Source organism: Flavobacterium fluviatile (assembly GCF_010645065.1).
In the GTDB taxonomy this organism is placed as follows: domain Bacteria; phylum Bacteroidota; class Bacteroidia; order Flavobacteriales; family Flavobacteriaceae; genus Flavobacterium; species Flavobacterium fluviatile.
Genome location: NZ_JAADZW010000017.1, coordinates 57,672 through 115,342, shown reverse-complemented (window position 1 = coordinate 115,342; position 57,671 = coordinate 57,672). Strand labels below are relative to the sequence as shown.

Below are 57,671 nucleotides of genomic sequence, written 5' to 3'. Positions count from 1 at the left end.
GTAACAGGAGGAGCCGGTTTTATTGGTTCTAATTTGTGCGAATATTTTTTGAATTCAGGACAAAAAGTAATTTGTCTGGATAACTTTTCAACTGGCTACCATCATAATTTAAATGATTTTATAACAAATCCGAATTTTAAATTGATTGAAGGAGATATCCGAAATATAGCTGATTGTAATTTAGCTGTTGCTGGAGTAGATTATGTGTTACATCAGGCAGCATTAGGATCTGTGCCAAGGTCAATAAATGATCCTATTACTACCAATGAGGTTAATGTTTCAGGTTTTTTGAATATGCTGGTTGCTGCACGTGATGCAAAAATAAAACGATTTATCTATGCCGCAAGTTCTTCTACTTATGGAGATTCTGAAGGATTGCCAAAGGTTGAAGATGTTATTGGAAAGCCATTGTCTCCTTATGCGATTACTAAATATGTTAATGAATTATATGCTGAAATTTTTAGTAAAACATACGGATTAGAAACTATAGGTTTACGTTATTTTAATGTTTTTGGAAGAAAACAAAATCCAAAAGGAGCTTACGCTGCAGTGATTCCTAAATTTGTAATGCAATTAATGAATTACGAAAGTCCTGTGATTAATGGTGATGGAAATTATTCACGAGATTTTACTTATATTGATAATGTAATTCAGATGAATGCTCTTGCTGTTTCATCTGATAATTCTGAGGCAATTAATACTGTTTATAATACGGCATTTGGAGAAAGAAATACTTTGAATGATTTGGTTGAATATCTAAAAAAACATTTAATCAAATTTGATGCTAAAATTGCAGATGTGCCCATAACTTATGGTGAAAGCAGAGCTGGTGACATTCCGCACTCATTAGCAAGTATAAATAAAGCAAAAATGCTGTTAGGATATGATCCTGAATATTCTCTTGAAGAAGGGCTTAAAGAAGCAGTAAACTGGTATTGGAATAATTTAAAATAATGGAAAATATAGAAATATGAAAGTAACAAAAATTTGTTGTATCGGTGCCGGTTATGTAGGGGGGCCAACTATGGCAGTAATTGCACAGAAATGTCCACATATTCAAGTAACTGTTGTTGATTTGAATGAACAAAGAATCAAAGACTGGAATGATCCAAATACAGATAATATTCCAATCTATGAGCCGGGTCTTTCTGATGTAGTAGCTGAGGCCAGAGGCAGAAATCTTTTCTTTTCAACTGATGTAGAAAAAGCTATAGATGAGGCCGAAGCCATTTTTATCTCAGTAAACACACCAACTAAAACTTATGGTAAAGGAAAAGGTATGGCTGCAGATTTAAAATATATAGAGTTGTGTGCCAGACAAATTGCAAAAGTTGCTAAAAGCAATAAAATAGTGGTAGAAAAATCAACTTTGCCTGTTCGTACTGCAGAGGCCATAAAAAGTATTTTGGATAATACTGGAAATGGGGTACAATTTCAGATTCTTTCTAATCCCGAATTTTTGGCAGAAGGAACTGCTGTTACAGATTTATTAAATCCTGACAGGATTCTTATAGGAGGAGACACAACTCCGGAGGGGTATACTGCAATTAATGCTTTAGTTGATGTGTATGCCAATTGGGTGAGTAAGGATAAAATTCTAACAACTAATGTCTGGTCATCAGAATTGTCAAAACTTACAGCAAATGCCTTTTTAGCGCAACGTATTTCATCTATTAATGCAATGTCTGAATTGTGTGAGAAAACAGGTGCAGATGTAAGTGAAGTAGCTCGCGCTATTGGAATGGATAGTCGTATTGGATCTAAGTTTTTAAAAGCTTCTGTAGGATTTGGAGGTTCTTGTTTTCAAAAGGATATTCTTAATTTGGTTTATATTGCGAAATCTTACGGATTAAATGAAGTTGCGGATTACTGGGAACAAGTGATTATTATGAATGATTATCAAAAAAGAAGATTTTCAAATAAAATTGTTCAGACTTTATACAACACAGTAGCTGATAAAAAAATAACATTTTTAGGCTGGGCATTTAAAAAAGATACAAACGATACCCGCGAATCAGCGGCAATTTATGTAGCAGATGATTTGATTAACGAACAGGCTAAAATCTCAGTTTATGATCCAAAAGTTTTAAAAAATAAAATTTTAAGTGATTTAGATTATTTAGATACAAGAAAGTCATCGGAAAATGCAGATGCTGTTCTGTCATTTGAAAATCCTTATGAAGCATGTGAAGGTGCACATGCAATAGCGATTCTTACGGAATGGGATGAGTTTACTAAATATGATTGGCAAAAGATATATGATTCCATGCAAAAACCGGCTTTTATTTTTGACGGAAGAAATATATTAAATGCAAAAGAATTAAAGTCAATTGGTTTTATTTACAACAGTATAGGTTCTTAAAAAAACAAATCAAATGAACTGGTATGTAGTTTATACAAAACCTAAATGGGAGAAAAAGGTAGCTGAAAAGCTAAATGAAGTAGGGATTGAATGTTATTGTCCTTTAATTACGCAAATAAAACAATGGTCCGACAGAAAAAAAAAGATTGAAGTTCCGCTTTTTAATTCTTATGTTTTTGTCCAATTGCCAGACAAAGATCGAAATTCTGTATTTCAGGTTGCAGGAGTAGTGCGTTATTTATTTTGGTTAGGTAAAGCTGCAATTGTTAGAAATGAAGAAATTGTGCTTATAAAAGAAAGCCTTTCGAAAACAAATATCTCCGATGTTTCTGTCGTATCTTATAAAAAAGGTGATAAAGTAAAATTAGAAACGGGTATTTTTAGTAATCAGAATGCAATTGTTCAGGAAGTTACAAGCACTCATTGTATTTTGGTTTTGGAATCTTTAGGTTGTATTTTGAAGATTAAATATAAATAAGATTTTTTTGTATTTCAGGACCATATATATGGTTTAGAAGTTCACCTAATTTACATAAAATTTAGATTGTATTAAAAAAGCAAAGGTCACTAAATTTGGTGATTTTTGCTTTTTTTTTTTAAATAGTTAAGTTTTTATTAGTTGTCTTATAGAGGTTTAAATTTTAATCAAATATAAGATTTTTGGAAGGTTGATAAAATTGACTTAATATGCTATATTTGCTGAAATTGAATTTTAGCTATTCAGGTCATATATGTGACTTTGAATAGCGAAGCCGTACAATATGATAAGCGAAATTAAGGAAAAATATGAATAATAACGTAAAAATAGCCGTTATTGGATTAGGGTATGTAGGTTTGCCTTTGGCTCGTTTATTTGCTACAAAATATCCTGTAGTAGGTTTTGATATTAATGAATCAAGAGTTATAAGTTTAAAACAGGGAATTGATACTACATTAGAAGTAGAAGATGCAGTTTTGCAAAGCGTATTAATAGATTCATTAAATCAAAATAAAGGACTCTATTGTACTTCAGATATAAGAAATATTGGTGATTGTAATTATTTTATAATTACCGTTCCGACACCGGTTGATCGAAATAATCGTCCTGATTTAACTCCTTTGTATAAAGCTAGTGAAACGGTAGGTAAAGTTTTAAAACAAGGGGATATTGTGATTTATGAATCTACTGTATACCCTGGGGTGACTGAAGAACAATGTGTTCCTGTTTTAGAGAAAATATCAGGATTAAAATTTAATGAAGACTTTTTTGCAGGATATTCACCTGAAAGAATTAATCCAGGCGATAAAGAACACACTGTAGAAAAAATTCTTAAAATAACCTCAGGCTCTACGCACGAAACAGGTTTAAAAGTGGATGATCTTTATAAATCAGTTATAACTGCCGGAACATACTTAGCGCCTACAATAAAAGTAGCTGAAGCCGCTAAAGTAATTGAAAACTCACAGCGGGATATTAATATTGCTTTTGTAAATGAACTTGCAAAAATATTCAACTTAATGGATATTGATACTCAGGAAGTCTTAGCCGCCGCAGCTACAAAATGGAATTTTCTTCCTTTTAAGCCAGGTCTGGTAGGAGGTCATTGTATTGGTGTAGATCCATATTATTTAGCGCAAAGGGCGCAGGAATTTGGATATCATCCTGAAATAATTTTGGCAGGGCGTCGTTTGAATGATAGTATGGGCGAATATATTGCATCTCAGGTTGTAAAATTAATGATTAAAAAAGGTATTTCTGTAAATCATGCAGAACTTTTGATGTTAGGAATTACCTTTAAAGAAAACTGTCCGGATGTCCGCAATACTAAAATTGTAGATGTCATAAGAGCTTTAAGGGAATATGGTATATCTGTTACAATATTCGATCCATTAGCAAATGTACAAGAGGTTAAAAAAGAATATGGATTAACAACAATAAATATTCTTCCAAAAGAAAAATTTGATGCAATAGTTTTGGGAGTAGCACATTCTGAATTTTTAAAATTAGATTTTCTGGAAATTCAAAAAACAAATAGTTTAATATATGACGTAAAAGGGGTTTTAGGGACTATAGCAGATAATAGATTATAGTTTTTTAAACTCTTTTTTTTTATTTAGAAAAAAATGAAAGAAAAAAATTCAATTACACATGTTATTTTAACAGGTGGCGTAGGTAGCAGATTATGGCCGCTTTCCCGTAAAAGCCAGCCTAAACAATATTTGGAAATATTTGAAGGGAAATCCTTATTTGAAATGACTGTTAATCGTAATAGTCATTTAGCAGATAAAGTAATGGTCGTTGGAAATGTTGATAACCATCATTTAAGTGGAAATGTTATGGGTAAGTCACAAACATCTTATCTTAATATTGTTGAAGCTACACCCAGAAATACAGCTGCAGCAATTGCTTTTGCCGCTTTTGCTTCAGATCCTGAGGATATATTAATTATAACACCATCAGATCATATTATTGATAAAATTGAAGATTATGATAACGCAATAAGTGAAGCAATTCTAAAAGCTAAAGAAGGCTATATTGTAACTTTTGGAATTATTCCAACCAAACCTGAAACAGGTTATGGTTATATTGAATCAAAAGGAGATAAAGTAATTTCATTCAGGGAAAAGCCAAATGAAACGACTGCTAAAGAGTTTATTGCAAAGGGTAATTTTTTATGGAATAGCGGAATGTTCTGTTTTAAAGCAAGTGTACTTTTGGAAGAATTGAAGCAATTCCAGCCTGATGTTTACGAAAAGTCTAAGGCCGTTTGGGAGTCAAGCAAAGAGGGATTTTTGGATCTGGAATCATCTTTAGAAATACCATCCATTAGTATAGATTATGCTGTCATGGAGCGTAGCAAAAAAATTAAAGTAGTTCCTGCATCATTTGCATGGTCTGATTTAGGTTCGTTTGAGTCAGTTTATGACTATTTAGTTTCTAAAGGACATCCTGTTGATAAAAATGGTAATATGGTTATAGGATGCGGTAAACACACTACTTTTCTGGGATTAAAAAACACAATTTTTGTTTATACAGATACAGCCAATTTAATTTTACAAAAAGAAAATTCACAGGACGTAAAAGATATATACAGTGAGTTGGAAAAAATAAACTCAGAATTGTTAAATTAATAAAATGAAAAAAATCCTTATAACTGGTGGTGCCGGATTTATTGGCTCGCATGTAGTGAGACGTTTTGTAAATAAATATCCGCATTATCAAATTTATAATCTGGATGCTTTAACCTACGCCGGGAATCTGGAAAATATTAAAGATATTGAAAACAAACCTAATTACCATTTTGTAAAAGGTGATATTGTTGATGAAAATTTTATCAACGAGCTTTTTTCAACGCATAATTTTGATGGCTTGCTTCATTTAGCTGCAGAGTCCCATGTGGACAGATCAATCGAGGATCCTCTGGCATTTGTTAAAACAAATGTTATCGGAACAATGAATCTGCTTAATGCTGCAAAAAAGCAATGGAAAGACAACTTTGAAGGAAAAAGATTTTATCATATCAGTACAGATGAAGTTTATGGCTCACTTGGTGCTGAAGGACTTTTTACGGAGACTACTCCTTATGATCCAAATTCACCTTATTCAGCTTCAAAAGCAAGTTCAGATCATTTTGTAAGAGCTTATGGTGAAACTTATAGATTACCTTATGTCTTAACCAACTGTTCTAACAATTACGGATCATATCATTTTCCTGAAAAATTAATTCCACTTTTTATCAATAATATTATCAATAATAAGCCATTGCCAGTATATGGTGATGGTAATTATACTCGTGACTGGCTTTTTGTGGAGGATCATGCAATTGCAATTGACTTGGTTTTTCATGAAGGCAAAAATCATGAAACGTATAACATTGGAGGATTCAATGAATGGAAAAACATTGATTTGGTAAAATTATTATGCCAGATTATGGACGATAAATTAGGAAGAGACTCAGGTACTTCAGAAAAGTTGATTACTTATGTAAAAGACAGACCCGGGCATGACTTGCGTTACGCAATTGATGCTACTAAAATCAACAAAGAACTTGGCTGGAGTCCTTCAGTTACTTTTGAAGAAGGTCTGGAAAAGACTATTAATTGGTATTTGGACAATGAAGAATGGTTGAAAAATGTAACTTCGGGATCTTATAAAGACTATTATAAAAAACAATATTCCTAAAATTCAATTTGAATTAATTATTTAAAGCATCAAAGAAATTAAAATGAAAAATTTAACAGCTCTTCTTTTCTTGTTTTTTACTTTTCTGTTTTCTTATCAGGGAATTGCTCAGGATCTCATGAAATCGAATGATTTAAGTACTGTAAAAGTGGATTATTTGTCTGAAAGTGATATAGTCAAAATAAGAACGCAGTTAAAAAGTAACAATATGACAATTGATGAAGCTGAATCTTTAGCTTTATCAAAAGGAATGAGTGCTTCAGAATTTGCGAAACTGAAAGCAAGATTAAATGAGATTTCTGCAAGAGAAAATGTTCCAGATAAAAAAAATACTGAAAAAGCAAATCAGACAAAAAAGAATTTGGGAAGGGAACAAATTAAAGTTGTAAACAATAAAATTAAAGATTCGGTAAATGCTTTAATATTTGGTTCTGAATTGTTTGATAATCCGACCTTGAATTTTGAACCTGATTCAAATCTTGCTACTCCTGTAAATTATATTTTAGGACCCGGTGATGAACTACAGGTAAGCATTTATGGAGTTCAGGAATTTAATCAATCTATTGCGGTTAGCGTAGAAGGTAAAATAGCCATCCAATATGTCGGGCAGATTTCTGTTTCCGGGATAACAATTGAAGCCGCAACACAAAAAATTAAATCAGCAATCGCAAGAGTTTATAGTACAGTAAGATCCGGACAATCACAGGTAAGTGTAAGCTTGAGCAGAATCAGAACGATTAAAGTTACAATTGTAGGAGGAAAACAGCCAGGTAATTATTCTATTTCATCTTTAGCAACAGTCTATAATGCGTTACACTTAGCAGGTGGGCCGGGTAAAAATGGAAGTTACAGAAATATTGAATTGATTAGAAATAATAAAGTTTACAAAAACATAGATATTTATCGTTTTTTAGTAAAAGGGGATCAGTCAGATAATGTTTCATTAAAAGAAAACGATGTAATACGAATTCCGGTTTATACACAAAGAGTTACTGTAGAAGGAGAAGTTAAGAGACCCGGAATTTTTGAGATGAAAAAAGGTGAAAAATTTACAGATCTATTAAACTTTGCTTCAGGATTTAATGAATTTGCATATACTGCATCAGTAAATGTTCTGCAAAAAACGGGTAAGGAATTTAAAGTTCATGACATTAATGAAAGTGAATTTTCTTCATATGTACCACAATCAGGAGATGTTTTCAGAGTCACTAAAATTTTAAACCGATTTGAAAACCGAATAAAAATAGAAGGAGCAGTATTCAGACCCGATTATTATTCTTATAATGAAGGAATGAGAATTTCAGATCTTATTACCAGAGCCGAAGGACTTAAAGAAGATGCCTATACCAAAAGAGCCAGAATTATTCGTTTAAAATCTGATTTAACCACTGAAATAGTAAATGTAAATTTAGAAAGCGCTTTAGCCGGAGATTTGAATGCTGATATCGAATTAAAAAGAGAAGACGAAGTGACAGTGTATTCAATTTTAGATTTTAGGGAAGAATATAAAGTTACTATTGATGGAGAAGTGAAAAATCCTGGTGAATATGATTATTATGATAATCTGACATTGAATGATTTAGTTGTTCAGGTTGGAGGTTTGACAGGTTCTGCTTCAAAAAGAGTAGAAATTGCCAGAATGATTAAATCTGATGAAATTGATGATACTAATCCTAAACGCATTGAGTTGGTTGAATTGGAAATTACCGCTGATAATAATGAGCAGGTTAAGAATTTTGTTTTGAAACCTTTTGATGTTATCAACATCAGAAGAATGGCTGTTTATGAAAAACCGCAAATGGTAACAATTACTGGAGCAGTAGCTTACCCGGGTAAATATGTTTTAGCCAACAAAAAGGAATCTGTTTATAATATTGTAATGCGGGCTGGTGGATTAACTTCTGTTGCTAACTTAGAGGGGATGAAAATTAAGAGACCTATTAAGCAGGAGCAAATTGATCAAATAGAAAGAGTGGATCTGAACCTGACTAAAAATGATACCTTAAAAGAAGATCTTACAAAAAAATTAAAAGAGGATTTAAAATATGTTACTATTCCTGTAGATTGGAAAAAAATTGTAAAAGATAAAGAACACTATTCTAATGTGACCTTGTTTCCAGATGATGAAATTGAAATTACAACATTAAATGAAGGGGTTAAAGTTACAGGGAATGTTTTGTTAAACTCTGAAATTCCTTATAGAAACGGTAAAGGTTTCAAATATTATATTAACGCAGTAGGTGGAGTTGATAGTAAGGGATGGAAGAAAAAAGCTTATATTATCTATCCTAACGGAAAAGCTGCTGTAACTGGTTCTTTTTTATTCTTTAGGTCTTATCCTAAAGTTACTCCGGATTCTCAGATTGTTGTTCCCGAGAAACCGGAAACTAAAAAATTAACAACAGGAGAATGGGTAAGTATTGGAAGTGTTATTACTAGTTTGGCATTGTTAATTGTTACTGCTTTTAAATAAAAATTAATATGGATAATAAGTCAGTCACTAACGACGAAATATCATTAAAAGAATTAATTCAAAAAGGAAAAGAATGGTGGTGCTATCTACTTTCAGAATGGAAAATTATAGTTTTAGCAGGATTAATTGGATCAGCATTAGGACTTGCTTATTCATTTAGTAAAAAACCAATTTATACGGCTACATTGTCATTTGCATTAGAGGATGAAAAAAGCGGAGGTGGAGGATTAGGTAGTGCATTAGGATTGGCAAGTTCATTTGGTTTTGATTTAGGAGGTGGTGGTGGGAGCATTTTTACTGGTTCTAATTTGACGGAGTTGTTTAAATCTCGTAAGATGGTGGAACAGACTTTATTGACTCCTGTTGTTGTAAATAATAAAACTATTTCGTTGGCAGAAATGTACATTCAAAATGTAAAATGGCGAGAAAGTTGGGAAAAGAATCCTAAGTTGAAAAATATACAATTTTTCCCCAAACCAGATCGAACTTATTTCACTAGGGTTCATGATAGTATTTTTGGCGTGATATATAAAAACTTATCAGGTAGTAATTTGACTGTTGGGCAAAAGGATAAAAAAGTTGATATTATTTCAATAGATGTTACCTCTAATGATGAATTGTTTGCTAAATATTGTTGTGAAGCATTAGCGACAGAGGTAGGAAGATTTTATGTAGAAACTAAAACGAAAAAAGCAAGAGCCAATATGGATATTTTAAATAAGCAAACAGATTCTATTCGCCGTGAATTAAATGCATCTATTACCGGCGTTGCTGTTGCCAATGACAATACTTTTAATTTGAATCCTGCACTTAATGTGAGGCGAACTCCTTCTGCTCGTAAACAGGTGGATGTACAGGCTAATACAGCGATTTTGACTGAATTAGTAAAACAAACCGAATTAGCTAAAGTTACTTTACGAAAAGAGACTCCGCTTATTCAAGTAATTGACAGGCCTATTTTGCCATTGAAGAAAGACAGTTTTGGGAAAGCAAAAGGATTGATAATTGGTGGTTTTTTGGCAGCTTTTTTAGCAGTTTTGGTGTTAATTGTGAAGGAGTTATTTAAGGGATTTTAATTTCAATTTTTTTGTGTGTAAATTCGCAAAAAAATATTTTAGGTTAATTTTCTGTTATCACGACTCCAACGAGAGTAGTAAATCTGAAAGGGGCTTAATATAAAAAGAGGCCTTGAGCTATAAATGTTTTGGGATTGGCTAAAAGATGAAATCCTTATGTATACCTTCAATTTGAAAGTAATTGGGAAAATGTAAATCCTATTAGATTTCATTCATGTTATGATGAAGGTAAAACGCTGTGCAGAAACATTGTTTGTTGATTTGACATTTGCAAAATAAGGTATATATTAAGATTACCAAGGTTTTCAATACATACGGATCTAATATGAATACAAATGATGGCGAGTGGTTTCAAATTTTATTGTTCAAGCTTTAAAGTTGAGGATATAACTATATTTGGTGATAATAGTAAAACAAGATCTTTTAAATATGTAGATAATTAGTGGAAGGAATGATAAGAATGATGAATTCTGAAAAGGAGTTTTTATGTTCTGTAAATTTGGGGAATCCCAATGAATTTAAGATGATTGAATTGGCTGAAACAATATTGCAATTAACGGAGTCTAAATCTAAATCATCTATATTCCTTGCCTAAAGATGTTCCAAGCAACTTCAGCCATATATTTCATTAGCACAAGAAAGAAGTGGAAACCTAAGATTGAATTAGAAGAAGACTTATAACATAGAATATTTTAAGGGAATAATATAATTTTGAAGTTTTATGGATTATAAATTTTGCAATAAGCAATAATGAAATTATTGAATTTTTTTTATTCTTCTAATAGAAGAATTTCCTTAGGTCTTGGAATAATTAAGTTTCTAAAAACAATATTATCTCTTTTTGTAGTAATGCTATCTGCTAAATTTTTTGGAACATCTGAAGAAAGGGATGCATGGATTTTAGGAGGCGTAATAATATCTGTAATAATACAAGTGCTTTTTGGTCCTATTAATGAAACGTTTAGAGCAAAGTATGTCCATCTTAGAGAAGAATATTCAAAAGAGGATTTAGTTAAATACACAGATGCACTAATTACTCTAGTGTTGCTTGTTGCCGTTATTTTTTCTTTTTTTCTTTTTTTTACGCCAAATATATTCGCACAGGCATTTGCACCAGGTTTTTCTAAAGAGCAACAAGTTGTTTTACTACTAATGATAAAATTTCTGGTGCCTTCACTCCTTATTATAGAAGTCACAGATATATGGAGTTCTATGTTGAATGCCTATAATTCCTTTTATCTGCCAGACATATTTTCATTTTTTACAATCCTTTTAAACGTTGTAATTCTAATATTTTTAGCTCCAATTATTGGTATTTATTCGTTAGTTATTTCTTCCTATATCAGTTCGATATTATTGCTTGTAATTGTTTATAGGCAATTATATTTAAAATTTGCATATAGATTTAAGGTTTTATGGCCTAAATGGAGTCTGGTAAAACCATTTATTTTATTTTCAGTGCCTTTTTATATAAATTATATTTTCTCGCAAACAGATATTGTTATTGAAAAAGCGCTTTCATCTAAAATGTCACAAGGAAGTATTTCAATTTTAGACTATGCTAAGAAATTTTCTGACTTGCCAATTAATATGTTAATTGGTGTAATTACCACTGTATTGACACCAGTTCTTGCTTTGGCATACGTTAAAAAAGAAATTGTTAATATGGTGGATGAAACTCAGCGATATTTTAGAATGATTTCATTAGTAATAATTCCTTTGACGGCAGTATTTATGATTTTACCTCATGAGATTGTAACTTTAGTTTTACTTCGTGGAGCTTTTAAAGCCGAGAATGTTGAACCAATTAGCAGCATCTTAAGATGGTATGGTTTAGGGATTTTCATAACAGGTATTTATATTGTTTATTCACAAATTCTTATTGCTCAAAAAAAGATTCATTTACTTACTTATATAATTATTGGTGCTTATACTCTTAAAATTATTTTTAATGTTTCATTATTTAGAGTTTTTAATTTGCTAACTTTTCCTATTTCCTGGGTAACTACACAATTTATAATTAGCAGTTTAATGGTTTACTTTGGAGTAGTTGAACAAAGGCAACGTTTGATTAAAGAATTAATTCTCTTCTACATAATTCTATTATTGATCTTAGGTGTAAATTATTCATTGTATCTCTCGATTCAAGATTATTTTAGCGGAACCTTTGGGATAATTATTCTTGTGTTTCTTATTTGTATATCCATACTCATTTTTGAAATTATATTAATTTTTCTCTTCAAAATTGAGGAAAGGAAGTTTGTATCAAAATTGTTTTTACCAAATGGAAAAAAAAATTAAAATTATAGAAGCTGTAAATCAGCTTAGTCTCGGCGGTACGGAATATGCTTTGCAGTTATATAGTAAGTATCTTAACAAAGAATTGTTTGAAGTTATAGTAGTTGCCATTTATAATGGAGGTGAACGTGTAAAATTAATTCAAGATTTAGGTATTGAAGTAATTGTTTTAAATGGTGATTTAGCAAAATTTGAAGATCTTTTAAGAAATACAGACGTTCTTCACTGGCATGGTGATGGAACTTTAGATAAAAAAATATTTAGTTTAGTAGAGAAAAACAAACCAAAGGTGGTTGTGCAAACGAATGTTTTTGGATATTTTGATAATTCAGAGTTTTATAAATTAATAGACTATGATTTATACGTATCAAAAATGATTCTTGTTAGAAGAATGGATCTCGATAAAAAAATGCTAGATAATTATGGTGATAAAAGAAAAGTCTTACCTAATCCAGTCGATGTTGAGCATTTACAGTCTCTTGCTCCTACTGAAAATGAGATATTTTTATTTAAAAAAGAAAATAATTTATTAAGGAATTTTATTGTTGGAAGAATTGGTCGTGCAGATGATCATAAATTCGATTTGATTACTTTAGATGGTTTTGCTGAGTTTTCGAAGACAAAAGAAAATGCAAGATTTTTATTGGTTGGTGCTACACCTAAAATAAAAGAACATGCTAAAAGATTAAATATATTAGAAAAATTAATAATTTTTGAAACTTCAAGTGATCTAAAATTGTTGCTAAAATATTATAAGAGTCTTGATGTATTTTTGGCAGGCAGCAATATAGGTGAAAGTTTTGGAATGGTTCTAGCAGAAGCTATGCTGTCTGAAGTGCCAATTGTTACAATTAGTACTCCAGATAAGGATAATGCTCAAATTGAATTGGTAGACAGCGGAGCTAATGGGTATGTTGTGCCAAGATTAAAGTCAGAAATTTCTAAGGCTTTAGGTTCTTTATATACTGATACTGATCTAAGGAAACGGTTTGCAAAAAAAGCAAGAACTAAAGTGTTAAATAGTTATGCAGCAAAAAATATAGTCTTAAGTTTTGAAAAAATGATTTTAAATCATTTATTTCCTGAGAAAAAAATTAAAGATGATTTCTCTTTAGTAGTTGATTTTTCAGATAAATTAGTTGAAGATTATAAAAATAGATGTTCCAATTTGTTTGGAAATATTTCTACACTAGATAAAATTAAATTGTTAGTAGAGAAAAACAAAAAATACTCGTCAATTACTTATTTTAAATGTCTCCTAAAGCAACAACTTACTTCTATATCAAAAAATGGGTAAAAAGTTTGTTACTTTATTTTATCCTGCAACAAACATTCATTTGGTGAAGGATGTTGGAATGATACCATATTATATGCATAAGTTATATGGTTATGATTCAACCTTGGTATGTTATAAAAACACAGAAGAAATCTACAGAGAAATTGGTCAGCAAGACTATATTTCTGTATTAGATAATAGCTATAGTAATTTGGATACTGTAGTTAAGGGGTTAAAAATTGAATTTATTGACTATGAAGGAAAGTTTTTTTCATTTCAGAAATCAGTACTTAAATATTTGACTAAAAATTCAAAGGATATTGATGTTCTTAACTTATATCACTTTACTCCTGAGTCTTTTCTTTTTGGTGTTATATACAAGTTAAGAAATCCAAAAGGCACCTTGTTTTTGAAAATGGATGCTTCTCTATCAGATTTCGAAAGCTTAAGAGATACAAATTACGTTTCTAATCCATTTAAAAACGCAGTTTTAAGGTTATTAAGATATGTTTGCATAAAAAAATTAGATGTTTTATCGAATGAAACAAAAGATTCTGTGAAATCAATTGGGACTGTTGACAAAAATTTAGTTAAAAAGTGTATTTATCTCCCAAATGGTATAGATGACTTATTTTTAAAGGAAAATAAGATCAAACAGTTGAATTATGAAGAAAAAGAAAATATAGTTGTTGCCGTAGGCAGATTGGGAACTTTTCAAAAGAACACAGAATTATTATTAGAATCATTAGTTAATGTAGACTTACAAGATTGGAAAGTTTTTTTAATTGGACATATTGAAGCTGATTTTTATAAATATTTAGAAAATTTCTTTAAAAATTATCCTTTACTAAAAGACAAGATAATCTTTAAAGGCAATATCAATGATAGAATAGAGCTGTTTAATATTTATAATAGGTCAAAAATATTTATAAGTACTTCTAGATATGAATCTTTTGGAATTTCTATGATGGAAGCTTTTAGTTTTGGAAATTATATTTTAAGTACAAAAACTGGGTTCATAGGTGATATTTGCAATAATGATGAAAATGGCAGGATATTGATAGAAGAAACCCCTGCTTTTATAAGTAATGAAATTAACCGGGTGCTTAAGGATTCACAAATCATAAATAAGAGACTTGATTCTAGATTAAATTTTTCAGAATCTTTTTTATGGAGCAATATTATTGGAGTATTAAATAATAAGATCAAAAAGAAAATTAGTGAATAAAGTAAGAGATACTAAAATTGATGTTTCAAAAGCTTTAGGGATTATACTAATTGGGTATGGTCATAGTGGAATGTATTTACCAACTATATTTAGTTATTTCATGTTCCTTTATTTTTTATAATTTCAGGTTACTTTTTATCAATAATATTGATTTACCTATTCTATCATTATTAAAAAAATTATTTAAGAATCTATTACTTCCTTATTTCAGACATTAATATACATCATGAAATTGTCAATTTTGAATTTTAACTACGGTAATTATAATGTTGTATTTACTTCGAGTTTGTTTTTTCTTTCAGAATTATCATAAATAAATTTAATCTTTTAAAATAGTAAATTTAAAATTAGCAATAGGCTCGCTGGTTTCCTTATTCTTAATAAATAAAATATTTAGACCAGAAATTAATTTAAGAATTAATTTATCCTAATATTTTTTTATTTGTACTCTCATCATTTATGGGATTAATTATTATCTATTATCTTTCGGGCTTAATTTCCAACTTTAGACTTACTAAAGTTTATTTGGATTATATACGAAAAAACACCTTAATTATTTTAGCACTTCATTTCCTTTCATTCAAGTTAATTACTTTTATCCAGATTGAGATCTACAAAATGCCAATTGAATTATTATCAAACTTTAATTTGTTGGTAGTTAATAATTATTGGAGATTATTGTATATAATTATTGCTCTATTAATCCCGATATCAATAAAATTATCTTATGATTATTTACTTAAAAAAAACATATGCAAGTATCAGTTATAATAGTTTCATATAATTGCAAAAAATATGTAGTTGAATGTATAAAATCAATTTTAGAGTACACAAAAGGGGTTCAGTATGAAATAATTGTTGTCGATAACAATTCTATTGACAATATTGAAGAGGACTTATTAAATACTTTTCAAAATGTTTTATTCTTAAAAAGTAAATACAACGGTGGATTTGGCTATGCTAACAACATAGGATTATCTAAGGCAAGAGGTGAATATGTTTTCTTTTTAAATCCAGATACTTTATTGCTCAATGACACTTGCAAAATACTATATGATTTCTTAGAGAAGAATATTAATGTTGCAGCAGTTGGTGCAAGAGTTTTTGATGAGAAACATAACAATCAAATTTCTTATGGACGATTTCCATCGGTAACACAGTATTTACTTGAAGTTTTTCCATTGAAAATAATTCCAAAGGATATTAAAATAAACAAATCTAGCGAAGGTTTTATTTCTGATGATGATAATGATGTTGATGTAGATTTTATTTCTGGAGCAGATTTATTTGTTAGAAAAAGTGTTTTAGATCAGATTGGTTATTTTGATGAAAAGTTTTTTTTATTTTTTGAAGAAGTCGATTTATGTCGAAGAATAAAAATGGCAGGATATGATTTGAAAATTATTACTGAAGCCAGAATCATTCATTTGATGGGGCAAACAATGAAAATTTCGTTTCAAAAATTTAAATGGTTTGAAGAAAGTAGATATATTTTTTTAAAGAAATACTATTCTCAATCATTTATATTATTCTCAAAGGGAATTTTCATTTTTAGATATGTTTTTCTTTGGATTAAACATAGAGATAATGAGTGGCGTCAAAGAGCTAACTTTATATTCAAATTAAAATTAAAATAGATATGAAAGTCCTTCATATTTGCTATACAGATAATGTTGGAGGGGCAGCAAAAGCAGCTTTTAGATATCATTGCGCGTTACAAAAAAAGGGTATTGATACAAAAATGCTAGTTTACAACAAAAAACTATCTAAGGATCCTTCAATTATTCAAATGAATGGGCTAATAGAAAAACTATATGCTTATTTTGGGTTTTATATCCAAAGATTTTTAATTAGCACTTTTAAAAAAAGAAAAGGGAATGATTTTTCTATAATGTGTTTTCCAGACAAGAGTTTTGTGAGAAAAATTAATAAATTAAATCCAGATATTATTCATTTTCATTATTTGGGACCGGGTATCATTTCTATCAAGGGATTATCTTTAATTAAGCAGAAAATAGTTTGGACTTTACATGATTCTTTTATTTTTACAGGAGGTTGTCATACGCCAGGTAACTGTTTGAAATATGAAGTTGCTTGCGGATCTTGTGATTATTTGGGGTCATCGAAAAAAAATGATATAAGCAAACAATTTTGGAACTATAAGTTTAAATATCTTACTGATTTTAAAAATATTAATTTGACTTCTCCCAGTAATTGGATGAAAAATTGTGCAGAAGCATCATCTATTTTTAAAAATAAAAGCGTTGAATGCATTCCAAATTTAATTGATACTGATTTATATAATCCAAAATCAAAAGTAGAGTCAAAGTTGTTTTTTGGTATTGACTCAAATATAAAAGTAATAACAACAGGGGGTTCAAATTTTGAGTTTGATTCTAATAAAGGAATGAAACTTTTTTTAGATTCTCTAGAGCACTTAGATAATAAAAGTAATGTTGAGATTTTTATTTTTGGAACTGAAAAAAAAGGCAAAGAGATTTTTAAAGGATTTACATTGAACTATCTGGGCTATGTTAGTAGCCAGGATTTACTTGTAACTCTTTTTTCTGCATCAGATGTTGTTGTAGTGCCTTCTAAACAAGAAAGTTTTGGACAAGTTGCAGTTGAGGCTATGGCTTGTGGATCCCCAGTTGTAGCCTTTGATACATCAGGTTTAAAAGATATAGTGAATCATAAAGTTAACGGTTATCTGGCAAAACCTTTTGATGTGGAGGATTTAGCAAAGGGTATAGGTTATGTTTTGTCAAATGAACTTTCAGAAAGAGCTATTGCAAATGTTAAAGATAAATTTTCTCAAAAAATTGTAATAAATAAATTAATAGCTCATTATAATACTATTTTGATTGATGCCTAGCAAAAAGATAATTTCAATTTTTTTTATTTGGTTGCTGTTATTATGTAACCCCCCATTCAGTTTTTATTTGATACAAGGGTTTCCGTATTTAGTTCTAAAATTGTTTTCTTTTTTTTTACTTTCAATTTTGTTATTAGTTAATGATAAATTTAGATTATCCTATACAAATAAGTTGATGTTGTTTGTCGTGTTCATAAATGGATTATATTATTTTTTTACTATTTTTTATCATCATGACAGTACGGCTTTATCCCAGATTATACCACTTTTTTTTATAGTATTAATTTATCTTACTATAAATAAGATTTCTGGAATTGAGGAATTTGCCAGATCATACATTTGGATAATGATTATAATGGGCATATCAGGTGGTTTGGCTTTTTTTCTAGGACTTATTGGGAGGATACCAAATTTAGGTTATATTGGAAATGAAGAAATACATTCCGTTAATTATCTATTTACATTTTCGAATGCTGTTTTTAACAGTGGTGGTGATTTTCAATTATTAAGAATAGCCGGTTTCTTTGATGAACCAGGAACATTTGCATTTTATTTAACATTTGCCTTGTTGATTAACCAGCTTAGTTTTAAGAATTCCAGATACGAGAAATTATTGATTTTTTCAGGTATATTTACGTTGTCACTTGCCTTTTATATTGCTTTGTTTTTTCAATTATTATTTTATAAAAATTGGATGAAGCAGTATTTCAAACTCTGTATAGTTGTTAGTCTTTTGTTGGTTTTATTCAGCTCCTTAAAAAGTAATTTTCCCATCATAGGTGTTTTAAGTTTAGCAACAATAGACAGGTTTGAAAAATCTGATAATGGGACTATCAAGGGGGATAACAGGTCTGTACATTTTGAGAAAGGATTTGAATTTTTTGCTGAGAAGCCATTGCTAGGGCATGGCAAGGAAAATGTATTAACAAACATGAGATTTTTCGGATATGATCCTTCGTCTTTAGTGGGTTTTTTTGTTTTCTACGGAATTGTAGGAACTATAATTGTTTTTAGTATTTATTTATTTCAGTTTAAATATTTATATAGAGTAGATAACGGATTAATAGTAGATGTTTTCATTTTAAAGGTAATTTTTATTGAATTTTTACTCTACATCCAAAGACCATTAATAAATGTCCCTTTAGCATTTGTATTATTACTTTTAATGATAGAGTTAATGGAACTAAGGAGAGAAAAGATAAAAGAAATATTTTATGAATGATATGCGGCCAAGTATTTCAATTGTGACTGTGGTTTATAATGATGTTAAGGGAATTGTGAAAACAATTGAAAGTATAAAAAGACAAAGCTTTAAAGATTTTGAATATATTATTGTTGATGGTTTGTCAACAGATGGCACTTCAGAGGTACTATCTAAAAATTGTAATTTTATCGATAAATATATCTGCGAGAAAGATAATGGGATAACTGATGCATTTAATAAAGGCTTAAAGTATGCGTCAGGAAAGTGGATTTATTTTTTGAATTCTGGAGACTATTTTTTCGATGCAGCTATATTAGAGAAAATTTATTTTAATTTTTTAAATAACAGTCCCTACGATGTGATTTCAGGCAGAGTAAAAATTGTAGATTCAATAGGTGTATATTTAGGATATAATCATCCCAACAGGAAGGTTGAGATAGAAGAATTATATCAATCTAATATTATTGCACATCAAGCTTCTTTTGTAAAATCAGAGTTATTCAATCGTATCGGGAATTTTAAAAATTATGAAATACATATGGATTATGATTTTTGGATAAGGGCTTTAAAGAATAAAACATCGTTTTGTTTAATTGATTTAGAGGTTGCTAATTTTACGACTAATGGAGTTTCTTCGCAAAGGACAAACTTTATAAAAGCTAAGCGGGAGATGTTGACTATTTTGATGAGTTATAATGTAATAAGTAAATATGAAGCTAAAATTATTTTAGTTTCCGATTATGTAAAATATAGTTTAAAAACATTTATTAGACTGTTTATAGGTAGGAAGAGGTCTAATCTAATTTCTATAAATAGATTAAAGAAAGGATGAAGATAATAGTAGACGGAAGGTGTCTTACAGGTAAGGCAACAGGGGTTTCTAATTATTTGATTGATGCAATAAATTCATTGTCTAAGTTTGAAAATTTTGAATTTTATATTCTTTCACATAAAAAAATTCAATCAGAAGTAACCTGTAGATTTTATGAAAAGTCTAAAATTAAATTTATTGAAGCACCTTTTTATTTATTTAAAAAAAATGGTTTGATTTGGTTTTTTTTTAAGTTACCTTTTTTAGTTAATTCCTTAGAAGGCGATATTTTTTGGGGACCAGGACAGGTGCTTCCATTTTTTTTAAAAAGTTGCATAAAAAAAATGGTAACAATTCATGATTTTGTTTTTATATATTACAGTTATACAATGTCTATAAAAAGCTGGATAGAAAATAAAGTTTTCACTTCTCAATCGATTAAAAAATCAGACTATATATGGTGTGTTTCAGATTATACTAAAAATGAATTAATTAAACTATATCCTAATAGGAAGTGTAATACTATTTTTGTAGGTTCCGGAATAGATTTCAGCAGGTTTAGAAAAATGTTTTTATCAGAAGAAAAGAAAAAAGAAATTATTTCAAAATATAATGTAAGCAATCCTTTTATTTTATGTGTAGGAACTTTGGAACCCCGAAAGAATTTTCAATTTTTATTACAATTGATGCCACGTATAGTAAGTGAGAAAATTTCATTGTTAGTGGTTGGTAGCAAAGGCTGGGGGAAATCAATTAAAGTAGCCCCTGAAGAAAGCTCTTATGTTAAGTATACTGGTTATGTTGATATTGAGGAATTGGTTATGTTATATAATATTGCTGACTTATACGTGAGTAGTTCTTTAAATGAAGGGTTTGGTTTGCCAATTCTAGAAGCTGTTGTATGCGGATGTCCTATATTGACCCCTTATAATTCTGCAATGATTGAGTTAGGATCTACTTTTGGAACTACAGTAACAGGATGGGATGAAGATGTTTGGGTTGAAAGTATTTTGAAATTAATACAGGGAGACAAGGTAATTAATCAGAATAACAGGGAAGAATTATTAAAATATGATTGGGATATTATAGCAAGAGGATTTAAGGATTATTTAGATTCAGATGTTTAATAAAAAAAAATGAAAATTTTAATTGATAATATTGTTTTTTCATTACAAAATTCAGGAGGGATCTCAGTATACTGGAGAGAATTAATAACGAGGTTTTTAGAAAAAAAGTCTTTGAATATTTTATTTATTGAAGAGAAAAGAGCTAATAAAAACATTTTTAGAGAAACGATTCTAATTAATCAAGAGTCTGTAATAAATAATAAAAAGTCTAATTTTTTATTTAGATACAGAGATGTTAAGTTAGATTTTAAAGGAGATAAATTTATTTTTCATTCGACATATTACAGAACTCTTAATAAATTTGTTAAAAGAAATAATGAGGTAAAGGAAGTAGTAACGGTACATGATTTTACCTACGAATATTATGTAAAAGGGCTAAAAAAATGGATACATATTTTTCAAAAGAGGAGAGCGTTGGAAGTGGCCGATGTGATTATCTGTATTTCGGAGAATACAAAAAGGGATTTATTGATTTTTTATCCGCAGTTTGCTAATAAAAGGATAGAAGTAGTTTACAACGGTGTAGCTGATGATTATTTTCCTTTAAAAAGTTCAACAGATAAATTGGGAAATTCGGATTTCTTTTTGTTTGTAGGGTCGAGAGTATCCTATAAAAATTTTGATTTCACAGTTAAAGCTGTGTCACAGAGTAGTTCTAAGCATAAATTAAAGATTGTGGGAGGAGCTTTAAATGCAAAGGAATTAAAGTTGTTAAATGAATTTCTTCCAAATCGTTGGGAGTTTTTTTTACATGTGAAAAATCAAAAATTGAATGAGCTATATAACAGTTGTATTGCTTTGTTATATCTATCATCTTATGAAGGTTTTGGTATTCCTATTTTGGAAGCTATGCGGGCAGGATCCCCTTTTATTGCGATGAACAGTTCTTCTATACCTGAAGTAGCAGGAAACGCCGGTGTTTTAATAGACAGGTTAGATTTTGATGAATTTAACAAAGCATTAGCAATTATAGAATTGAATAGAAAGGAAGTTGTAGAAAAAGGATTAATTCGAGCTGAAAAATTTTCTTGGGAAATATGTTTTCAAGAAACCCTAAATATTTATAAAACTTTAGATTTAAAATGAAAATATCTATAATAACTGTTTGTTATAATAGTGATGCTACCATTGAAAAAACTATTTTATCTGTGGCATCACAAAATTATACAAATCTTGAATACATCATTATAGATGGAGGCTCTTCAGATGGGACAGCAGCGATAATCAAGAAAAATGAAGATAAAGTCTCTAAATGGATTTCTGAACCAGATAAAGGGTTATATGATGCCATGAATAAAGCAATCAAATTAACAACTGGAGATTTGATAGGAATTCTAAATTCAGACGATATTTTTTACTCCAATACAGTAATTGATGAAATAGCAACTTTTCATAAGCAAAATAATATTGAAGCCTCAGTTGGAAATATTATTCAACATAAAGAAAATGGTAAAATTGTAAGATTATATTCTTCTCAATATTGGACTCCGGAAAAACTTAAAATTGGATATATGCCTCCGCATCCTGCAATTTTTTTAAGAAAAGAACTTTTTTCAAGATTTGGAGTTTACGATTTAGGTTTTAAAATAGGTGCAGATTATGAATTGATAACCAGATTTTTTTTAAAAAATCAGATAAGTTGGAAATATTCAGGAATAACAACTACATCTATGTTGGTGGGAGGTTTAAGCAGTTCAGGTGCTACTTCATATTTATTAATTAGTAAGGAGATTCAAAAAGCGCTGGCTATGAATAATATTAAGTTTTCGCCAGTTAAAATAAAAGCACGTTTCATGTGGAAAATAATTGGGTTTTTAAGGAAATGAAAATAACAATTACAGGAGCTTCAGGATTTGTTGGTAAGAATCTTCAGGATTATTTAAAAGATACTCATGAAATAAATGCTCTAAGTTTGCGCTTTCTGATAAATCAAACTTTTAAATTTGAAACAAACGCAGTGATTCACCTTGCAGGCAAAGCTCATGACTTAAAAAAGGTATCTCGTCCCCAAGATTATTATGAAGCTAATTTTGAGTTAACCAAACAATTGTTTGATGTTTTTTTAAATTCAAAAGCTTCGGTTTTTATTTTTATGAGTACTGTAAAAGCGGTTGCGGATGAAATAGCAGAGATTTTAACTGAAGATGTAACTCCGAACCCTAAAACTCATTATGGTATTGCTAAACAACAAGCAGAAGACTATATTTTGAGTAAGGAAATTCAGGAAGGAAAAAGAGTTTATATACTGAGGCCATGCATGATTCACGGTCCTGGAAATAAAGGAAATCTAAATTTGTTATATCAATTAGTTGCAAAAGGATTTCCATGGCCATTAGGAGCATTTGATAATAAACGTTCTTTTTTAAGTATAGAAAACCTTTGTTTCATAATTAAAGAAATATTAGAAAACAAAAATATTCCGAGTGGTATTTATCATGCAGCAGATGATGAATCATTGTCAACTAACGAACTAATAAAATTAATAGGAACTGGTTTGGATAAAAAAACCAGGATTTGGAATATTCCATCAAATTTAATAATAGCAATTGCTAGATTAGGTAATTATTTACGCTTGCCTTTGAATACAGAAAGATTGCAGAAATTGACAGAGAATTACATTGTTAGTAATACAAAACTTAAAAAAGAATTAATGAAAGAGCTTCCGGTTTCAGCTAAAGAAGGGCTTATTAAAACGATCAATTCTTATAAAATAATAGGATAAGGATAACATACAAATACTCGTAAGACATTGGAAGAAATTAAAAAACATCGAATTGAAAGATAGCTGGTTTTTAAATAATTTGCGATATATAGCAGGAAAATAATAAGAAATATGTTTTTTTATATTTTATTAGTTTTTATAATTCTGGCTTTATTTCTTGTTACTTATTACTATCCTAGTACAGAAAAAATCATAAGTATATGTTGTCTTGTCATCATGATTTTAATTGGAGGCTTTAGAGATGGCATAGGTTGGGATTATAAAAGTTACACTCATTGGTATCTTGAAGGAACTAGAGATAATAATGTAGAGTTTGGATTTTTAGCTATTATGAAGGCTTTTAGATTTTTTAAGCTGGATATTACATTCCTTTTTTTCTTTTTTTCTTTTTTCACTTATCTCTTTGCTTATTTAGGCATTAGAAAATATACAAACAAAAGTAGTCTTCCATTAGTGCTTTATTTTATGATACCTGTTTTATTTCTATATTCTTTTACTTATATAAGACAATTTTTGTCAGTTGCAATTGCTTTCTATGCTTTTAGCTTTTTATTGGAAAAAAAATATTGGAGATATTTTTTATTGATGCTATTGGGTATATCAATTCATTATAGCTGTTTAATCCCATTTGTAGTCTTTATGGCTGTTTTTAAGTGGGGAGAAATTATAAAGATCCGTCACTTATATTTATTAATGGGAATCTCATTTGTGATATCACAAATTGGTATTATTCATTTATTGAGTTTTCTTTTCAAAGACTCTCATTACCTTTTTTACGTTTCGAGTAAGTTTGCTGTTCCGGTTCCTTTGATGAAATTGGTGGTATTAAATCTTATGGGTTTAATTGTTTTATGGTATTATGAGAAATTTGGGTTTAAATTCTCTCATCAAAAGTATTTACTATTAATCTATATATCTTCAATACTTTTTCTAAATATTTTTTCAGAATCGACAGAATTGACAAGGATTTATATTTATTTTAGAATTTTTGAAATACTTCTGGTCTCAGAAATTATTCTTTACGCATTATTAAATAAAAAATTTTGGATGATAAGTTTTATTTGCTGTTTTTATATATATCCTTTTTTTCGAGCAATAAAAATAGATGGTGATAATCAAATCTATGAAGAACAGAAATTAGTTCCATATAAATCTATATTGTTAAAAAACGTATTTTCAAAAGATACTGTATAAAAGTGGGCAATAAATTTTAAAAACAAATAATGCAATACATAACATTAAGTCTTCTTTTAATGATTATAATGCTACTTTATTTCAAAGTAGCAAATCATTTTAATATTATTGACAAACCAAACCAAAGAAGCTCCCATACAGATATAACATTACGAGGAGGCGGTGTAGTTTTTTGGTTTGCAGCTTTGCTCTATTTTGCACAACATATCGATACAAATTATTTTTTCTTTACCGGTATTACATTAGTTAGCTTTGTTAGTTTTTGGGATGATATTCAGAGTTTGTCCAATAAGATTAGGATTTCAATTCACTTTTTGGCAATTAGTCTTTTACTTTATGATTTAGGAGTTTTTCATGAAATTTCTTTTTTGGTAATTCTTGTGTTGTATATTGCTGCTATCGGTTTCATGAATATTTATAACTTCATGGATGGTATAAACGGGATTACAGGTTTATATACTTTGGTAATAATGGGAGCACTACTGTATGTAAATCAAAAGATTCTGTTATTTACTGATAGTGCTTTTATAATATATCCGATGATAGCCAGCGTGGTTTTTCTTTTCTTTAATTTTAGAAAAAAAGCTAAATGTTTTGCAGGTGATGTAGGTAGTATAGCCATTGCTTTTTGGGTTATCTATTTTATTTTGAAGCTAATTTTAATGACGAATTCGGTAATCTGGATTTTATTTTTTGCTGTTTATGGAACGGATGGCGTTTGTACTATTTTGCATCGTTTGTATCTGAAACAAAATATATTTGAAGCTCATCGTTTGCACCTATATCAAATTTTAAGTAACGAATATAAAATGCAACACAGATTAGTAGCATTATATTACGCCGTTATACAAATAATAGCATCTGTCATAGTAATATTTTTATATCAAAAAGTTCAGGATGGATTGATATTTATAATAGTTATAGTTCCTTTATTTTTTCTTTATACTTCAAAATTTTATTTGTTAAAGAGAAAGAATTTAAAATTTAATTAATGGGAGCTAAAGTAATTCAGGGTGGATGTTTTTCAGACCAAAGAGGGACTATATCTTATGTAAATGATTTTAGTTTTAAAGATATAGAAAGATTTTATATCATTAGTAATTCTGATCAACATCCAATCCGTGCATGGCAGGGACATAAATTAGATGCTAAAAACTTTTATTGTATAAGCGGATCATTCAAAATTCACTTTGTAAAAATTGATAATTGGGATAAGCCTTCAAAAGACTTAGAAGTTGAAACTATAATTGTAAGTGTTTCCGAAAGTAAAATTGTACATATTCCTGCAGGTTACGCAAACGCAATAGAATCTTTAGAAACAGGGTCAAAATTGATATCATTTTCTACTATACCTTTGGCAGCTGTTAGCGAGGATGATATTCGTTATGCATCAGATTATTGGAAAATTAATGAATAACAAAAGAATTTTTTTATCGCTTTCACAACAAAGTGGTTTTGAACAGCTGTATATTCAGAAAGCACTTGATGATAACTGGATTACTTCAGGCGGGCCTAATGTAAATGATTTTGAAGAAGTTTTAGAAAATTATCTCGGAGATGAATCTTACGTAACAGCCCTGAATTCTGGAACATCTGCAATCCATTTAGCCCTAATTTTGTTAGGAGTGAAAACGGGTGATGAGGTTATTTGCCAAAGCTTGACATTCTCTGCATCAGCCAATCCTATTTTATATCAGGGGGCAATACCGGTATTTGTAGACAGCGAGCCTGAAACCTGGAATATATGTCCAGAACAACTCGAAATTGCAATCTGTGACAGGATTAAGACAGGAAAAAAGCCTAAAGCTATTATAGCTGTACATTTATACGGAAACCCTTATATGGTAGATGAAATTCATGCAATAGCTGACCGGTATAAAATCCCTGTTATTGAAGATAGTGCAGAAGCTCTCGGAAGTTCTTATAAAGGAAAAAAATGCGGTACTTTTGGTACTTTTGGCATTTTGTCTTTCAATGGAAATAAAATTATTACTACGTCTAGTGGGGGAGCTTTAATTTCGAATTCAAAAAAAATAAAAGAAAGAGCAGTTTTTTATGCTACACAATCAAAAGATGAAGCTGTGCATTACCAACATAGCCAAGTAGGTTATAATTACAGAATGAGTAATATTTGCGCAGGCGTCGGTCTTGGGCAGATGAAAATTTTGGATAAAAATATTAACTCGAGAAGAACGATAAATCATTTTTACAAGGAGATTTTTAAGGATATTCAAGAAATAGAATTGTTTCAGACTGCCGATGATGATTTTTTTTCAAATTACTGGCTAAGCACAATTTTAGTTACTGAGAATAAAAAAATAAACAGGGAAACTTTAAGGCTTGCATTTGAAAGCATGAATATTGAGTGTCGTCCTGTCTGGAAGCCTATGCATTTGCAGCCTGTTTTTTCCGGTTATCCGTATTATGGGAAGGATGTAGCTGAAAATTTATTTGAAAGAGGACTGTGCCTGCCTTCGGGTTCTGGTCTGACAAAAGAAGAAAAAGAAAGGATTAAGGAAGTAATAAAAATCTTCTTTAATAATTATAATAGTTAAAATGAAAATTGAAAAAACATTTATAAAAGATTTGTTAATTGTTGAACCAACAGTTTTTGGCGATGAAAGAGGTTATTTTTTTGAATCATACAGCAAAACTAAACTTGAAGATTTAGGAATCGATATTGATTTCGTTCAGGATAATCAGTCTTTTTCTAAAAAAGGAACTTTAAGAGGTTTGCATTATCAAAATCCTCCTTTTGCACAAACAAAACTTGTTCGTGTTTTAGAAGGTGAAATTATTGATGTAGCGGTTGACTTAAGAAAAGATTCTCCAACTTACGGAAAGTCATTTAGTATTTTGCTTTCAGCAGAGAATAAAAAACAATTGTTAGTGCCTCAGGGATTTGCTCATGGTTTTTCAGTTATTAGCGAAACAGCTTCGGTAATGTACAAATGTGATCAGTTTTATAACAAAGCTTCAGAAGGCGGAATTAAATTTGATGATCCGTCTTTAAACATAGATTGGGGAATGAATTTGAAAGATGCTATTGTGTCTGAGAAAGATCAAATACTTCCTTTTATTGAAAATTGTAATAGTTTATTTTAATGGATAAAATATTGGTAACCGGTGCTACAGGTCAATTAGGATCTGAGCTTTTAGTTTTGTCTCCCAATTATCCTCAATATGAATGGTTATTTGCTGATAGGACTCAAATTACATTGGATAATTTAGTGGTTTTGCAAAAACAGTTAAATGAAATTCAACCTGATATAATTCTTAACTGCGGAGCTTATACAGCCGTTGATAAAGCAGAATCAGAAAAAGATCTGGCTTTTATAGTAAATCATTTAGCGGTAGAATTGATAGCAAAATATGCAAAAGCTAATGATGCAAAATTAATCCATATTTCTACAGATTATGTATTTGACGGGACTTCATCAGTTGCTTTGGATGAAGAAGCCAGAATAAATCCGATAAATAGTTACGGAGACAGTAAACTTGCCGGCGAGGTTGCCTGCCTGAAAGAAAACCCGGATTCCATTATTATAAGAACCTCCTGGGTGTATAGTAAGTTTGGAAATAATTTTGTTAAAACGATGCAGCGTTTGATGCAGGAAAGAGAAACCATTAATGTGGTTAACGATCAAATAGGTTCACCAACTTATGCAGCTGATTTAGCTCAAGCGATGATGGTCATTGCAGAATCTGAAAAATGGATTCCGGGAATTTATAATTATTCCAATGAAGGTGAAATAAGCTGGTATGAATTTGCGTTGAGCATAAAAGAATTTGGAAAATATAATTGTGATGTAAAAGGAATTCCTTCTGAGTCATATCCAACTCCGGCTAAACGCCCTGAATTTTCTTTATTAGATAAGAAAAAAATTAAAACAATTTATAATTTAGATGTACCGGATTATAAAGAGAGTTTAAAAAAGATGTTTATTTAAAGTTTTTTAGATTTAGAACTAAATTTCTGGTCAGAAAATCTAAAATTATTATTATGAAAGGAATTATATTAGCCGGTGGTTCAGGAACAAGATTGCACCCTCTGACTCTTGCAATGAGTAAACAGATGATGCCCGTATATGATAAGCCCATGATTTATTATCCGTTGTCAACTTTGATGATGTCAGGAATAAATGAAATTTTGATTATTTCTACGCCTCATGACCTGCCAAATTTTAAAAAATTATTAGGAGATGGTTCCAGTCTTGGGTGCCATTTTAGTTATGCAGAACAAGCTATTCCAAATGGTTTGGCCCAGGCTTTTGTAATAGGTGAAGAATTTATAGGCAATGATGATGTTGCGCTGATTTTGGGAGACAACATATTTTTCGGTTCTAATATGCAGGAACTCTTGAAGTCAAATACCAAACCAAACGGAGGTGTCGTATTTGCTTATCATGTTTCAGACCCGGAACGTTATGGAGTTGTTGAATTTGATGAAAACCTGAATGCAGTTTCAATTGAAGAGAAACCTACAGAACCAAAATCAAGTTATGCAGTTCCAGGATTGTATTTTTATGATAATTCGGTTGTTGAAATAGCCAAAAATATTCAGCCAAGTGCACGCGGAGAATATGAAATTACAGATGTAAATAAAGTTTATCTGGAAAGGGGATTATTGAAAGTAGGTATTTTAAGCAGAGGTACTGCGTGGTTAGATACAGGAACTTTTAACAGTTTGATGCAGGCAGGGCAATTTGTACAGGTTTTAGAAGAAAGACAAGGTTTAAAAGTGGGTTGTATTGAGGAAATTGCATGGAGACAAGGCTTTATTTCGGATCAGCAGTTAGAGGAACTTGCATTACCACTGGTAAAATCCGGATACGGATCTTATTTGATCGAATTTTTAAAACAAAAGAAAAAAGGAGGAAGATTTTAATCTAAAAAAGAAATATTTTTTTGAAATCTTTAATTAGTACTTTTGTATGTATGCTGAATTTCCATTACTAAATAAAATAAAATTTGAATACAGATAAACCAACCAAAATGTCTGCTTTTTTGCATAACAGTTTTTCGCCAAGAAATCTTAAAGCAAATCTTAACAATCTTAGTTATTTGCCAAGGTGGATTATCGTAGCCATTGATATAATGGTTCTCATCTTTTCGTTTACATTTACTTATATGTTGTTTGAAGGGACAGCGTTAGGTTACATTATAACATCACATCATTTTTATTTTGTATCAGTTCTTATTTTTGTCAATGTATTTTTCTTCTGGCTATTCAGGACATATTCAGGAATTATAAGGCATTCCTCTTATATAGACGCAATAAAGTTGTTGTTTTCTCAAATGTCCGTTTTGATTTTCTTTTTGATTTTCAATTTAGTTTTTGAGTTGTATTCCGGACACAAGGCATTTTTAAATACGGGACTTTTTATAAATTTAGTATTGTCTTTTTGCGGATTATTCTTATACAGAGTTGTTGTAAAACAAACTTTTGAAATCTATTTTTCAGAGAAAACAGATTCAAAATTAATACGAACAGTTATTTATGGCACAGATGCTAATGCAATTTCTGTTGCTAATGCATTAAAATTTGAAACTCCTTCCCGATTTAAGATTGTTGGTTTTGTGGACAAAAACAACCAAAATGCTTCTAAACGGATGTTGGACCTGCCTATATTGATTCAAAAGAAAAAACTACCTGCTTTAATGCGGTCTGTTGCTGCAGAAGCTGTTATTATAGCAGACAAAAGTTTATCTAAAGATGAACAGCTAATTATAGTTGATCAGTGTTTAGAATTCAATTACAGAGTATATACAGTACCGTTAATTTCTGACTGGGAAAACCAAAAAGAAATTTCTCAAAAAGTTAAGAATATCCAGATAGAAGATTTATTAGAAAGAAAGCCAATTGTATTGGATAGTAAATCCATATCTAAACAATTAAAAGATAAAGTCATACTTATTACGGGAGCTGCCGGTTCTATTGGCAGCGAAATTGTCAGACAGGTTTTAGGGTTTAATCCTAAAACTATAGTAATTTTGGATCATGCAGAAACTCCTTTGCACAATTTATGTCTGGAAACACTTGCACTTGATTCTCAAACAAAAATAAGAGCGGTTATTGCAGATGTAAAAAGCAAAAAGGCTTTAGAAAAAGTATTTACCGATTTTAGGCCCCAGGTCGTTTTTCATGCCGCAGCTTATAAGCATGTTCCGTTAATGGAAGAGAACCCTTCACAGGCAATTCTTACCAATGTTAAAGGAACAAAAAATCTGGCAGACCTCTCCTGTAAATATAATGTAAAGAAATTTGTAATGGTTTCTACTGACAAAGCTGTTAATCCTAGTAATGTTATGGGAGCAAGTAAGCGTATCGCCGAAAAGTATGTACAGTCGTTATTTTTAAAAAATCAGAAAGAACAACCAGAGTGCAGAACTAAATTTATTACAACCCGTTTTGGAAATGTTTTAGGATCGAATGGTTCAGTAGTTCCGCTATTTACCAAACAAATTGCACAAGGAGGTCCTGTCACAATTACACATCAGGATATTATTCGTTACTTCATGACTATTCCCGAAGCCTGTCAGTTGGTTTTAGAGGCTGGAGCAATGGGAAATGGAGGTGAAATTTATATTTTTGATATGGGAAAACCGGTAAGGATAATTGATTTAGCTAAAAAAATGATTAAGTTAGCCGGTTTTATTCCAGATAAAGAAATCAAAATAAAAATTGTCGGTCTAAGGCCAGGTGAAAAATTATATGAAGAATTATTAAATGATACTTCGAAAACGTTGCCGACTTATCATAACAAAATAATGATAGCACAGGAAATACAGGATGAATATGAAAACTTGCATATTGAAATTGAAGAACTTATAGCGATTTCGAGTTTTTATAGTAATGATGAAATAGTAACTAAAATGAAAAAAATCGTTCCTGAATTTAAAAGTATGAACTCAACTTTTGAAGTTTTGGATAAATAAATATGTTTATTAAATTATAATAGTAGAGAAAGGTGTTTTATAAAAGCGCCTTTTTGCTTTTTAATCTTTTTTGAACAGGTAAAAAATCCTGTTAATTAATAAAATGAATAATACTGAGAATAATAAAGACTGGCTGTTTGAAATAACACCAAAAAATAATTTCTTTTCCTTAAATTTTAAAGAAATATGGCAATACAGGGATTTATTGTTGTTGTTTGTAAAACGGGATGTAATCACTGTTTATAAACAAACTGTTTTAGGTCCACTGTGGTATCTGATTCAGCCTTTATTCACATCAGTTACATTTACAATAATTTTTAATAATGTCGCCGGAATCAATACAGGCACAATACCTCCTTTTTTGTTTAATTTAGCCGGAGTAACCGTTTGGAATTATTTCACAGCATGTCTTACTGGAACATCTGATACTTTTAAAGCAAATGCAAATATCTTTGGGAAAGTTTATTTTCCCAGGATTATTACACCACTTTCGGTTGTGATCTCCAATTTAATAAAGTTTGGAATTCAGTTTTTTATTTTTGTCTTTTTTTACATTTTCTATTATATAAAAGGAGCAAATTTAACCTTGAATGGTTTAGTGGTGTTTTTTCCAATTTTAATTGCTTTTATGGGAATTTTAGGATTAGCATTAGGAATGCTAATTTCTTCAATGGTAACGAAATACCGTGATTTAAGTCATTTGATTGGTTTCGGAATCCAGTTGCTGATGTATCTTTCTGCAGTAATGTACCCAATGGAGTTAATAAAAGATAAACTACCGCAATTTGGATGGCTTGTTTCTTATAACCCTTTGGCTTATATTATAGAGACTTCACGTTATCTGCTTTTAAGTACGGGTAATATTTCAGTTTTGGGATTGCTTTATACCTTAGTAATTACGATTGTTTTATTCCTTATCGGACTTTTAGTTTTTAATAAAACCGAGAAAAGCTTTATCGATACTGTTTAATTTCAAGAAATGAAAGATATTATATTAAAAGCCGAAAATATTTCCAAGCAATACCGCTTAGGACAAGTAGGAACAGGAACTTTGACTCATGACATAAATCGCTGGTGGCATCAGATAAGAGGAAAAGAAAATCCATATTTGAAAATAGGCGATACAAATGACCGGTCTACAAAAGGTAATTCAGATTATGTCTGGGCCCTACAGGATATTAATTTTGAAGTTAAACGAGGTGAGGTGTTGGGAATTATTGGTAAAAACGGTGCAGGGAAATCAACACTTTTAAAAATTTTATCCAAAGTAACTGCTCCAACAACAGGAACTATTAAATGTCGTGGGCGCATTGCATCTCTTTTAGAAGTTGGTACAGGATTTAATGGTGAAATGACCGGCCGGGAAAACATCTTCCTAAATGGAGCCATTTTAGGAATGACGAAAAAAGAAATTGCTTCAAAGCTTGATGAAATTATTGATTTCTCCGGTTGTGAGCGTTATATTGATACTCCCGTAAAAAGATATAGCTCAGGAATGACTGTTCGGCTTGCGTTTGCTGTAGCGGCTTTTTTGGAACCTGAGGTATTAGTTGTAGATGAGGTTTTGGCTGTTGGAGACGCAGAATTTCAGAAAAAAGCCATTGGTAAGATGCAGGATATTTCTAAAAGCGGTGGAAGGACTGTTTTATTTGTAAGTCATAATATGGTGGCGGTAAAACAATTGTGTAATAGGGGGATTGTGATGGAACATGGAAAAGTGAAATATGATGGTAATATAGATGATGCATTAGCTAAATATTTAGAGATCAATTCTGGGGATGAAAATAGTCATAAGATTATTTATAAAGTAGATGAAAGTAAAGAAGCTCAAATCTTGTCAGTTGAGTTAAGAAATGAAAATGAGCATGAAATAACGGAATTTTTTACTGATCAGGATATATATATTCATATAACTTTAAGGAATAATTCATATGAGGAAAATTTGCGTTTAAATTTTTCTATTTTGGATAAATACGAAAATTTAATTTTTATCAATCGAAGGGCTTTAGATTTTACAGGAGTAAAAAAATGGATATTAAAAGTACCTAATAATGCATTAATTGCAAATACTTATATCATTGGTTTGGCGTTGGATATACCAAAAATCAAACTGTTGGACTTTCCTCAAAATAAATTAGGATTGAATATTATAAATCTTACTCAAGAAGAATTCAAGGATGGAGATGTAGAAAATGGATTTTTTAAAATACCAGTAGAATGGAAAATGTAAACAAGAAAATTTTATTGCTGTCTACAGGTGATATAAATGGGGCTTATGAAGCAATTTATAAATTAGGATGTTTTTTTATTGAACAAAACCATACGTTAAGTATGTTAGTTAAGTATAAAACAAGAAATGATAGGTTTATTGTTCAATATTTAAATGAATCAAAAACTAAAAAAAAAAAAACTATAATTGAACGTATATTTATCAAAATTAAAAATAGAATAGTATACAAATCACGATTTAAGTTAAAACAAGTTTATTTTGATGAAAAATATTTTTTTATTAGTAAAGATGAAACTATTGTAAATACAAGCGCTGAGCAAATTATAAAGCAAATAGGATTTATTCCGGAATTTATATTTACAGGAATGACTAGTGGTTTTATGAATAGTACAGATTTGTTAAATCTGCAAAAAATTACCAAAGCACAAGTTTATAACATTACAGTTGATATGAATCACTTTACCGGAGGATGCCATTATGCTTGGGATTGTGAGGGTTATATAAAAGGATGTAATGAAGAATGTCCGGCAATAATAGGAAGTAATGACAGGAATATTGCTAAAATAAATTTTGAAACTAAACTTAAAAATGCTCAAGAGGGAGATTTTAAAGTGATTGGAATGTCTAATTGGACAGTTAAGCAAGCTCAAAATTCTAAAATTTATAAGACTCAAGATTTTATTCCTAATTTTAATAGTATGATAGATACTAAATTATTTAATGCTAAGAATAAGGATATAGCTAAAAGAATTTTTGATTTTGATAATTCCAAGTTTTATATAATGGCAGGTAGCCAAAATGCTTCAGATCCTAGAAAAGGCTTTTTATATTTTATCGAAGCTTTAAAAATTTTAGAAGAGAAATTAACAACAGAACAAAAAAACAAAATAGTTATTTTGGCAGTTTCTCGAAATGTGCCAAAAGAATTTGAATCTTTACAATTTATAAAGCAGAAACTAGACTACATCACAGATTATAGATTGTTAGTTTTGCTTTATCAAGCTATAAATTTATTTGTAAATTCTTCTATTGAAGATTCTGGACCAATGATGGTATCAGAAGCTATGTCATGTGGTACTCCAGTAGTTGGTTTTGATATGGGGATAGTTAATAATATGGTAATCAATAATTTTAATGGATATAAAGCAATTTTAAAGGATAGTAAGGATTTGGCCTTTGGAATTAAAACAATTTTGGAGCTTTCCACAGAAGATTATAAAGCTTATTCACAAAACGCTGTTAAACAAGTTCAGGTTTATTCTTCTTTTGAAACTTTAAAAGATATAAATATTTTAAAATAAAAAATGAAAGTAGGACTGTTTTTAATGACAAAAAAAGGATATTCAGTTTTATTCTCTTTAATTGAAAATCATAAAATAAAAAATATAAGTTTTATTTGTATTGGGAAGGATACAAAATTAGATAATGATTATTCCTTGGATATTGAAAATCTTTGTAAAAGAAATAGGATAGTTTTTTTTTATAAAGATGAGATACACAATTATAGTATAATATGTGATTATTATTTAGCAATATCTTGGAGATGGCTGATTGATTTACCCAATTTAATTATTTTACACGATTCAATTTTGCCAAAATATAGGGGTTTTGCTCCTTTAGTAAATATGTTGATTAATGGTGAAGAATTAATAGGCGTAACAGCAATTTTTGCAAGTAAAGATTATGATAAAGGCGATATTATTTTACAGAAAAAGATCAGAATAGATTATCCAATAAAAATTAAAAATGCTATTGATATAATAAGTGGCCTTTATAGTGAAATTAGTTATGATATTTTTTCTTTTATAGAAAATAATAAGAAACTCGTAGGAGTTAAACAGACTGAAAATGATGCGTCTTATTCATTATGGTTGAACGATGAAGATTATTTTATCAATTGGAAAGACGAAGCTAATAAAATAAGGCGTAAAATTGATGCATGCGGATCTCCATACCAAGGAGCAAAATGCTTTTTAAATGATAAAATTATAATAATAACTGAAGCAGTTGTTTTAGAGGATGTTATGATTGAAAATAGAGTGTGTGGGAAAATAATTTTTATTAATAACAATTTTCCAGTAGTCGTTTGTGGAACTGGATTATTAATGATAAAAGAAGCTGTTTATCAAGAAACTTTAAAAAATATATTACCATTGAATAAGTTTAGGTCTAAATTAAGATAGTATGACTCCATTTAACAAACCTTTCTTAATAGGCAGTGAGTTAAAATATATTCAAGAAGCAGTAGCTTCAGGCAAAATTTCTGGTAATGGGAAATACACCCAAAAGTGCCAAAATTTTTTTGAAGAAAAATATGATTTTGGCAAATGTTTGTTAACTACTTCTTGTACTGATGCTTTAGAAATGGCAGCAATATTAATTGATCTTGAGCCAGGCGATGAAGTAATAATCCCTTCTTATACTTTTGTTTCAACTGCCAATGCTTTTGTATTAAGAGGAGCAAAAATAGTTTTTGCAGATTCAGGAAAAGATAACCCTAATTTAGACGCAACTAAATTGAAGTCTTTAATTTCTCCGAAAACTAAGGCAATAGTTCTTGTTCATTATGCTGGTATTGCTTGCGATATGGATGCTATAATGGAATTGGCGCATCAATATAATCTTTATGTTATTGAAGATGCTGCACAGGCTATTGATAGTTATTATACGGGTAAAGACGGAATTAAAAAGGCTTTAGGTTCTATTGGGCATTTAGCAACTTTTTCTTTCCATGAAACCAAAAATATTATTTCAGGCGAGGGAGGAATGCTAGTTGTTAATGATTTACAATTTGCTAAAAGAGCAGAAATTATTTGGGAAAAAGGAACTAATCGATCTGCTTTCTTTAGAGGAGAAGTGGATAAATATGGATGGGTGGATGTTGGTTCCAGTTTTTTACCTTCTGAAATTATTGCTGCATTTCTCTGGGCACAACTTGAGAATTTAGAAAAGATACAAGAAAAACGTAAGAAGCTTTGGGAATATTATTATAAACAATTCGATCTTATAGCTGATGAATGTAAAATAAAATTGCCACAAATACCTCAATATGCTACTAATAATGCACACATGTTTTATATTAGATTTGCAACTTTGGAAGAAAGAACAAAGTATATTAAAATGTTAAAAAAACAAGGTATTTTAGCTGTTTTTCACTATATTTCATTGCATTCAAGTTCATTTTATTCTTCTAAACATGATGATAGAGTATTATTAAATACAGATATGTTTAGCAATACTCTATTGCGATTACCAATGTTTTATGAATTGACTGAAAAAGAAATAGATAGAATTGTAAATTGTTTTAAAGAAACAAGATGTTAGCAAAAATTAAAAATAAAATTTTAAACTATCTTTTTTGTCAATTTAATTTGTATCAGAAAAAGAAGAATAATCAGGATTATCAAAATACTATTTTAAAATTTAGAAAAATCGGGAAATCTTTTATTATAGGCAAAGATTGTACAATTCTTAATCCTCAATATATAAAAATTGGTGATAATTTTGTGGCAGGAGACCGATTTAGAATTGAAGCATGGGACAAATATAGAGAACATAGTTTTGAGCCAAACATTAAAATTGGTAATAATGTTATATTTAATACCGATATTCATATTGGTTGTATAAATTATATAGAAATTGGGGATAGTTGTTTGTTTGCCAGTAGAATTTATATTACCGACCATCATCATGGTGAACCAACAACAGAAATGTTGAAATTAGCACCAAAGGATAGACCTTTAATTTCAAAAGGACCAGTTATCATTGGAAGAAATGTATGGGTTGGAGAAGGTGTTGCAATAATGCCTAATGTTATTATTGGTGAAAACAGTATAATCGCAACTAATGCTGTAGTCACTAAAAGTATACCTCCTAATTGTGTTGCAGCAGGTGTCCCGGCAACAATAATTAAATATATAAAATGAAAATAGCATTTACGATTTGTTCTAATAATTATTTAGCTCATGCTAAAACATTAGGAGACTCCTTTTTAGAGAATCATCCCGATAAAAAATTCGTCATAGGATTAGTAGATAAATATGATGCATCTTTTGATTATACTGTTTTTTCAAAATTTATAATAATTCTTGTAGAAACATTACAAATTCCAGACTTTGACGAATTAAATAAAAAGTACAATATTGTAGAATTGAATACTGCTGTCAAACCTTTTTATTTTCATTATCTTTTTAAAAAATTTAATGCAGAGAAATTACTTTATATTGATCCGGATATTTTGGTTACAAGCCATTTTGACGAAGTTTTTACTATTTTGGATGATAAAAATATTGTGATAACACCTCATATTTGCACGCCGATTGATGATGAATTTGCTCCTACTGATTATCACACTTTAAGAGGAGGTGTTTTTAATTTAGGGTTTATAGCATTGAGCCATTATGAAAAAGTCAAAGATTTTCTGAACTGGTGGGGAGCAAGAGTTGTTAAGTATGGATTTATGAATTTTTGCAAAGGCATGTTTTATGATCAAATATGGATTAATTATGTGCCTGTTTTTTATGATAATTATTCTATTTTGAAGCATCCTGGGTATAATATGGCTAATTGGAATTTGCATGAAAGACAGCTTTCAATAATAGAAAATAAATATTTTGTGAATGAGAATTATCCACTTCGTTTTTTTCATTTTAGTAGTTATAAATTTAATAAACCTGAACAAATATGTTCTTATCTAACACGATTTGATTTTAATAATAGACCTGATTTGATTGCATTGTTTGAGGATTATAGGCAAAAGTTGTTTAACAATAATGTGACTACTATAAGTAATTTAAATGTTTTTTATTATTCAAAACCATCAATTGAGATTAAGATAAGAAAGAGTAAAAGTGATATGCTGTTTTTTAAAATAGCTAAAAGAATTAAAAAAGCGGTTAAAGTTTTGATAAATGGTTAAACCTGATAAAAAAGTTGTAGTTGTAATACCAATACATGAGGTAAATCCAAGTGAATTGGAATTAATTTCATTTCAGCAGTGTTTTAAAATATTAGGTAAATATACTATTAAGATAATAGCACCAGAAGGACTGGATCTTATAAATTATAGAAATGTAATTCAGGATTTTGAAGTAGTTTTTATTGATCCGGTTTGGCAGTCATCTATTGAAAAGTACAATAAACTGAAGCTAAGTCAGTTTTTTTATAGATTGTTTGATGATTATCAATTTTTGTTGACTTATGAATTGGATGCTTTTGTATTCAAGGATGAACTTTTACATTGGTGTAATAAAGAATATGACTATATTGGTTCTCCTTGGTTTGTCGGATATGACAATCCATCAAATGATTTTTTAGGAGTTGGTAATTCAGGTTTTTCATTGCGAAATATAAAAGCAATGCAAAGAGCTATAAAAAAGGTCTATCTGGAAGAAGCAGCTTATTATTCTTTTAGCAGAAAAAATAAAATATTATTTAAATTGTTTACATATTTTAATCATTTAATAATATTTTTTGGAGAAAACCATACTATACAGCGATCATCCCATAGAAATGAAGACGCATTTATTTCTCAAATTATTGTTAAGCAAGTAAGAGATTTTAAAATTGCATCTATTGCTGAAGCAATACCATTTGGTTTTGAAGTTAACCCCAAATATTTATTTCAAATAAACAAAAATATATTGCCAATGGGGTGCCATGCATGGTGGAGATATGATTTTGAATTTTGGAAACCTTTTATTGAGGATTTTGGATATAAAATTCCTATTGCAAATGATAAATAATTTGAAACAAATATTCAAAAAACATAGTAAAGTATGCGGATGTAAAAGAAGGAAACTTTTGAAAATTTATATTTTATAATCATAAGCAAAACTTTATAAGCAAAAGATAAAGAAAAACTTTAAGTAATGGATACCGGTAAATGATTAAAAGTAAAAATAAGCAATTTACTGAAAAAAAATCAGGTAATAAAAGGGAGGATGTTGTAAAAGAACTTAACATAAAAAAGAAGATGAACTGCCCAAAAATATCAATTGTAACTCCAAATTTCAACGGAGGAGAATACTTTGAGGAAACTATTAAATCAGTTTTGTCTCAGAATTACCCAAATCTGGAGTACATTATTATCGATGGTGGCAGTACAGATAATTCAGTTGATATAATTAAAAAATATGAAAATCAATTAACGTATTGGGTAAGTGAACCAGATAAAGGCTTGTACGAGGCAATTCAGAAAGGGTTTGATAAATCAACCGGGGAAATAATGGCCTGGATCAATTCAGACGATGTATATCATCCAAAAGCCTTTTTTACTGTAGCAGAAATCTTTAGCTTAGATGGTGTAAAGTGGCTCCAGGGAGTCCCTTCTACTTTAGATGAGATGGGCAGAACAATAGGAGTCAGTAAAGTTAAAAAATGGTCTAAATATAATTATTACACAGGAAACTTCCATTGGATACAGCAGGAATCGGTTTTTTGGAAAAGATCTTTATGGGAAATCTCGGGAGGGAAGTTAGAAACTGAAATGAAATATGCAAGTGACTTAGAATTGTGGCTTCGTTTTTTTAGATTTGAAAAATTATATGTTACAAATGCTTTATTAGCAGGCTTTCGGATAAGATCCAAAAATCAATTGTCTTTAGATTATAAGGGTGCTTATCACAAAGAAGCCATTGATCGAATAAATAATGAGGTTAGGAATGTCATTCCAATTGAAGAAAAAACAATAGTTGCACAAATAGTAAGACATGATCTTATAAAAACTAAATTAAGATATAAACCTTTGAAACAAATATTTGATACCTTTTTTTATCTGAAATTTAAAAAAACTAGAGAATCATTATTTGATTATCCGCCTGCAATAATCTTTGACAGAATAAGCCAAAATTTTAAATTGTTTAAGGAATGCTAAAACTATCAATTATAACAATTAATTATAATGATATTCGGGGATTGCAAAAAACAGTAGAAAGTGTTATTAAACAGTCTTCAAAAGATTTTGAATATATTGTTATTGATGGTGGCTCAGCAGATGGAAGTGCTGAATACGTATTGGCTCATGATGAATACCTCAACTATTGGGTGAGTGAACCTGACCAAGGAATTTATAACGCCATGAACAAGGGGATTTTAAATGCAAAAGGAGATTACTTCTTGTTCCTAAATAGCGGTGATGTATTAGTAGATGATCCAGAAATCATAAGTAAAATTGTTTCGATTTTAAACCATCGGGCTGTGTATTATGCACCAATATACATTGAGCAAAATGAAAACCAAAAAATAGTCGACTATCCATCTAAAATTGATGAAAAATTTGCATTCACCAATACAATATGTCAACAAGCAGTAATTTATCATGCTTCAGTTTTTGAGAATAATTTATTTGATGAGAAATTAAAATATATTTCAGACTGGAAGATGCATTTTTCTTTATTTAAGAGAAAAATTAAATTTATTCATTTGAATATTCCCTTTGCGATTTATGATTCAAATGGATTGACAAGTAAGGGAGAAACAAAGTACAATTCACACAAAGAGAGGTTAAAACTACAATTTTTAGAGTTCCCATTCTACTTTTTTAAATATTATGGGAAGAATTGGAGAGTGTTATTTAAGTTGTTTAAAATTCTCACTAAAAGATAATTATAAGTTTATGTTAATAAAGTTTTTGAAAATATATTAAAAAGATTGTAATGATTACTATTTTATACGCTTATCGAAACAGGGAAATCAATCGTGTTAAGCGTTCGCTGGATTCCTTAGCCTGTCAGACAAAACAAAATTTTAATGTTATTTTTGTTGATTATGGTTCTAAAAAAGAAATGGCTTCAGAAATAAAAGAACTTGTGAAGCATTATTCTTTTTGTAAGTATCATTATTTGTTTACAGCGTTTCAACCCTGGAATAAAAGTAAAGCCTTTAATTATATTTTAAAAAATCTTGATTCAGAATATTGTTTCACTGCAGATGTAGATATGATTTTCCATCCGGAATTTACATTAGTTTTAGAAGAGAAATGTAGTCCTGACAAAGCTACTTATTTTCAGGTGGGCTATATGGCTGATGAGGAAAACAAAAAGGAAAGTGTCAATTATGATGATTATAATATAAAATTTTTAAGTACTGAAGAAGCTACAGGAATGACCCTTTTTCCGGTTCAGCTGCTAAAAAATATCCATGGTTTTGATGAATTTTTTCATTTCTGGGGGGCTGAAGATACTGAAATACATAACAGGATTAAAAAGGCAGGATGTGAATTGGAATTTTATAATCAAAAAGTATTAATGTTACATCAATGGCATAAAAATTATAGAAACAGAGAAACAGTAAATCTAAATACAGAATTGCAAATATCACGAATTGTAGAACTAAATCATCGTCATTTGGTACACAATTCCGAAAATGAAATCAACAATGTAAATTCAGAGAAATGGGGAGAAATGATTTCAGACTCAGAATTTAATGAATTAGAGAACTGGGGAACTGATTTAATTTTGAATAACAAAGTAGAAGTAATTGAACATTTTTTATTTGTCGAACTTCCACAATTTCAGCAAGGTATTTTGTCAGTTTGTTTTGTTGAAGATGATTTTAATAAGTCTTTAAAATACAAGGTTAAAAAGAGATTAGGTAAAAAAGTACCGAAATATTATAGTTTAAAAGAAATAAATGACAAGTTGCTTTTGCATATTATTTCTTTTTATCATCAATTTCCTTATACGTATAAAGTTAGTAATGATCTGAAAAGTATAAGTTTTAAAATAAAAAAAGTTAGCATATAATTTATACAAAATGGCACAAGTAATTTTAATATCACAATTTCCGCTTCCTTATTCTAAAATCGGGAGCTGGACAACTATGTATTATAATTATCTGACAAATTATCATCAAATAGATTATATAATTTGCCAAAAGCCTGAAATTGTCCTCACCAATGTAAAATACCAGTTTGTATCTGAAAATATAATTGATAAAATAAAAAGGAAGTTTTTTAAAAAGCCTTATTTAGGGTATTTAAAAGCACTCCGTCAACTAATCCAAAAAGATAACAAGTATATCATCCAGATTATTGATAATTTTGGAATAATAAAGCCTTTACAGGAATTTTTGGTTCAGAATGGGCTGAGGAAAAATTGTCAGATTCAGTTTTTTTATCACGGATTTCCGCCTTTTTTAGAAAATTTTCATGGCAGATGGTTTTTTGATAGTATAGACGAAATGGTTTTACTCACACATGACAGTTATAAAGTACATAAGGATACTTACACTATATTACCTTGCAAATTTTCAGTATTGCATAACGGAATTGACACAAATAAGTTTCATAAAATTTCCTCTGAAGAAAAGATAATTTTGAAAAAACAATTTGATTTAAAAGACAAAAAAGTTTTTATCTGGTGTTCAAAAGATCTTCCTAAAAAAGGATTAGATTTTATATTGGAGGTTTGGAAAAAGATACATTTGCAAAACAAAGACATTGCTTTATTAGTTATTGGAGCTACACGAAATCAAAAAATAGAAGGAGTTCGTTTTTTAGGAAAAATTCCAAATAATGAACTTCCAAAATATTATCAAATGTCAGATTGTTATTTGTTTCCAACACTTTGTCATGAAGGTTTTGGTATGAGTTTAATAGAAGCTTTGCATTCAGGGTGTTATTGTATTGCTTCTGCAATAGGAGGTGTTCCTGAAGTTTTACAGTATGGAAAGTTCGGCAGGCTAATAGAAAATCCGCATTTTCAGAAAGAATGGGAGGATGCTATTTTAGAGTTTCTCAATCAAAAAAAAATGGAAGAAATCGTAATTCCGGATAATTTGTATTCAGCTCAAAGCTGGAATTCTGGTATGGATATGATTATTGAAAATGCTAAGAACAGATTGAAATAAATGAAAACCATCGCTATTATTCCGGCTCGTGGAGGCTCTAAAAGATTGCCTCAAAAAAATATAAGATTACTTGGAGGAATTCCATTGATTGCTCATAGTATTTTATATGCTCAGGCAAATAGTGAAATAATTAATGAAGTTTATGTGTCAACGGATGATGCAGAAATAAAAAAAATAACTTTAGAATTTGGTGCAAAAGTAATTGACAGACCTGATTCCCTGTCGGGTGATTTAGAACCAACAGTCTCGGCACTCAAAAATGTATTGGAACAAATGGAGGATGAGGTAGAAAATGTTATTCTTTTGCAGCCTACAAATCCGTTAAGACCGCAAAGTTTGCTAAAAGAGTCTTTCGGTTATTATCAGCAAAATAACCAGGATAGTTTATTTACTGTAAGCCAGAATCATCAAAAATTTGGAAAAATTGAGAATCAGAAGTTTATTCCTTTCAATTATAAAATAGGACAACGAAGTCAGGATTTGGAACCTCTTTTTTTTGAAAATGGATTGCTTTACATCAGTAAGGCTAAATTGATTTTAGAAGATAAAATTATTTCAGAGAGTAGTTTTCCATATATAATAGATTCTATTTTTGCCAAAGTGGATATTGATACAGAAGAGGATTTCGATTATGCTGAATATTTATTCAAAAAATATAAAATATGAAAGTTAAAAAACTTGCTACAGATAATTATAAACTTTTCTGTTCTTTAGAAGGCAGTGATTATATAGCCAGTGAATTTGCATTAGAAACATTACTAAAATTAATAACTGTATTTAAAATTAAAAAGATACTAGAAATAGGTTTAGGAATTGGATCTGTTTCTGATACAATTTTAAAATTAGATAAAAAGAAGGATCTAAAAATTGATTATTATGGAACAGAAATGAATCAATTTTGTTTAGAGGCATTGCAAAAAAATGTATTTGATTTTAAAAAGATAAACCTTTTCTCTGAAATTAAAGATATTCCAAATGAAAAATTTAATTTAATAATAATTGATGGCTCAGATGATAATTTAAATTTCATTAAGGAAAAAAGTGAAAAAACAACCATTTTTTTTGTAGAGGGGGATAGAAAAAGTCAAACAGAAAAAATTTTGGAAATTTTTCCAAATCATTTATATGTGAATGTAATTACCTTAAAGAAAAATCCTCCATATGCACATGAAGGAAGAGATTCAAATACATATATTGGTGGCGGGCAGTTAATTTTTATAAATCCAACTTTAAAAATGAGAATTTATTGGCTTAAGGAAAAAGTTGCTACTTTTATTAAGAGAAAAATCAGAAGATGGAACAAATGATTTTGTCTTTGAGAAATTAAATTGTAAAAATTAAATAATACAATGAATCCATACATAGAAATTGCTGGAAGAAAAGTTGGAGCAGATTTTCCGCCTTTTGTTATCGCCGAAATCGGAATTAATCATGAAGGTTCTCTACAAGTAGCTAAAGAAATGGTAGATGCAGCTCATAGAGCTGGAGTTGAGGTAGTCAAACATCAAACACATATTGTAGAAGACGAAATGTCTGGTGCAGCAAAAAAAGTGATTCCGGGTAATGCCGATGTTTCTATTTACGAAATCATGGAACGTTGCTCGCTAAATGAAGCCGATGAATTAGAACTTAAAAATTATGTCGAAAGCAAGGGAATGATTTTTATTTCTACACCATTTTCAAGGGCTGCTGCTGAGCGTTTACGCAAATTTGATATTCCGGCTTATAAAATAGGTTCGGGCGAATGTAATAATTATCCTTTATTAGAACATATTGCTTCTTTTGGAAAACCTGTTATTTTAAGCACAGGAATGAATACGATTGAAAGCATCCAAAAAGCAGTTACTATATTTGATAATCATAATATTCCTGTCGCTTTATTGCATACTACCAATTTATACCCTACGCCCATTCATTTGGTTCGTTTTGGGGCAATGATAGAGATGCATCAAGCTTTTCCTGATAAAGTATTTGGCTTGTCTGATCATACTTTGAATAATAATGCCTGCCTGGGAGCTGTAGCTCTTGGTGCAAGTATTTTAGAAAGACATTTTACAGACCACATGCAGCGTACAGGTCCGGATATTGTGTGTAGTATGGATGAAAAAGCTTGTCAGGAATTAATAGTTTTCAGTGCCGAAATAGCACAAATGCGTGGCGGAACCAAAAAACCGGCGGAAGAAGAACAAGTGACTATAGATTTTGCTTTTGCAACGGTTTGTACTATTGCTCCAATCAAAAAAGGTGAAGTTTTTACCAAAGAAAATATTTGGGTAAAACGCCCTGGAACCGGAAAAATTTCAGCAGAACATTTTAATGATTTACTTGGTAAAAAGGCTATTCGAGATATTGAAAATGACGAGCAGTTGAGTTGGGAAGACATTTGCGAGTAAAAAGGTCTCGACTGCGCTCGACCTAGAAAGAAGGTGATTTTATTGTCACCTCGAGCGCAGTCGATAGGGAGAGCAGTCGAGAGAGGTTGGAGTCGAGAGGGAGCGGAGTGGAGATTAAGTTTAGTTGTGGATTTTGGGATCTTAAAAAAGTCTCGACTGCGCTTGACCTGACAGAGAGGTTTGATAAATGATTTTGTCAAATCGAGCGCAGTCGAGATTAATGATAGTCCAGAATCATTTTAAAAATTAGAATTATGAAATTCTATTATGTTTATATTTTAAATTGTAACGATGATTCTTTATATGTAGGAATAAGCTCGAATATTGAGAAAAGATTAATAGAACATAATGAAGGAAAATATTCAGACGCTTATACACATTCCAGAAGGCCAGTTACATTAGTTTTTTATCAGGAATTTTTAGATCCTAATCAAGCTATTGAGTTTGAGAAGAAAATTAAAAAATGGAGTAGAGCCAAGAAGCAAGCTTTGATAGAAGGAAATTTTGATAATTTGCAAAATTTATCAGAATGTAGAAATGCGACTCATTATAAATACAATCCAAGTAATGATGAAATTTAGATTGAAAAGCGTCTCGACTGCGCTCGACCTGACAGAGAGGACTGATAAATGATTGTGTCAAATCGAGCGCAGTCGAGATTACATCTATTCAAGGTTGAGTTTATAAACAAGTACTAAATGAAAAAAATCCTTTTCCTTACCGGAACCCGCGCTGATTTTGGAAAAATAAAATCATTAATAACAATTCTGGAACCTCAAAATGAATTTGAGGTTTTTCTATTTGTTACCGGTATGCATTTACAGGAAGAGTACGGATACACTTTACTGGAGATTGAAAGATGTAATTTTAAGAATATTTATACTTTCGTTAACCATACCCATGAAACCACAATGGATTTAACTTTGGCTAAAACTATTGAAGGGTTTTCGAATTACGTCAAAACAATTCAGCCGGATATGATTGTAGTACATGGAGATCGGGTTGAAACACTGGCCGGTGCTATTGTTGGTTCATTAAATAATATTTTAGTTTCGCACATCGAAGGCGGTGAAATATCAGGAACTGTTGATGAGTTAATAAGGCATAGCGTCAGTAAATTGAGTCACATCCATTTTGTATCCAACAAAGAAGCTGAAAAAAGACTCATTCAGATGGGAGAAATAAAAGAATCGGTTTTTACAATTGGGTCTCCGGATATTGATATTATGTTTTCTGATCAATTGCCTGATTTAGAAGTTGTAAAAAAATACTATAATATTTCTTTTGATAAATTCTCTATCGTAATGTTTCACCCGGTGACGACCGAGATTCAAAATATGAAGCAATATGCAGAAAATTTTGTTTCAGCATTACTAAATGACAGCCATAATCATGTGGTTATTTTTCCAAATAACGATTTAGGAAGCCAATATATTTTAGAAAGTTATGAAAAGCTAAAAAAGAATGATCGTTTTAGAATTTTTCCATCACTTCGGTTTGAATATTTTCTGACCCTTTTAAAAAACAGCCAATTTATAATTGGCAACAGTAGTGCAGGTGTTCGAGAAGCGCCTTATTATGGTATTCCAATTATCAACATTGGTACAAGACAGCAAAATAGAGCTGTTCATGCGGATATTATAAATGTAAGTTATTCTGAAAAAGAAATAACTAAGGCACTTTGTAGTATTGATTTCCATAAAATACAAAAAACAGATAATGATTTTGGTAAAGGAAATAGTGCAGAATTATTTCTTAGTTGTTTACAGAAATCGGATATTTGGCAGCTTAATCACCAAAAACAATTTAGAGATAATTAATGCCAGACAAAAAAATATTCATCTTATTGCCAGACGGAATCGGACTTCGGAATTTTGCTTTTTCTGATTTTTATAAAATTGGATTAGAGAAAAATTTTGATATCCAATACTGGAATAACACACCGTTTGATTTAACAACATTAGGTTTTGATGAAATTAAAATCAAAAAGGCAAAATTAAATCCTTTAACAGATAGTTATAAAAACGCCCGTAAACATATTGAACTTAATTTGAGCATAAAAGCCGAAAAAGATTTGGTTTATGACACATATCGATTTCCTTTTACGTATAAAAAATTAAAACCAGCGTTAAAAAATATTTACTCCAAGTTTTTAATTTCCACACATTCTTCTCTCAAGGGCTTGGAGAAAGTTCGGGAAAAGATTAAAAGTTTTGAAAGTAACACTTCTTACTTTAATGAATGTCTGGAAACGCTTCAGAACGAAAAACCAGATTTTGTGTTTTGCACGAATCAGCGGCCTGTCCTGGCAATCGCTCCCATATTAGCAGCAAAAAAATTAAATATTCCTACGGCGACATTCATCTTTTCCTGGGATAACTTGCCAAAAGCCACTATGGTGACCGAAACTGATTTTTATTTTGTGTGGAGTGAACACATGAAAAAAGAATTACTTCATTATTACCCTTATGTGAAAGAAAATCAGGTTTTTATTACTGGAACGCCACAATTTGAAAACCATTTTGACAGCAATCTGCGTGTTTCAAAAGAGCAATTTTATAAGGATCATCAACTCGATTTAAATAAAAAATACATCTGTTATTCCGGTGATGATATAACAACCTGTCCGGATGATCCGCAATATCTGAGTGATGTTGCAGAAGCTGTGAGAAAGTTAAATGGAAAGGGATATTCTCTGGGGATACTTTTGAGACGCTGCCCTGTCGATTTTTCAGCTCGATATGATGAGGTTTTGAAAAAAAACAGGGATATTATCACTCCGGTTGCTCCTGCGTGGAAAAAAGTAGGAGAGGGATGGAATACCATTTTGCCAACCAAAGCTGATATGGTTTTGCAGACCAATACGATACAACATACCGAAATGGTTATAAATTTAGGCTCCTCAATGGTCTTTGATTATGCAGCTTATAAAAAGCCATGCGCTTTTATTAATTATGACCTAAATGCTAAAATCGATAAAAGTTGGTCGGTTTCGAAAATATACAAATACATTCATTTTCGTTCAATGCCAAATAAAAATGCGGTGATTTGGTTAGACTCTGCAAATACAATCGCTGATAAGATTGAATTTGGTTTACAGCACCCAAAGCATAGTATTGAAGATGCACAATTATGGTTTGAAAAAATTAACAGACACCCTCCGCAAGATTCTTCAAAACGAATTTGGGACCGAATTATGAGCATACTTTCTGAGAAATAACCTTTCTTTGCACTTCAAATTAGAATAAATATTACAGTCAATTATGTTTTTTAACTCCATAGCGTTTGCTATTTTTTTACCAATTGTTTTCTTTCTTTATTGGTTCGTTTTCAATAAAACAAAAAACACTCAAAACGCTCTGTTAATAATTGCCAGTTATTATTTTTATTCGTGTTGGGACTGGAGATTTCTTTTTTTATTAGTCTTTTCAACTTTTCTGGATTATTATACCGGAATTCAAATCGAAAAAGGGGAATCAGAAAAAAGCAGAAAATTTTGGTTTTGGCTGAGCATTCTGGTAAATTTAGGATTTTTAGGGGTCTTTAAATACTATAATTTTTTTGCTGCTTCATTTTCAGATTTACTAAATGCTGCGGGTTTAAAATCGAGTCCACTTCTATTGAATGTAATTCTGCCGGTAGGAATTTCATTTTACACTTTTCATGGTTTATCGTATGTAATTGATATCTATTATAAACGAATCAAAGCCGAATATAATTTTGTAGATTATTCATTGTTTGTAAGTTATTTTCCGCTTCTTGTCGCCGGTCCAATCGAAAGAGCGACTCATTTACTGCCTCAGGTAAAAATAAAGCGAGAGTTTAATTTTGAAAAAGCCAAAGAAGGTATTTACCAAATCATCTGGGGATTAGTTAAAAAAGTAGTCATTGCAGATACTTGTGCAACTTACGCAAATGCGATTTTCGATCATTATACTTCAATGAATTCTTTCTCCCTTATGTTAGGGGCAGTTTATTTTGCATTCCAAATTTATGGAGATTTTTCAGGGTATTCAGATATTGCATTAGGAACTTCAAAATTGTTTGGTTTAGATTTATTACGAAACTTTAACTACCCTTATTTTTCAAGAGATATAGCCGAGTTCTGGCGTCGCTGGCACATTTCCCTATCTTCCTGGTTTCGTGATTATTTGTACATTCCGTTAGGTGGAAGTAAAGGCGGACTTTGGATGAAAATCAGAAACACTTTTATCATTTTTGTGGTTAGCGGTTTTTGGCATGGAGCCAACTGGACCTACATAGCCTGGGGATTTATCAATGCGGTTTACTTTCTGCCTTTGCTTTTGCGTAATAGTAACCGAAACAATATGGATGCAATACACCTTTCATGGAACTTTAATTCCGTAAAGACAATATTTAGTATTCTTTCGACCTTTTTGATAACCTGTGTGGCCTGGATTTTTTTTAGAGCTAAAACCATAACTGATGCTGTTTTGTATATAAAAGGAATTTTTACTAATAAAGATTTTGGCTTTCAGTATTTAGACAACGAGCGTTATAATTACGAGCTCCTTCTTTTGATTGGATTATTTGTTTTGGCAGAATGGAACAGCCGAACTAAAATTGAGCCTCTTTCAGGTAAAAAAAGCATGTTGAAATTAACTTTGGCAATTATGGCAATTATGGCTTTTGGTACTTTTTCAGATTACAAAGAATTTATATATTTTCAGTTTTAATGAAGCATTTTCTAATTTATACAATCAAAATCTCTGTTGTAATTCTGCTAACTGCTATTGCTTTAGATGGATTATACACGTATGTTTTTTTACAATCCAAAAACAGAGGGAAAATTGAAACTGTTTTTAATTCAAAAGCTCAAAAATATGATGTTGTAATCCTGGGCTCATCAAGAGCCAATAATCATTTTGTTTCAAAAATGTTTGAAGAAAAAGGATTAAAAACATTTAATTACGGAATGAGTGGAGGTCATTTGTTTGAAGCGTCATTGTTGTTGAAATTAATGATTGAAAGGAAATACACAATTAAAAATGTCATTCTGGAAGCTGATCTCAATCTTTCAAATGATCATCAGGCAGAAGGAATAGCAGCATTGTTCCTGCCCTATATTCATAATTCTGAAACGATTAAAAATCACTTCCAATCGCAGGAAAATTTTAATGAATTGTATTACATTCCTTTTTACAGATACATAAAGTATGATGGTAAAATAGGGTTTAGGGAAACATTTTTTACTTTAATTCATAAAAAAACAAATGCTTTAGATAATCAGGGATATTACCCGTTGAAAAAACACAAAAACGGGAATATGAAAAATAATATTGTGAATCTAAATCCACTAAAACACAATAAATATTACGAAGAAATTAAAACTATTTGTAAAGCTAATAATATCAATTTTATTCCTGTAATGACACCAATGTGTGAAAATGTAACCGGGATGAATTATTTTGATAAAGTAAAAAAAGCTTATCCTGAAATTTATAATTACGAGAATGTGGTTGTTGAAAATAAATATTTTTCTTCCTGCGGACATATGACAGATAGTGGTGCCAGATTGTTTACAGCTATTATTTTAAAAGACTTTTTTTAAAAAATAAGAATGAAAATAGCATTTTTAACCCCGGAATATCCACACTCCAAAACAGGAAACTCAGGAGGAATCGGGACAAGTATAAAGAACCTGGCAATCGGACTTTTAGCCAAAGGAATTTCTGTAAGGATATTAGTATATGGACAGGAGCAGGATGATACGTTTGATGATGACGGAATTCTTATTCAGCAAATAAAAAACATTAGGTTTAAAGGTTTATCCTGGTTTTTGACAAGAAAAAAGATTGAAAAAATAATCAATCAATTGCATGCAAATAATGAAATTGATTTGGTTGAAGCAGCAGACTGGACAGGTATTTCATCATTTATAAAACCAAAATTATGTCCTTTGCTTATCAGATTACATGGGTCTGATACCTATTTTTGCCATTTGGATAATCGGAAAGTAAAATGGATTAATAAGTTTCATGAAAAAAGAGCATTAAAAAAATCAGATGGATTATTGTCTGTAAGTCAGTTTACAGCTGATACCACAAATATGATTTTTGGTTTGAAGAAGAAATTTACAATTATTCCAAACCCTATTGATGTTAATTTATTTCAGGTTGATAATGAAAGCGACCAGAAGCGAAAAACGATATTGTATTTTGGAAGTTTAATTAGAAAAAAAGGGCTTTTAGAATTGCCGTTGATTTTTAATAAAGTAATAGAAAATGACCCTGCTGCTAAATTGATTTTAATTGGTAAAGATGTACCCGATATTATTTCAGGAAATCCTTCAACCTGGAAAATGATGCAGAAATTATTTTCAGAAAAAGCGTTCCCAAATGTTACTTATTTAGGAAGCGTTCCGTATATTGAAATAAAAGAGAAAATCCAGCAGGCAAATGTTTGCGTTTTTCCTTCTTTTGCAGAGGCTTTCCCGGTTTCGTGGCTGGAAGCTATGGCAATGCAAAAACCAATTGTAGCCTCAAATGTTGGCTGGGCAACGGAAATGATTGACGAGGGTAAAAATGGTTTTTTAGTCCATCCAGCCAATCATAAGGCTTTTGCACAAAAAATTAGTGATTTTCTGGAGGATGAACTTTTGTCCCTTAAATTAGCAAAAGCAGCGAGAGATAAAGTAGAAAAATATTTCGATATACACGTAATAGCCAATCAAAATATAGAGTTTTATAAAAAAATAATAAGCCAAAAAAATAAGTAAAAATGGTAATTGTTTATCATGAAAACAATAAAGTAATTAGCGTTTGGAAAGCGAATGAAATCATACTTTTTTCAGGTAAAAATATTGTAGCAACTTTATTTGAAATTGCAAGTGCTTTTCCAAATGAATTATTGATTTGGTGTCATTCAGATTTTAAATCTAATTTGAATTTTCATGAACTTGAGTCCATTTTTCACCATAAAAGGATAATGGCTTCTTATAATCCTTTCCCAAATTCATTTTTATCAGACGGAATTGGTTACGTAGATGAATCTGTTTTTATAAATGTAAATAAAAAAGTTACTTATCCCACCTGGCAGATGAGTAGCATTGCCGGAGGTATTGATGCGTCTGTTTTATTAGCTTTAAAAGATAATATCAATGTTTCAGATAATCTGGATTATTTCCTGCACTCTTTGGCAAAACTTACAATGCACATAGGAATTTTGTGTTATTCGGAGCCAAAATTATTAAAAGAAATTCCGAATCAAACCAAAATTAATAACTGCAGCAATTTCGTTTTATTTCGGTTTGTAAAGCAGCACTACCGAACTCGCTGGGTGTTTTTATTGTTTTTGAATCTGTTTTTATATGAAAGAAAAATTGCTCTTTTGCCTTTCCTATTGTCCTTGTTTTATTTTCAGCGAAAGTTAAAAAAAAGTGTGTTAGACAATATTGAGATTCAGTCAACAAAAAAAGTAGTGGAACTGGGGACGATAGATGTAATTATTCCAACTATAGGGCGGAAAAATTATTTGTATGATGTTTTAAAAGATTTATCAAAACAGACTCATCTTCCTGAAAAGGTTATAATTGTAGAACAAAATCCTAATCCTGATAGTGTTTCAAAATTAGATTATCTCGCAAGTGAAACCTGGAATTTTGAAATAAAACACATTTTCACACATCAGGCAGGTGCGTGCAATGCCCGAAATTTAGCGTTGGCCGAAGTAAAAAGCGAATGGGTTTTTATGGCTGATGATGATATAAGAATAGATAAAATTTTTTTTAAAAATGTATTTTTAAAAATTAAGGAATTTGGAATCGACGTAATGACACTAGCTTGTTATGGAGAAGGATATCTATCCGGTAAAAAACATGAAATACAAATGCAATGGGGATCGTTTGGTTCTGGATGTAGTATTGTAAAAAACCAATTTTTAAGAGGCATGAAGTATGATAAAAGGTTTGAATTTGGTTATGGAGAAGATAGTGATTTTGGAATGCAATTAAGGAATTTAGGAATCGACATTTTGTATGTGCCAAATCCGGAAATCATCCATTTAAAAGCACCTGTAGGCGGATTTAGGACCAAACCAGTTTTAGCATGGCAAAATGATGTAATAAAGCCTAAGCCATCGCCAACAGTTATGTTGTATAAAATATTGCACTTAAATGAAAAGCAAATCCGGGGTTATAAAACTATTTTGTTTTTAAAATTTTATAAAAAACAGTCAATAAAAAATCCAATTAGATATTTCTCTAAATTACAAAAGCAATGGAATAGAAGTGTATACTGGGCGAATCAATTAAAAAATCAGGAATGAAATTTTCGTTAATCATTTGTACCTACATGAGACCGGAACCTTTACTGAAATTATTGCATTCAGTGAAGAGACAGACTTTATACCCTGATGAAATTTTAATTGTTGATGGTTCTCTAAACAAGCATACAGAAAACATTCTTATTCAAAATCAATTTCAGAATCTAAAATATTTTTTAATTGATGAATCAGACAGAGGTCTTACTAAACAAAGAAATTTCGGAATTAATAATATAAGTGAAACTACTGAAATTGTTTGTTTTCTGGACGACGATACAATTTTAGAAATAGATTATTTTGAGAATTTATTGGATACCTACAAATTGTTTCCTGATGCATTAGGAGTTGGAGGTTATATTTCTAATGAAGTAAAGTGGGAAAATGCAGGGCCAAATATTATACCTGAAATAAATGAATTTTATTTTGACGGATGGAAACGTAAAGATGGCAGCAGGTTTGTTTTAAGAAAAAAGCTGAATTTAGATAGTGATCAGCCACCTGGTTTCTCTCCTTCATTTTCACATGGAAGGAGTGTTGGTTTTTTGCCGCCTTCAAATAAAATATACCAGGTTGAACAATTAATGGGAGGAGTTTCTTCGTTCAGGAAATCTGTATTTGAAAAGTTTTTATTTTCTCCTTATTTTGAAGGTTACGGTTTATATGAAGATGCTGATTTTACTTTGAGAGTTGCTAAAACAGGAAAATTGTACTTAAATACTGCTGCCCGATTGTCCCATTTTCATGAACCCTCCGGTAGGCCTAATCAATATAAATATGGAAAAATGGTCGTTAGAAACGGCTGGTATGTGTGGAGGGTTAAAAATCCGAATCCAAATATTGAAGATTGTCTTAAGTGGAATGCCATAACCATTTTATTAACTCTAATTCGTTTTACTAATATAATAACAGAAAAAAATAGAAAAGAAGCTTTTACAGAAGCAGTCGGCAGAACTGTTGGTTGGTGGAGTTTACTCTTTAATAAGCCAAAACAAAAATGATATTTTTATTAAAAAAGAAGATTCTAAAAAAGTTAAAAGAGTTTAAGTCAAATTATTCCTATATCCGGTTTTATAATCAGGACAAACCGGTTATTTATATCAATTTAAACCATCGCACAAAAGTCAGGACTTATCTGAATCTTTTTTTTAGAATTCATAACGTTTATAATGAACCAATAGTCATTAAATTTTCATTGTTAAGAATGATTTTTTTGGCAAGATGGTTCAATGAGCTTGATTATATTTATTTTGCAAAACCATTTTCGAAAACAATAAAATTCAAAACTTTCAGTCATCATAAAAAAGCAGATTTCAGGGTTAATTACAATTACAAAAAAATATATTCATGTGATGAATATCAGGAAAATGCATTGCCATACATTATGCATCCTGTTAATTATTTACATCCAGAAATTGAAACCTTACCTAAAAATATTGGAATTTTGATGAGTGGGAATTTTGAAGAAAAAATATATAATACAAGCGTGATTCAGCATAACTTTGGATTACTTAACAGATGGGAGATTTGCAACGAAATTGTAAATCATAAAAAAGCGCTTTCAATTTCAGGGGACGAATTGGTTAAAGATTTATTCACCGGACGTTTTAAAAATAATTTAGTTTTAATGAAATGGCAGTCAGGAGCAATTCCCACAGAAAAGTGGAGGCATTTTCTTTCATCTGCCGATTTTATTTTTTGTGCTCCGGGAATGACAATGCCTATGTGTCATAATGTTTTAGAAGCAATGTCCGTAGGTGTAATCCCAATTTTAAATTATCCGCATTGGTTAAATCCTTCTTTAAAAGACAATTCTGATTGTTTGGTTTATAAAGATGTTTCAGATATTAAAACTATAATTGATAAAGCACTTTTGCTGTCTGATAATGAAAAAAAAGAAATGGCGAAAAATGTAATCGAATATTATAAAAGATATTATGAAAGTTATGTTTTTAACGAAAATAAAAACAGTGAGTTAGTTGTTTTAAATGAAAATATTAAAGATTTAGTTTGATGAAATTTGCAATCATCACACATGTTATTCACCAACAAAAAGGGAATCAATATTTTGGTTATGCACCTTATATACGCGAAATGAATATTTGGTTTAAATATACTGATGAGGTCATTGTGGTGGGACCATTGGAGAATAAAGAAATAACAGCTATCGATTTGGCTTATAATCATGAGAAAATTGATTTTAGGATTATTCCGAATTTCAATTTTATAGGTATTAAGAATATCTTTTCTGCGGTATTTAAATTGCCTAAAATTTTCTGGAAGATATTTTGGGCCATGAAAAATGCCGATCATATTCATTTGAGATGTCCCGGGAACGTTGGTTTAATAGGTTGTTTTGTTCAGATTTTGTTTCCCCATAAAATAAAAACTGCAAAATATGCAGGAAATTGGGACCCGAAAAGTAAACAGCCGTGGACGTATCGTTTGCAAAAATATATTCTGAGTAACACTTTTTTAACCCGAAATATGCAGGTACTGGTTTATGGAGCTTGGGAAAATGAATCAAAAAACATAAAGTCTTTCTTTACGGCTACCTATTCAGAATCAGAAAAAGAAACAATTAAAAAGACAAGTCCAGATTTAGGAATTCATTTTGTTTTTATTGGGAGCATAGTTTTAGGAAAAAACCCGTTATATGCTGTGAAATTAGTTGAAAAACTGATAGAAAAGCGTCATGATGTTACTTTAGAATTGTATGGAGAAGGTTCAGAAAGACAGAAATTAGAGGATTACATTAAGGAAAATCAATTAGAGCATAATGTAATTTTAAAAGGAAATCAGAATCAGGAGATTATAAAAAAGGCATGTCAAAAAAGCCATTTTGTAGTTTTACCTTCTAAAAGTGAAGGCTGGCCAAAAGCTATTGCCGAGGGTATGTTCTGGGGATGTGTTCCTGTTGTAAGCAAAGTTTCTTGTGTTCCCTTCATGCTCGATTATGGAAATAGAGGTATTCTGTTGGAGATGGATTTAAAAAAAGATGAGGAAAAAATAAATGAAGTTGTAAATGATGAAAATATTTTCTTTGCTAAAAGCGAATCGGCAATTAATTGGTCACAAAAATACACTACAGATGTTTTTGAAACTGAAATTAAAGAGCTACTAAAAAAATGAGAATATTACAAATTATAGATTCTCTGGAAGCAGGAGGAGC

Annotated in this window: 53 protein-coding genes (2 of these 53 cut by a window edge); all 53 read left to right on the top strand. The window is 30.3% G+C overall.

What is annotated here, in order from left to right:
• Positions 1-954, top strand: partial view of an SDR family oxidoreductase gene (locus tag GXM17_RS15940; RefSeq protein WP_163400315.1) — the 3' portion only. Its footprint begins 30 nt before the window's first position; only the last 954 of its 984 coding nucleotides appear in the window; its start codon lies off the left edge, out of view; it ends in the stop codon at positions 952-954.
• 16 nt (positions 955-970) lie between these two features.
• Entirely contained in the window at positions 971-2,362 is a 1,392-nt protein-coding gene (locus GXM17_RS15935) for a UDP-glucose 6-dehydrogenase (RefSeq protein WP_163400314.1), read from the top strand.
• A gap of 13 nt (positions 2,363-2,375) precedes the next feature.
• On the top strand, positions 2,376-2,840 hold the full coding sequence (locus tag GXM17_RS15930; protein WP_163400313.1) for a UpxY family transcription antiterminator: 465 nt from the start codon (positions 2,376-2,378) through the stop codon (positions 2,838-2,840).
• Between the two features lie 308 nt (positions 2,841-3,148).
• Positions 3,149-4,432, top strand: a complete 1,284-nt coding sequence (locus tag GXM17_RS15925; RefSeq protein WP_163400312.1) for a nucleotide sugar dehydrogenase — start codon at positions 3,149-3,151, stop codon at positions 4,430-4,432.
• 33 nt (positions 4,433-4,465) lie between these two features.
• Positions 4,466-5,473, top strand: coding sequence for a mannose-1-phosphate guanylyltransferase (locus tag GXM17_RS15920; RefSeq protein WP_163400311.1), 1,008 nt, complete (start codon positions 4,466-4,468; stop codon positions 5,471-5,473).
• Between the two features lie 4 nt (positions 5,474-5,477).
• Positions 5,478-6,524, top strand: coding sequence for a dTDP-glucose 4,6-dehydratase (gene rfbB / locus GXM17_RS15915; RefSeq protein WP_163400310.1), 1,047 nt, complete (start codon positions 5,478-5,480; stop codon positions 6,522-6,524).
• 43 nt (positions 6,525-6,567) lie between these two features.
• Complete coding sequence (locus GXM17_RS15910; RefSeq protein ID WP_163400309.1) at positions 6,568-8,997, top strand: SLBB domain-containing protein; 2,430 nt, start codon at positions 6,568-6,570, stop codon at positions 8,995-8,997.
• An 8-nt stretch (positions 8,998-9,005) separates the two neighbouring features.
• On the top strand, positions 9,006-10,073 hold the full coding sequence (locus GXM17_RS15905) for a Wzz/FepE/Etk N-terminal domain-containing protein (RefSeq protein WP_163400308.1): 1,068 nt from the start codon (positions 9,006-9,008) through the stop codon (positions 10,071-10,073).
• Positions 10,074-10,823: 750 nt separating this feature from the next.
• Entirely contained in the window at positions 10,824-12,374 is a 1,551-nt protein-coding gene (murJ, locus tag GXM17_RS15900; protein WP_163400307.1) for a murein biosynthesis integral membrane protein MurJ, read from the top strand.
• Positions 12,358-13,668 (top strand): glycosyltransferase family 4 protein, encoded by a 1,311-nt coding sequence (locus GXM17_RS15895; protein ID WP_163400306.1) that lies wholly within the window; start codon positions 12,358-12,360, stop codon positions 13,666-13,668. Before murJ ends, GXM17_RS15895 begins: the two co-directional genes overlap by 17 nt.
• Positions 13,661-14,875: a glycosyltransferase gene (locus GXM17_RS15890; protein WP_163400305.1), complete on the top strand. Its 1,215-nt coding sequence runs from the start codon at positions 13,661-13,663 to the stop codon at positions 14,873-14,875. The genes GXM17_RS15895 and GXM17_RS15890 overlap by 8 nt, the downstream gene beginning before the upstream one ends.
• A 752-nt stretch (positions 14,876-15,627) precedes the next feature.
• Entirely contained in the window at positions 15,628-16,512 is an 885-nt protein-coding gene (locus tag GXM17_RS15885) for a glycosyltransferase family 2 protein (RefSeq protein WP_163400304.1), read from the top strand.
• A gap of 2 nt (positions 16,513-16,514) precedes the next feature.
• Entirely contained in the window at positions 16,515-17,750 is a 1,236-nt protein-coding gene (locus GXM17_RS15880; protein ID WP_163400303.1) for a glycosyltransferase, read from the top strand.
• A gap of 346 nt (positions 17,751-18,096) precedes the next feature.
• Positions 18,097-18,972, top strand: a complete 876-nt coding sequence (locus tag GXM17_RS15875) for a hypothetical protein (protein ID WP_163400302.1) — start codon at positions 18,097-18,099, stop codon at positions 18,970-18,972.
• Complete coding sequence (locus tag GXM17_RS15870; protein ID WP_163400301.1) at positions 18,965-19,786, top strand: glycosyltransferase family 2 protein; 822 nt, start codon at positions 18,965-18,967, stop codon at positions 19,784-19,786. Before GXM17_RS15875 ends, GXM17_RS15870 begins: the two co-directional genes overlap by 8 nt.
• Positions 19,783-20,892 carry a glycosyltransferase family 4 protein gene (locus GXM17_RS15865; RefSeq protein WP_163400300.1) on the top strand — a complete coding sequence of 370 codons (1,110 nt, stop codon included), beginning with the start codon at positions 19,783-19,785 and terminating at the stop codon, positions 20,890-20,892. The genes GXM17_RS15870 and GXM17_RS15865 overlap by 4 nt, the downstream gene beginning before the upstream one ends.
• Before the next feature lie 9 nt (positions 20,893-20,901).
• Positions 20,902-21,978, top strand: a complete 1,077-nt coding sequence (locus GXM17_RS15860; protein ID WP_163400299.1) for a glycosyltransferase family 4 protein — start codon at positions 20,902-20,904, stop codon at positions 21,976-21,978.
• Positions 21,975-22,718 carry a glycosyltransferase family 2 protein gene (locus GXM17_RS15855; RefSeq protein WP_163400298.1) on the top strand — a complete coding sequence of 248 codons (744 nt, stop codon included), beginning with the start codon at positions 21,975-21,977 and terminating at the stop codon, positions 22,716-22,718. Before GXM17_RS15860 ends, GXM17_RS15855 begins: the two co-directional genes overlap by 4 nt.
• Entirely contained in the window at positions 22,688-23,614 is a 927-nt protein-coding gene (locus GXM17_RS15850; protein ID WP_341872908.1) for an NAD-dependent epimerase/dehydratase family protein, read from the top strand. The genes GXM17_RS15855 and GXM17_RS15850 overlap by 31 nt, the downstream gene beginning before the upstream one ends.
• Positions 23,615-23,725: 111 nt before the next feature.
• Positions 23,726-24,808, top strand: a complete 1,083-nt coding sequence (locus GXM17_RS15845; RefSeq protein ID WP_280115306.1) for an EpsG family protein — start codon at positions 23,726-23,728, stop codon at positions 24,806-24,808.
• A 29-nt stretch (positions 24,809-24,837) separates the two neighbouring features.
• On the top strand, positions 24,838-25,800 hold the full coding sequence (locus tag GXM17_RS15840; RefSeq protein ID WP_163400296.1) for an MraY family glycosyltransferase: 963 nt from the start codon (positions 24,838-24,840) through the stop codon (positions 25,798-25,800).
• On the top strand, positions 25,800-26,225 hold the full coding sequence (locus tag GXM17_RS15835; RefSeq protein WP_163400295.1) for a cupin domain-containing protein: 426 nt from the start codon (positions 25,800-25,802) through the stop codon (positions 26,223-26,225). The genes GXM17_RS15840 and GXM17_RS15835 overlap by 1 nt, the downstream gene beginning before the upstream one ends.
• Complete coding sequence (locus GXM17_RS15830; protein ID WP_163400294.1) at positions 26,218-27,363, top strand: DegT/DnrJ/EryC1/StrS family aminotransferase; 1,146 nt, start codon at positions 26,218-26,220, stop codon at positions 27,361-27,363. The genes GXM17_RS15835 and GXM17_RS15830 overlap by 8 nt, the downstream gene beginning before the upstream one ends.
• 1 nt (position 27,364) lies before the next feature.
• The gene (gene rfbC / locus GXM17_RS15825) at positions 27,365-27,913 is read left to right on the top strand and encodes a dTDP-4-dehydrorhamnose 3,5-epimerase (protein ID WP_163400293.1); all 549 of its coding nucleotides are present in this window, start codon (positions 27,365-27,367) and stop codon (positions 27,911-27,913) included.
• Positions 27,913-28,758 (top strand): dTDP-4-dehydrorhamnose reductase, encoded by an 846-nt coding sequence (gene rfbD / locus GXM17_RS15820; RefSeq protein ID WP_163400292.1) that lies wholly within the window; start codon positions 27,913-27,915, stop codon positions 28,756-28,758. The genes rfbC and rfbD overlap by 1 nt, the downstream gene beginning before the upstream one ends.
• A 53-nt stretch (positions 28,759-28,811) precedes the next feature.
• Complete coding sequence (gene rfbA / locus GXM17_RS15815) at positions 28,812-29,696, top strand: glucose-1-phosphate thymidylyltransferase RfbA (protein ID WP_163400291.1); 885 nt, start codon at positions 28,812-28,814, stop codon at positions 29,694-29,696.
• 83 nt (positions 29,697-29,779) lie between these two features.
• Entirely contained in the window at positions 29,780-31,747 is a 1,968-nt protein-coding gene (locus GXM17_RS15810) for a polysaccharide biosynthesis protein (RefSeq protein WP_163400290.1), read from the top strand.
• Between the two features lie 103 nt (positions 31,748-31,850).
• On the top strand, positions 31,851-32,717 hold the full coding sequence (locus GXM17_RS15805) for an ABC transporter permease (protein ID WP_163400289.1): 867 nt from the start codon (positions 31,851-31,853) through the stop codon (positions 32,715-32,717).
• Between the two features lie 9 nt (positions 32,718-32,726).
• Complete coding sequence (locus tag GXM17_RS15800; RefSeq protein ID WP_163400288.1) at positions 32,727-33,977, top strand: ABC transporter ATP-binding protein; 1,251 nt, start codon at positions 32,727-32,729, stop codon at positions 33,975-33,977.
• Entirely contained in the window at positions 33,965-35,278 is a 1,314-nt protein-coding gene (locus GXM17_RS15795) for a glycosyltransferase (protein ID WP_163400287.1), read from the top strand. The genes GXM17_RS15800 and GXM17_RS15795 overlap by 13 nt, the downstream gene beginning before the upstream one ends.
• A 3-nt stretch (positions 35,279-35,281) precedes the next feature.
• Positions 35,282-36,160 (top strand): formyltransferase family protein, encoded by an 879-nt coding sequence (locus GXM17_RS15790; RefSeq protein ID WP_163400286.1) that lies wholly within the window; start codon positions 35,282-35,284, stop codon positions 36,158-36,160.
• 1 nt (position 36,161) lies between these two features.
• Complete coding sequence (gene rffA, locus GXM17_RS15785) at positions 36,162-37,301, top strand: dTDP-4-amino-4,6-dideoxygalactose transaminase (RefSeq protein WP_163400285.1); 1,140 nt, start codon at positions 36,162-36,164, stop codon at positions 37,299-37,301.
• Entirely contained in the window at positions 37,295-37,903 is a 609-nt protein-coding gene (locus GXM17_RS15780) for an LbetaH domain-containing protein (RefSeq protein ID WP_163400284.1), read from the top strand. Before rffA ends, GXM17_RS15780 begins: the two co-directional genes overlap by 7 nt.
• On the top strand, positions 37,900-38,895 hold the full coding sequence (locus tag GXM17_RS15775; protein ID WP_163400283.1) for a glycosyltransferase family protein: 996 nt from the start codon (positions 37,900-37,902) through the stop codon (positions 38,893-38,895). The genes GXM17_RS15780 and GXM17_RS15775 overlap by 4 nt, the downstream gene beginning before the upstream one ends.
• Complete coding sequence (locus GXM17_RS15770; protein ID WP_163400282.1) at positions 38,888-39,721, top strand: DUF5672 family protein; 834 nt, start codon at positions 38,888-38,890, stop codon at positions 39,719-39,721. Before GXM17_RS15775 ends, GXM17_RS15770 begins: the two co-directional genes overlap by 8 nt.
• Positions 39,722-39,861: 140 nt before the next feature.
• Positions 39,862-40,851, top strand: coding sequence for a glycosyltransferase family 2 protein (locus GXM17_RS15765; protein ID WP_163400281.1), 990 nt, complete (start codon positions 39,862-39,864; stop codon positions 40,849-40,851).
• On the top strand, positions 40,845-41,582 hold the full coding sequence (locus GXM17_RS15760; RefSeq protein ID WP_163400280.1) for a glycosyltransferase family 2 protein: 738 nt from the start codon (positions 40,845-40,847) through the stop codon (positions 41,580-41,582). Before GXM17_RS15765 ends, GXM17_RS15760 begins: the two co-directional genes overlap by 7 nt.
• Positions 41,583-41,632: 50 nt before the next feature.
• On the top strand, positions 41,633-42,721 hold the full coding sequence (locus GXM17_RS15755) for a glycosyltransferase family 2 protein (protein WP_163400279.1): 1,089 nt from the start codon (positions 41,633-41,635) through the stop codon (positions 42,719-42,721).
• Positions 42,722-42,731: 10 nt separating this feature from the next.
• Entirely contained in the window at positions 42,732-43,826 is a 1,095-nt protein-coding gene (locus GXM17_RS15750; protein WP_163400278.1) for a glycosyltransferase family 4 protein, read from the top strand.
• Positions 43,827-44,492, top strand: coding sequence for an acylneuraminate cytidylyltransferase family protein (locus GXM17_RS15745; protein WP_163400277.1), 666 nt, complete (start codon positions 43,827-43,829; stop codon positions 44,490-44,492). It abuts the gene before it with no gap.
• Complete coding sequence (locus GXM17_RS15740) at positions 44,489-45,133, top strand: hypothetical protein (RefSeq protein WP_163400276.1); 645 nt, start codon at positions 44,489-44,491, stop codon at positions 45,131-45,133. The genes GXM17_RS15745 and GXM17_RS15740 overlap by 4 nt, the downstream gene beginning before the upstream one ends.
• A 42-nt stretch (positions 45,134-45,175) precedes the next feature.
• A complete protein-coding gene (gene neuB, locus GXM17_RS15735; protein WP_163400275.1) occupies positions 45,176-46,219 on the top strand; it encodes an N-acetylneuraminate synthase in 1,044 nt (347 codons plus the stop codon).
• Between the two features lie 254 nt (positions 46,220-46,473).
• Positions 46,474-46,800 carry a GIY-YIG nuclease family protein gene (locus GXM17_RS15730; protein WP_163400274.1) on the top strand — a complete coding sequence of 109 codons (327 nt, stop codon included), beginning with the start codon at positions 46,474-46,476 and terminating at the stop codon, positions 46,798-46,800.
• 117 nt (positions 46,801-46,917) lie between these two features.
• The gene (gene neuC / locus GXM17_RS15725) at positions 46,918-48,039 is read left to right on the top strand and encodes a UDP-N-acetylglucosamine 2-epimerase (RefSeq protein WP_163400273.1); all 1,122 of its coding nucleotides are present in this window, start codon (positions 46,918-46,920) and stop codon (positions 48,037-48,039) included.
• Positions 48,039-49,439, top strand: a complete 1,401-nt coding sequence (locus GXM17_RS15720) for a glycosyltransferase family protein (protein WP_163400272.1) — start codon at positions 48,039-48,041, stop codon at positions 49,437-49,439. The genes neuC and GXM17_RS15720 overlap by 1 nt, the downstream gene beginning before the upstream one ends.
• A gap of 43 nt (positions 49,440-49,482) precedes the next feature.
• Positions 49,483-50,916 carry an MBOAT family O-acyltransferase gene (locus GXM17_RS15715; protein WP_163400271.1) on the top strand — a complete coding sequence of 478 codons (1,434 nt, stop codon included), beginning with the start codon at positions 49,483-49,485 and terminating at the stop codon, positions 50,914-50,916.
• Positions 50,916-51,791 carry a hypothetical protein gene (locus GXM17_RS15710; protein WP_163400270.1) on the top strand — a complete coding sequence of 292 codons (876 nt, stop codon included), beginning with the start codon at positions 50,916-50,918 and terminating at the stop codon, positions 51,789-51,791. The genes GXM17_RS15715 and GXM17_RS15710 overlap by 1 nt, the downstream gene beginning before the upstream one ends.
• A 9-nt stretch (positions 51,792-51,800) precedes the next feature.
• Positions 51,801-52,958: a glycosyltransferase family 4 protein gene (locus tag GXM17_RS15705; RefSeq protein ID WP_163400269.1), complete on the top strand. Its 1,158-nt coding sequence runs from the start codon at positions 51,801-51,803 to the stop codon at positions 52,956-52,958.
• 2 nt (positions 52,959-52,960) lie between these two features.
• Positions 52,961-54,505, top strand: a complete 1,545-nt coding sequence (locus GXM17_RS15700; protein WP_163400268.1) for a glycosyltransferase family 2 protein — start codon at positions 52,961-52,963, stop codon at positions 54,503-54,505.
• Positions 54,502-55,500 carry a glycosyltransferase family 2 protein gene (locus GXM17_RS15695; protein WP_163400267.1) on the top strand — a complete coding sequence of 333 codons (999 nt, stop codon included), beginning with the start codon at positions 54,502-54,504 and terminating at the stop codon, positions 55,498-55,500. Before GXM17_RS15700 ends, GXM17_RS15695 begins: the two co-directional genes overlap by 4 nt.
• Entirely contained in the window at positions 55,497-56,513 is a 1,017-nt protein-coding gene (locus GXM17_RS15690) for a glycosyltransferase family protein (protein ID WP_163400266.1), read from the top strand. The genes GXM17_RS15695 and GXM17_RS15690 overlap by 4 nt, the downstream gene beginning before the upstream one ends.
• Positions 56,513-57,631 (top strand): glycosyltransferase, encoded by a 1,119-nt coding sequence (locus GXM17_RS15685; protein ID WP_163400265.1) that lies wholly within the window; start codon positions 56,513-56,515, stop codon positions 57,629-57,631. The genes GXM17_RS15690 and GXM17_RS15685 overlap by 1 nt, the downstream gene beginning before the upstream one ends.
• On the top strand, positions 57,628-57,671 hold the 5' end (the start) of the coding sequence (locus tag GXM17_RS15680; protein WP_163400264.1) for a glycosyltransferase. It continues 1,033 nt past the right edge of the window; the window shows 44 of its 1,077 coding nt (coding positions 1-44); it begins with the start codon at positions 57,628-57,630; its stop codon lies beyond the right edge, outside the window. The genes GXM17_RS15685 and GXM17_RS15680 overlap by 4 nt, the downstream gene beginning before the upstream one ends.

Excerpts from the sequence above, each read along its gene's own strand:
- GXM17_RS15935 (WP_163400314.1), top strand. The coding sequence starts at position 971 with ATGAAAGTAACAAAAATTTGTTGTATCGGTGCCGGTTATGTAGGGGGG.
- GXM17_RS15930 (WP_163400313.1), top strand. The coding sequence starts at position 2,376 with ATGAACTGGTATGTAGTTTATACAAAACCTAAATGGGAGAAAAAGGTA.
- GXM17_RS15925 (WP_163400312.1), top strand. The coding sequence starts at position 3,149 with ATGAATAATAACGTAAAAATAGCCGTTATTGGATTAGGGTATGTAGGT.
- GXM17_RS15920 (WP_163400311.1), top strand. The coding sequence starts at position 4,466 with ATGAAAGAAAAAAATTCAATTACACATGTTATTTTAACAGGTGGCGTA.
- rfbB (WP_163400310.1), top strand. The coding sequence starts at position 5,478 with ATGAAAAAAATCCTTATAACTGGTGGTGCCGGATTTATTGGCTCGCAT.
- GXM17_RS15910 (WP_163400309.1), top strand. The coding sequence starts at position 6,568 with ATGAAAAATTTAACAGCTCTTCTTTTCTTGTTTTTTACTTTTCTGTTT.
- GXM17_RS15905 (WP_163400308.1), top strand. The coding sequence starts at position 9,006 with ATGGATAATAAGTCAGTCACTAACGACGAAATATCATTAAAAGAATTA.
- murJ (WP_163400307.1), top strand. The coding sequence starts at position 10,824 with ATGAAATTATTGAATTTTTTTTATTCTTCTAATAGAAGAATTTCCTTA.
- GXM17_RS15895 (WP_163400306.1), top strand. The coding sequence starts at position 12,358 with ATGGAAAAAAAAATTAAAATTATAGAAGCTGTAAATCAGCTTAGTCTC.
- GXM17_RS15890 (WP_163400305.1), top strand. The coding sequence starts at position 13,661 with ATGGGTAAAAAGTTTGTTACTTTATTTTATCCTGCAACAAACATTCAT.
- GXM17_RS15885 (WP_163400304.1), top strand. The coding sequence starts at position 15,628 with ATGCAAGTATCAGTTATAATAGTTTCATATAATTGCAAAAAATATGTA.
- GXM17_RS15880 (WP_163400303.1), top strand. The coding sequence starts at position 16,515 with ATGAAAGTCCTTCATATTTGCTATACAGATAATGTTGGAGGGGCAGCA.
- GXM17_RS15875 (WP_163400302.1), top strand. The coding sequence starts at position 18,097 with ATGATTATAATGGGCATATCAGGTGGTTTGGCTTTTTTTCTAGGACTT.
- GXM17_RS15870 (WP_163400301.1), top strand. The coding sequence starts at position 18,965 with ATGAATGATATGCGGCCAAGTATTTCAATTGTGACTGTGGTTTATAAT.
- GXM17_RS15865 (WP_163400300.1), top strand. The coding sequence starts at position 19,783 with ATGAAGATAATAGTAGACGGAAGGTGTCTTACAGGTAAGGCAACAGGG.
- GXM17_RS15860 (WP_163400299.1), top strand. The coding sequence starts at position 20,902 with ATGAAAATTTTAATTGATAATATTGTTTTTTCATTACAAAATTCAGGA.
- GXM17_RS15855 (WP_163400298.1), top strand. The coding sequence starts at position 21,975 with ATGAAAATATCTATAATAACTGTTTGTTATAATAGTGATGCTACCATT.
- GXM17_RS15845 (WP_280115306.1), top strand. The coding sequence starts at position 23,726 with ATGTTTTTTTATATTTTATTAGTTTTTATAATTCTGGCTTTATTTCTT.
- GXM17_RS15840 (WP_163400296.1), top strand. The coding sequence starts at position 24,838 with ATGCAATACATAACATTAAGTCTTCTTTTAATGATTATAATGCTACTT.
- GXM17_RS15835 (WP_163400295.1), top strand. The coding sequence starts at position 25,800 with ATGGGAGCTAAAGTAATTCAGGGTGGATGTTTTTCAGACCAAAGAGGG.
- GXM17_RS15830 (WP_163400294.1), top strand. The coding sequence starts at position 26,218 with ATGAATAACAAAAGAATTTTTTTATCGCTTTCACAACAAAGTGGTTTT.
- rfbC (WP_163400293.1), top strand. The coding sequence starts at position 27,365 with ATGAAAATTGAAAAAACATTTATAAAAGATTTGTTAATTGTTGAACCA.
- rfbD (WP_163400292.1), top strand. The coding sequence starts at position 27,913 with ATGGATAAAATATTGGTAACCGGTGCTACAGGTCAATTAGGATCTGAG.
- rfbA (WP_163400291.1), top strand. The coding sequence starts at position 28,812 with ATGAAAGGAATTATATTAGCCGGTGGTTCAGGAACAAGATTGCACCCT.
- GXM17_RS15805 (WP_163400289.1), top strand. The coding sequence starts at position 31,851 with ATGAATAATACTGAGAATAATAAAGACTGGCTGTTTGAAATAACACCA.
- GXM17_RS15800 (WP_163400288.1), top strand. The coding sequence starts at position 32,727 with ATGAAAGATATTATATTAAAAGCCGAAAATATTTCCAAGCAATACCGC.
- GXM17_RS15795 (WP_163400287.1), top strand. The coding sequence starts at position 33,965 with ATGGAAAATGTAAACAAGAAAATTTTATTGCTGTCTACAGGTGATATA.
- GXM17_RS15790 (WP_163400286.1), top strand. The coding sequence starts at position 35,282 with ATGAAAGTAGGACTGTTTTTAATGACAAAAAAAGGATATTCAGTTTTA.
- rffA (WP_163400285.1), top strand. The coding sequence starts at position 36,162 with ATGACTCCATTTAACAAACCTTTCTTAATAGGCAGTGAGTTAAAATAT.
- GXM17_RS15780 (WP_163400284.1), top strand. The coding sequence starts at position 37,295 with ATGTTAGCAAAAATTAAAAATAAAATTTTAAACTATCTTTTTTGTCAA.
- GXM17_RS15775 (WP_163400283.1), top strand. The coding sequence starts at position 37,900 with ATGAAAATAGCATTTACGATTTGTTCTAATAATTATTTAGCTCATGCT.
- GXM17_RS15770 (WP_163400282.1), top strand. The coding sequence starts at position 38,888 with ATGGTTAAACCTGATAAAAAAGTTGTAGTTGTAATACCAATACATGAG.
- GXM17_RS15765 (WP_163400281.1), top strand. The coding sequence starts at position 39,862 with ATGATTAAAAGTAAAAATAAGCAATTTACTGAAAAAAAATCAGGTAAT.
- GXM17_RS15760 (WP_163400280.1), top strand. The coding sequence starts at position 40,845 with ATGCTAAAACTATCAATTATAACAATTAATTATAATGATATTCGGGGA.
- GXM17_RS15755 (WP_163400279.1), top strand. The coding sequence starts at position 41,633 with ATGATTACTATTTTATACGCTTATCGAAACAGGGAAATCAATCGTGTT.
- GXM17_RS15750 (WP_163400278.1), top strand. The coding sequence starts at position 42,732 with ATGGCACAAGTAATTTTAATATCACAATTTCCGCTTCCTTATTCTAAA.
- GXM17_RS15745 (WP_163400277.1), top strand. The coding sequence starts at position 43,827 with ATGAAAACCATCGCTATTATTCCGGCTCGTGGAGGCTCTAAAAGATTG.
- GXM17_RS15740 (WP_163400276.1), top strand. The coding sequence starts at position 44,489 with ATGAAAGTTAAAAAACTTGCTACAGATAATTATAAACTTTTCTGTTCT.
- neuB (WP_163400275.1), top strand. The coding sequence starts at position 45,176 with ATGAATCCATACATAGAAATTGCTGGAAGAAAAGTTGGAGCAGATTTT.
- GXM17_RS15730 (WP_163400274.1), top strand. The coding sequence starts at position 46,474 with ATGAAATTCTATTATGTTTATATTTTAAATTGTAACGATGATTCTTTA.
- neuC (WP_163400273.1), top strand. The coding sequence starts at position 46,918 with ATGAAAAAAATCCTTTTCCTTACCGGAACCCGCGCTGATTTTGGAAAA.
- GXM17_RS15720 (WP_163400272.1), top strand. The coding sequence starts at position 48,039 with ATGCCAGACAAAAAAATATTCATCTTATTGCCAGACGGAATCGGACTT.
- GXM17_RS15715 (WP_163400271.1), top strand. The coding sequence starts at position 49,483 with ATGTTTTTTAACTCCATAGCGTTTGCTATTTTTTTACCAATTGTTTTC.
- GXM17_RS15710 (WP_163400270.1), top strand. The coding sequence starts at position 50,916 with ATGAAGCATTTTCTAATTTATACAATCAAAATCTCTGTTGTAATTCTG.
- GXM17_RS15705 (WP_163400269.1), top strand. The coding sequence starts at position 51,801 with ATGAAAATAGCATTTTTAACCCCGGAATATCCACACTCCAAAACAGGA.
- GXM17_RS15700 (WP_163400268.1), top strand. The coding sequence starts at position 52,961 with ATGGTAATTGTTTATCATGAAAACAATAAAGTAATTAGCGTTTGGAAA.
- GXM17_RS15695 (WP_163400267.1), top strand. The coding sequence starts at position 54,502 with ATGAAATTTTCGTTAATCATTTGTACCTACATGAGACCGGAACCTTTA.
- GXM17_RS15690 (WP_163400266.1), top strand. The coding sequence starts at position 55,497 with ATGATATTTTTATTAAAAAAGAAGATTCTAAAAAAGTTAAAAGAGTTT.
- GXM17_RS15685 (WP_163400265.1), top strand. The coding sequence starts at position 56,513 with ATGAAATTTGCAATCATCACACATGTTATTCACCAACAAAAAGGGAAT.